Source organism: Kitasatospora sp. NPDC048715 (assembly GCF_043198905.1).
In the GTDB taxonomy this organism is placed as follows: domain Bacteria; phylum Actinomycetota; class Actinomycetes; order Streptomycetales; family Streptomycetaceae; genus Kitasatospora; species Kitasatospora lactacystinica.
Window position 1 is genome coordinate 257,980 of sequence record NZ_JBICVH010000010.1, and the last position, 54,936, is coordinate 312,915.

Consider the following 54,936-nt stretch of genomic DNA (forward strand, 5'->3'; position numbering starts at 1 on the left):
ACGTCAACGGGTTCCAGGCGGACATCGACCGGCTGTACGGCTTCGGGATGCAGTGGCAGCGCGGGTACAAGAGCGACTGACGGCGGTCGGCGGTCGGCGGTCGGCGGTTCGGTGGTGGTGCCGGGCCGGGGCCGCGGCTCGGCGGTTCCGGCGGGGCCGGGGTCGCGCGGGGCCGGGTCCGGGTCTCGGCGGGGCCGGGGCTGTCGGGCGGCCCCGCCGGGGGCGTCAGCGGGGCTGGAACTGCGGGCCCTGCGGGGGCAGGGCGAACTCCTCGCCGGTGGAGGCCGGGGGCTGGGCCGTCGGCGGCTGCGGCGGGACGGGCGGCTGCTGGCCGGTGCCGGGCTGCGGGTAGCCGTAGCCGGCGGGGCGCTGCTGCTGCGGCGGGACGGGCTGGTTCGGCTGGGGATAGCCGTAACCGCCCGGCTGCTGCTGGTACGGCTGCTGGCCGGTGCCCGGCTGCGGGTAGCCGTAGCCGCCGGCGGGCTGCTGCTGGGGGTGGCCGTACGCCGGGCCGGTCTGCTGGGGGTAGCCGTAGCCGGTGCCGGGCTGGTGGCCCGGGGGTGCGGTGGGCGGCGGGGGCATGGTCGGCGGGGCCGCGGGCGGCGGCGGGGTCGCCGGTGCGGGCGAGGCGCTCGTGGCGGCGGTGGCCGGGGCCGGGGCGGTGGCCGGTGGCTGGGTGGGCGGCTGGGCCGGGGCGGGCGGCTGGGCCGGCGGCGACAGCGGGACGGCCGGGGCCAGCGTGAAGGTGCCCGGCTCGGGGGTGGTCGAGCGCGGGTCCGGCATCGCGGTGCTGCGCGGGTCGAGAGTGCCGGACGGGGTGGTGGACACGGGCACCTGGGCGGGCACCTGGTCGGCCTCCGCCTCGTCGTCCACCATGATGCCGAAGTCGGTGGCGAGACCGATCAGCCCGGAGGTGTAGCCCTGGCCGATCGCCCGGAACTTCCAGGACCCGGACCGGCGGTACAGCTCGCCGGCGACCAGGGCGGTGACGTTCTCGGCGTCGTCGATCCCGAACTCGGCGAGCGCGGGCACGCCCTCGCCGGCCGTGGCGTCGAAGAGCAGCAGGCGCAGCCCCGGCACCGCGCGGAACGGTCCGCCCTCGGAGGAGCCGGCCAGCACCACCCGGTCCACCTCGGCGGGCAGCTTGCCCAGCTCGACCTCGATCGTGTCGATGATCTCGGCGCCGCCGGAGGTCTGCTGCTTGGGCAGGTGGCGGACCAGGCCGGAGGGGTGGCGGGGCTGGTTGTAGAAGACGAAGTCGGCGTCCGAGCGGACCTTGCCGGAGGCGCCGAGCAGCAGCGCCGACGCGTCCACGTCCGGCGCACCGGGCGTGGCGCTCCAGCGCAGCACGGCGCGGACCGCCGCCGCCGGCAGTGCGATGTTGGCGCCCTTGGCCATCACGTGCGTCATAGCCGACCATCCTGCCTGTTCGCCACCCCTTCGGACAACGTGACCGGACCGGTCCGTGCCGGGTCGGACTTTGCCAAGACTTGCGCTTTCCGAGGTTTGCCGCCGTCGTTTCCGGGGTTCGCCGCCGTTCCGCCCATGATCGTCCAAGTGGACCGGGATGTTCCGGGAGTTCAGTGCCGGGGAACCGGGACCGGCCGGATCCCGTCCGTACGATGGGCGGTCGAAAGGTCCCCGGGGTTTCGACGCAGGGGCGCCCGGCGGAGGCGCCCCGGGAACCAAGGCGCCCGGTCGGCCGGTTGACCAGGGTGTCGTCGGCAACCGGTCAGGGGCCGGTCCACTTCCTGGAGGAGAGCACCTTGCGCCATTTCGGCCACCTCGCCGAGGACGTACGCGGCCGGCTCTTCCTGGAACAGCCGCGCCCGTTCGACGTGCGGAGCGAGCCGACGGTGCTCGCCACCGCCCTCGGCGGCACCCTCTACAGCCCGGCCACCCGACCCGCCCTGGCCGCCGACATCCGCAAACTCGCTGGTCGGGGCGTGGTGTCGATGGTGCTCTGCCTGGAGGACGCGATCGCCGACCACGAGGTGGACGCGGGCGAGCGGAACCTGGTCGAGCAACTGAATGACCTGGTCAAGGATTTCACCTCCTGTGCACAGAGCCACCCCCTGCTCTTCATCAGGGTCCGCACCGCCGCCCAGATCCTCGACCTGGCCCGGCGCCTCGGACCGGCCGTCGAACTGCTGAGCGGCTTCGTGCTGCCGAAGTTCACCCCCGAGAACGGTGGCGAGTACCTGGCCGCGCTGGCCGCCGCCGAGGCCGCGACCGGGCGGCGGCTGTTCGCCATGCCCGTCCTGGAGTCGCCCGAACTCGCCCACCTGGAGACCAGGCGGGACCAGCTCTTCGGCATCGCCGACCTGCTCGCCGGCCACCGCGAGCGGGTGCTCGCCGTCCGGCTCGGCGTCACCGACCTCTGCTCCGCGTACGGCCTGCGGCGCTCGCCCGACCTCACCGCGTACGACGTGGCGCTGGTCGCGTCGGTGATCGGGGACGTGGTCAACGTGCTCGGCCGGGCGGACGGCACCGGGTACACCGTCACCGGACCGGTCTGGGAGTACTTCCCGGTGCAGGAGCGGATGTTCAAGCCGCAGCTGCGCCGGACCCCGTTCGCGGGGGCGTCCGTCTCCGTCGCGGCCGGGGCTGCGGCCGGGACCGCCGGGACCGCCGGAGCTGTCGGGACTGCCGGAGCTGTCGGGACTGCCGGGATCGCCGGGGCACTGCGGGCCTCCGGGGAGGAGGTCCGCCGACGGATCATCGAACACGACCTGGACGGACTGATCCGGGAGGTCGAACTCGACCGGGCCAACGGCCTGCTCGGCAAGACCTGCATCCACCCCAGCCATGTGCCGGCCGTGCACGCCCTCTCCGTGGTCACGCACGAGGAGTACTGCGACGCCCGGGACATCCTCCGGCAGGAGCAGGACGGCGGCGGGGTACTGCGCTCGGCGTACACCAACAAGATGAACGAGGCCCGGCCGCACCGGGCCTGGGCGGAGCGGGTGCTGCTGCGGGCGGAGGTGTTCGGGGTGGCCCGGGAGGACGTGAGCTTCGCGGAACTGCTGTCGGCCTGCCTGTGCGGCTGACTGTTTCCGCGACCGAACCCGAGCCGTTCCCTCCGGTTCCCCCGGCGGGGATATGACGGATCCGTGAGCGGCGGGCACCGACGCACCGACGCACCGACGCACCGACGCACCAACGCACCGACGTACCAACGCACGAACGCACGAACGCACCAGCGCACCATCGAAGGCAGGACCAGCAGTGACAGCAACACCGCAGACGTGGACCGGCCGTTGGGTCGCCGACCGGGCCGGGATCGCGCTGACCGGATCCGAGCGCCTCCCCGAACTCGTCGGCCTGGCGCTGCGCTCGGGAAACCCCAAGCGCGCCCACCTGCTGGTCTCCAACGTGCTCGGCAAGCACGTGCCGCAGCGGCCCTCGGTGGTCCACGGCACCGGGCTCGAACTCGGCCGCCGGGTCCGCGAACTGCTCGGCGCCGCGGCCACCGCGCGCGCCGTCGTGCTCGGCTACGCGGAGACGGCCACCGGCCTCGGCCACAGCGTCGCCGACGGCCTGGACGCCCCCTACCTGCACTCCACCCGCCGACCGGTGCCCGGCCTGGCCCCGGTCGGCGGCTTCGAGGAGGAACACTCGCACGCCACCTCGCACCTGCTGCTCCCCGCCGACCCCGCACTCCTCGCCGGGGACGGGCCGCTGGTGCTGGTGGACGACGAGTTCTCCACCGGCCGCACGGTGCTCAACACCATCCGCGACCTGCACGCCCGGCACCCCCGCGGCCACTACGTGGTGGTCGCCCTGGTGGACCTGCGCTCCGCGGCCGACCGGCGCCGGCTCGACGAGGCCGCCGCCGAACTCGGCGTCCGGCTGGACCTGGTGGCCACCGCGAGCGGGACCGTCGAGCTGCCCGAGGACGTCGTGGCCCGGGCCGAGCGGCTGATCGCCGCGGCGGCACCGGAGGAAGCGCCACCGGCGGCCCCCGCGGCGCCGCTGGCCCGGATCGAGCTGGACTGGCCCGCCGGACTCCCGGACGGCGGCCGGCACGGCTTCACCGCCCGCGACCGCGCCCGGCTGGACGCCGCACTGCCCCGACTCGCCGGACAGCTGGCCGAGGCCCTGCCCGCAGGGGCACGGCGGGTGCTGGTGCTCGGCTTCGAGGAGCTGATGTACGCGCCGCTGCGCCTGGCCGACGCCCTCGACGAACGGCTCGGCGGCAACCGCGTCCGGTTCTCCACCACCACCCGCTCGCCCGTCCTGGCGGTGGACGACCCCGGCTACGCCATCCGCACCCGGCTCGCCTTCCCCGCCCACGACGACCCGCAGGACGGCGGCTCGCCCGAGCGCTACGCGTACAACGTCGCCCCCGGCAGCGACCCGGCGCGGCGCTTCGACGCGGTGGTGCTGGTGGTGGACGACATGGCCGACACCCCGGCGCTGCACGAGGGCGAGCGGGCGCTGCTCGGCCAGCTGCGGCAGGTGACCGACCGGGTGGTGCTCGCCGTGCTGCCCTCGCACCGGCCGGTGGCCGGGGGTGCCGCGCTGGCTGGGCCGTCCGCGACGTCCGCGACGTCCGCGCCGGCTGGGCCCGTTCCGCGGTCCGTTCCGCCGTCGCTGTTGCCTTTGACGTCGCCGTTGCCGTCGTCGACGCTGCCCGTGCCGCTGTACGGGCCGGCGTTCTCCTCGTACCCGGCCGAGGAGGTGGCCTGGCTGCTCAAGGACCTCTCCGGGGTCGCGCTCGAAGCCCCCACCGAGGAGCGCGAGGAGGCCGTCCAGAACGGCGGCGCGCACTACGCCGAGTCGCTGCCGGTCGAGTACCAGCCCAGCCCCGAGTACCAGGAGCTGTTCCAGCAGGCACTGCGCGGCTCCGCCGCCCGGATCGCGCTCGCCGTCGGCACCGTCGCCGAGACGCTGCTGCGCGAGCGCGGCCCCGGGCTGGTGCTCGCCTCGCTGGCCCGCGCCGGCACGCCCGTCGGCATCCTGGTCCGGCGCTGGCTGGCCTTCGCGCACGGCCTGTCCGTCCCGCACTACGCGGTCTCGATCGTGCGCGGCCGCGGCATCGACCCGGTCGCGCTGCGGTACCTGGCGGCCCACCACCGCGCGCAGGACGTGGTGTTCGTCGACGGCTGGACCGGCAAGGGCGCGATCACCCGCGAACTGGCCGGCGCGCTGGCCGGCACCGACTTCGACCCGGACCTCGCGGTGCTGGCCGACCCGGGCCGCTGCGTGCGGACGTACGGCACCCGGGACGACTTCCTGATCCCGTCCGCCTGCCTCAACTCCACCGTCTCCGGGCTGGTCTCGCGCACCGTGCTGCGGGCCGGGCTGATCGGGCCGGACGACTTCCACGGCGCCAAGCACTACGCCGAACTGGCCGGGAGCGACGTCTCGGCGGCCTTCCTGGACGCGGTGGCCGCCCGCTTCGGCGAGGTCCGTGCCGCGGTGGCCGAGGGCGCCGGCCGGCTCGCCGACGACCCGCAGCGGGCGCCCGACTGGGCCGGCTGGGCCGCAGTCGAGCGGATCAGCGCCGAGTACGGCATCGACAACGTCAACCTGGTCAAGCCCGGCGTCGGCGAGACGACGCGGGTGCTGCTGCGGCGCGTTCCCTGGCGGATCCTCGCCCGGCGCGGCGCCGGCGCGGACCTCGACCACGTCCGGCTGCTCGCCGCCCAGCGCGGAGTCGAGGTCGAGGAGGTGGACGGCTTGCCGTACACCTGCGTCGGCCTGATCCACCCCCGCTACAGCCGCGGGGCGACCGGGGACGACGGGCGTGCCGTGACCGACGGGCACCGCGGTACCGACGGGCACCCCGGCACCGACGTGCGCCCCGGCGCCGACGGGAGCGCCGTGACCGACCGGCGTGCCGCGACCGACCGGCGTGCCTTCACCGATGGGCGCGTCGCGACCGAGACTACGGGGAGGGATTCCTGATGGGTGTTCTGGTGGCCAGCGACCTCGACCGGACGCTGATCTACTCCGAACGGGCCATGGCCCTGGCCGAGCCCGACCGGCTCGCGCCGCGGCTGCTCTGCGTCGAGGTGTACCAGGGGCGGCCGCTGTCCTTCATGACCGAGCGGGCCGCCGGGCTGCTCGCCGACCTCGCCCGGGAGGTCTGCTTCGTCCCGGCCACCACCCGGACACCGGAGCAGTACGGGCGGGTCAACCTGCCCGGCCCGACACCGGACTGGGTCCCCGCGTACGCGATCTGCGCCAACGGCGGGCAACTGCTGGTGGACGGCGTGCCGGACCGCGACTGGCGGGCCGAGATCACCACGCGGATAGCGGCCGGCTCGGCCCCGCTGGAGGAGGTGACCCGGCGGCTCGCCCTCTGCGCCGAGCCGGAGTGGACGCACAAGCGGCGGGTCGCCGACGAGCTGTTCGCCTACCTGGTGGTCGAGCGCGCCGCGCTGCCGGAGGGCTGGCTCGACGAGCTGACCGGCTGGTGCGCCGAACGCGGCTGGACGGTCTCCCTGCAGGGGCGCAAGGTGTACGCGGTGCCCGCGCCGCTCACCAAGAGCGCCGCGCTGGCCGAGGTCGTCCGGCGCGCCGGCGCCGACACGGTGCTGGCGGCCGGGGACTCACTGCTCGACGCGGACCTGCTGCTCGCGGCGGACGCGGGCTGGCGCCCGGGGCACGGCGAACTCGCCGACAGCGGCTGGACGGCCCCCGGCGTCACCGCCCTGACGGAGGTGGGGGTGACGGCGGGGGAGGAGATCGTCCGGCGGTTCCTCGCCGGAGCGTCCGCCCTGCCGGTCGGGGTCTGACCGGGACCGGCCCCGGTCAGCCGCAGCAACCGCCCCCGCAGCAACCGCCCCCGCCCCCGGCGGCGGGGGCCTGCTGGGCGGCGGCCGCGCCACCCGTGACGGCGACGGTGGACAGCAGCTTCACGGTGTCCTCGTGGCCCTGCGGGCAGACGGCGGGGTCGTTGGCCTGGGCCATCGGGCGGCGGAGCTCGAAGGTGGCGCCGCAGGAGCGGCAGCGGAAGTCGTAGCGTGGCATACCGGCAGCGTACCCAGCGGGGGTGGCTGCCGGGAGCCCTGTTCCGGCGCCACTGGTCCTCCTGGTCCTCCTGGTCCTACCGGTGCCACCGGCGTTCCCGGTCCTACCGGTCCTACCGGTCCTACCGGTGACCGCCGAGGTCCCCGCGGATCAGCTCGATCACCCGCGCCGCCGTGTCCCGCACGCCCGCGAGCTCGGTCAGGAAGTGCCAGTAGTCGGGGTGCCGGCCCGCCTCCTCCAGCGCGGCCACCGCGCGGTCCAGCCGGGCCACCGCCTCGTCCAGCGGGGCGGCGTGCCGCGGGTCCGGCGCGCTGCGCCCGGCCATCGCCAGCCGCTGCGCGTCCCGGATCGCGAAACGGGCGCGCTCGATCTCCCGGTTGGGGTCGTGCTGCACCTCGTTCAGCTGCCGCAGCCGGTCGTTCACCGCGGACACCGAGCCGTCGGCGGTCTCCAGCAGCGCGCGGACCGTCCCGATCGCGGCGGTGGCGTCCGCCCAGCGCTGCTCGTCCCGCGCCCGGGCGGCCTCGGCGAGCTTGCGCTCGGCGGCGCGGCCGGTCTCCGCGACCTGGTCCGACACCCGCTGGAGGTCCTGCCAGCAGGCGGTGCTGAACCGGCGGCGCAGCTCGCTCAGAGCGGGCTCGACCGTAGCGGCCTTGGTCTCCAGTGCCTGGATGCGGGTCCGCAGGCTCGCCACCCGCCGGTCGATCTCCCGCGCCCGCTCCGGCAACTGCCCGGCGTCGGCGGCGATCGCCTCGGCGCGGTGCTTCACGTCGTCCGCGCGCCGCAGGGTGTCCGCGACCCCGTGCCGTGCCGGGCCCTCGTTCAGCCGGCCGAGCTCGGGCGCCAGCTCGGCCAGCCGGGCCGCCAGGTCGTCCGCCCGCAGGCCGGCGCCGCGCGCCTCGTCCAGCGCGGTGGTGGCCGCGAGCAGCGCGCGCTTGGCCTGCTCGACCGCCGGGGTGACCCGCATCAGCTGCTGCTCGGCGTGCTGGACGGTCGGCTGCAGCCGGCGCAGGAAGTCGTTCAGCTCCGCCCGGGCCGAGCCCAGCTGGCCCTTCACGTCCTCCAACTGGCGCTTGGCCTGCGCGGCCGTGCCCGCGTCCAGGGTCTCGCTGTCCAGGTTGTGGGCGTCGAGCGCGGCGAGGTAGTTCACGGTGACCTGGTCGACCCGGCCGGAGATCGCCGCCAGGTCGGCCAGCGCGCGCTGCGCCGCCTGTCCCTCCTCCGCCGCGCGGACCGTCTCCACCGCGAGCTGCACCTCGCGCTGGGTCTCCTCCAGCTCGTAGAACGCCTCCTGGGCCGCCGCCCGGGCCTCCCGGGCCTGTGCCCGTCCGCCCTCACCGCCGCCGCGCCGGCCCCACCAGCCGCCGGTCCCGGCCGAGGCCAGCCCGACCGCCCCCAGTGCACCCGCCAGCACCACCGGCAACACCAACGCGTCGGCCAGCGCACTCCCCGCCCGACGCCGCCCCCGCCCGCTCCCGCCGGCCACCGTCACTGCGCGCTCCCTGCTCCGACCCGCTGATCCGGCCTCCATTCTCCCCGATCCCCCCACCGGCCCGGCACCCCCTCCCACCCCATCCACCTCACGGCCCCGCACCCCGCCGCACCCCCGCCCACCCGCCACCCCACCGGACACCCGGCCCACACCACCTCCCGGGACCAGGTACCCTAGGCACTCGTCGTACGCCCACCGGGCATACGGCAGGGGGCGCGTAGCTCAGTGGTAGAGCGCTGCTCTTACAAAGCAGATGTCGGCGGTTCGAAACCGTCCGCGCCCACAGCGAACATGCAGGTCAGAGGGCCGTGGTGGCAGCTCGAAAGAGCCGACACCACGGCCCGAAACACATTTAGAACACATCACGCCGCAGCGGCGTCGGCAGCTGCCTCCAAGGCAGCGACTTCGGCGGCGAGCTTGGCCGCCTTCTTCTGTGCCTTCTCGGCCTTCTTCTTCGCCAGCTTGAGCACCTTCGACCGCTGGCTGTCGAGCCGGTCTGACACCTCATCCAGACGGTCCGGCCAGAGGTGACCGTACGTGTCCAGCGTCAGGGTCGCGGTCTTGTGGCCCAGCATGGTCTGGACCACCTTGACGTCGGCGCCACTGGCGATTGCCAGGGAAGCTGCAGTGTGCCGCAGTTTGTGAAGCGTGATGCCGAGGTCTGCCAGGCCAGCGCTCTCCAGAGCCTTCTTGAACCGCCGACGCGTGAAGTTGCCGACGATCAGCTTTCCGCCCTCGGGGGCTGTGAAGAGAAGGTCGTCTGGATCGCGGCCGGCCATCAGCAATTCGAGTTCCTTGAGAAGGAACGCGGGCACTGGAACCGAGCGGCGCTCATGGTTCTTCGGAGTGTCGAGGTATAGGCCGCCTTTGTCTCGACTCCACGTCTCGGCGATCCGAACGCGTCGGGTGGCAAGGTTTACGCGACTGATCTTGATTGCCGTGGCTTCGCCCCAGCGGACTCCGGTATAGGCAAGAAATAGGATCAGCGTCCGATACTCGCCGCAAGCGTCAGCGAGGTTTTCCACCTGCACGTTGTCCAGGTAAACGTGCTCCGGCGGGACGTAGCGAGGGAGCGGGATTCCGATTGCCGGGTTATAGGCAATCCGGCGCGCACGCACTGCATAGTCCAGTACTCCCTTAAGGACGACGTGGATCTTCCGAATGGTGCTCGCGGAGAGGGGTTTTCCGTTGGATACGGAGTCCGCGAGGATGTCGCTGAGCCACTTGGCGATGCCGTCGAACTGGATGCGAGCGACCGGAGTTGATCCCCATTTGGGGATCACGTATGTGTCGAGCGCGATGCGGTACCTGGCGCGCGTCGAACGCTTCACATTGAGCTTGGCCGTGAACCACTCTTCCGCAATCTCTGCGAACTTCGTGCGGCCCGCAGATGGGTCTCGGTAGGTTCCGTTGCCGAGCTTTTCCTCCAGCTCGGTCCGAGTGGCTTCGGCATCGACCTTTCGCCGGACGGTCTTCATGCGAGCCTGGCCGTCCGGGTCGTACCATCGCACGCGGAACCTGCCGGGAGCAGTGCGTCCGCTGGACTTTGCTTTCGCTACTGCCGCCTTGAAGTCGGCATGGTTAATTCGGTCTTCTATCCAAACGCGGGACATAAATCACCTGGATCTGCCTTGCAATGTTCATGGTCATATCCATTCCTTCTTTCTGCCCGTTCGAATGCGCGGCTTCTGCCGCATTTCGGGTTGCATGGTTTATCGGTGATCCGCGTGCCGCGCCAATAGTGACGGCGGCGCGGTGCGGAAGAGTGAGGTCCGGAGGCCGGGGTGCTGTGCCGGAGGTCAGGCCGGCCGTGGGATCGGCCGGATGCCGAGCGCCGGGTTGCTGGGCAAGTGCCCGTGGCGGACGGCGTATTCCAGGACGCGCTTGAGTGCTGCGAGGAGGCCGTTGATCGTGGCGGCGCTCAGCTGACCCTCGGCGCGCAGGACCGACACCAGGCGCTCGATGTCCGCTCGGGTGATCGTGATGGCGAGCCTGCGCCCCAGGCGCGGCAGCACGTGCAGGTCGAGAGGCCTGCGGTTCGGGAACCTCGGCGCCCCTGGCCGGGTGGATTGCACCGGCAGGGACGACCAGTGATCGACCAGGCGGTTGAGCGTCACCGGCGCCCGGCCGTGGGCGATATCGGCCCGCGCGGCCGCCGCGAGGTGCAGGGTCGGCACGCTCAGGCTGTGGGAAGTGCCCGACTCGTCGCGCCAGCGGACGCGGTAGCGGGCCGGAGGGGTGCGGCCGGCCGCGCGAGCGCGTCCGACGGCCAGCAGGTAGTCCGCGTGCTTACCGCGGTCCTCGATCCGAGCGTGGAGCATGGTCTTCTGCCAATCGTTGATATATGCATGTCATAAGATCGCCTCTTTTTCTGCCCGTACGGGTGCGGGACCGGTCGGTCGCGCAATCGGGTTCGCTGTACTGGCGTCGCGGCGGTGCCGAACGCCGGGTGCTGTGGCTGCCCTACTTCGAGTCGGAGTCGCCGGGCTTGAGCAGGGCGGCGAGTTCTTCCGGGCTTGAGCCCGACTGAACCGCAGCGTTGATCTTCTCCAGGGTCGCTGCCATCTCCGAGTTGAAGGCCGCGGTCATCGCGGCGGCCCGGTCCTGGAGCACCGAGCTGGTGAGGTCGGCGAGGGTCCGCTGACTGTCTCCAGCCGGCCTCCGCTGGATGGCCGTCGAGTAGAACTGCCGGGAGTCGCTCTGAGGTAGAGCCTTCTGCCCGCTGAACCACTCCATCAGCAACTCGCCGTCACTGACTGCCAGTTCGGGAGTCAGTAGGAGCTTCGTACCCGGTACGGCCTCGTCCGGCAGGCCAAGCAGGTGGATCGGCGAGATGTCCAACGCCACTGCGAGGGCCACGACTTCGTCGATCGAAAGCTCGCGCCGTCGAACGCCGTTCGTGTCGCGCCGACCCGTCTCGATGTTGGCCAGGACGGGGGCCGTCAGCTTGGTTGCGCCGGCATCGTGGCAGGCGGCTGCTAGTTGCTTCACCGTCCACCCACGTCGATTTCGGGCCTCCTTCACCCGAAGCGCTACCGCGTCGCTCACCGACAGGGTCGGCGGGGCCGAGTCGCTCGACATCTGGCCTCCTTGCTTGTCGTATCGGCAACTCTACTCATCGCCTCTCGATTGTGCAATCGACAACCCGTAGGCCCGTCGGAGTGCGTCGATTCGACAAGCAGTCCTCTCGCGGGGCGACTGGGCCCGGGTGGATGGCGCCAAGAGTGTCGAAATGACAAGTTCATGTGTCGCATTGACAATCGTGCCCGTGTTGTTCGATGCTCATCTCGGTTGTCCAAACGACAAGCAAAATTGTCGAAATGACAAGTGGACGAGATGTGAGTGCTCATGAGTACGGACAGGTTGTGGACCTTGCAGGAGCTCGCGGAGTTCCTGGGTGTGCCGACGCAGTCGATCTACCAGATGAACTGGAAGGGCACCGGACCGCGGAGCTACAAGGTGGGGCGCCACAGGCGGTACGACCCGCGGGACGTGCGGCAGTGGTTGGAAACCCGCTCTTCCGACACGGGGAGCGGGCGATGAAGCGACAGCTCGGCACGACTCGCCGCCCATGGTGGTCCGCGGACGACGCGGCGGTCTACCTCGGCATCACGAGCGCGGACCTGCGGGAACTGGGTGGTGCGGGCACCGGCCCCAAGTACACCGAGACCCCTGACGGCCTCCGGCGCTACCGGCCGTCCGACGTCAGGCTCTGGGGCTCGGCGGGCTTGGTGCGCGACAGCCGCGGATGGAACGGGGAAGCACGGTGACGCGGCGGTGGCCCGGCGCCCCTGTTGGCTGGCCAGCCGGCCCGGGCGGAGGTCCGCCCCCGCCCCGCCCGCCGTAGCCGGAGCCGCTCATCCCGACAGAACGGCGCCGAAGCCACCCTCACCACCGCAGGAGTTCACCATGCACAGCTTCACCCACGACCGCTACGCCGAGCAGCCTCCCACCACTTGGGTAGGTCGACACTGGATGGCGACCACCAAGGACGGCTCCGGCCGGTACCTGCGCGGACTGATCCTCGACGTGCGACCCGGAGGCGTGCACGTCCAGTGGCCGCCCTCAGACGGCCAGGCCGGCCGCGCCGAGTGGACCACCACCGACAGGGGAACGCTGGCCAGAGAGTGAAGACAGGCAGAAGGCCGGGGGCCTCACCGCGAACGGTGAGGCCCCCGGCCTTCTGCCTGCGTACGCAAGCCGAACCGTCGGCCGGCATCGTCGTCAGCCAGGTCAGCTCACGCGGCCCAGCAGCTCCGCAACCGCAGCGCCGTATGCCCTGGACCGCTCCCAGACCGCGTGGCGGTCACGGTTGGCCCGCTTGAACTCCTCCTCCAGGTCGGCCCGCACCCGCATTCCGAGGTTGGGGTGCAGCCAGGTCTGAACCTTCCAGCCCGTCTTCCTGCCGAGCACGGTGCTGGGCGGGACCGAAGTGCCCTGCCCGCGCTGGCCGTCGGGCTCGAACGCCTCGTAGTAGGCGTCGCGGTTCCGGTGACCGAGCAGGCTGGCCCGCAGGAGTCGGGCCTGCTCGGCCACGTCCAGGACCAGCGGGTCGTCCTCCGGAAGTCCGACGAGGCTCTCGGGACCGGCCAGCGGGATCAACCGCCAGATCCCGGCGTCGTCGCGGAAGACGGCGGCGCTGCGCCACCAGCGAGGGGCAGCGGCTCCGGGCAGAAGCCGACCGTGCGGAAGCCACAGCGGTGCGGGTCGGCCGGCGGCACGGCGGCGGAGGGCGAACCGGGCGGCCTTGAGCAGAGCGGCGTCCCGCGCCCGGCTGAGCGCGACGGCGGAGAACAGTCGCTCTCGGCTGTCGCGCTCGTCCTGCCCGCGGCCACCGGGGAACTGGTCGTGAACGGCTTCCACCGTGGTCGCGGCGCTGCGCGCAAGCTCCGTCCGTTCGGAGAGTTCGCGGGCCGTCCGGCTCCACGAATGTTGGATCATGTTCCCTGCTTACGTCGAGGGGCGCCGGAGGTGCTGCCGGGCCAGGACAAGATCAATCGGAAACTACGAGGGAACGATCCGTCGGAAGGCGACCGCCTGCTTGTCCCAGTATCCGCCGGTGAAGGTCGTGATCTGGATGTTCTTGCCTGTCCGCGGCGCGTCCAGGACGAGGTTCGACCCGAGGTACATCCCGACGTGGCCGGGCGAGGTCGGCGTGCCGTCGCTCCCGGCCAGGAAGATGAGGTCGCCCGGTTTGAGCTGCGATGCAGCGTAGACCGGCGTCCCGTTGAAGACCTGCTCGAAAGTCGTCCTGCTGATCTTGATGCCGGCGGCCTCGTAGGCGCGCAGCATCAGGCCGGAGCAGTCGTAGCTCGGATCGCCGGTGCCGCCCCACTGGTAGGGCATTCCCAACTTCGAGATGCCGAACTTGATCGCGGTCACGACCTGGACGGGGGTTCCGGCCGGGAGGGAGAAGCCGGCGGGGAGGCTGATGGCGTCGGTCGTCGTCTGGCCGTCGCCGTTGCCGAGCGAGCAGTTCGTGGCGTTCCCGCTGTAGGTGGCCACCAGCTGCTGGGCGGTGCTCTCCCACTTCGCGTAGGCGGACGGGAACGCGCTTGCCTGAACTCGCTGAGCGGCCACGGTGACCGGCAAGGCCTCCCAGCCCGGAACCTTCACCAACGCCGCGTAGAACTTGGTCGCGGCGTAGACGGGGTCCATGATCTGTGCAACCGAGCCCCAGCCCTGCGACGGGCGCTGCTGGAACAGGCCGACCGAGTCCAGGTCTCCGGAACTGAGGTTCCTAAGCGTCGACTCCTGCAAGGCGGTCGCGATCGCGACCACCGCCGCCTGTGGCGGCAGCTTGAGCTGGACCGAGACCTGATAGATGATCTGGCCGTTGTTGATCTGCTCGGTGGTCAGCTGCTGTCCGTCTGCGGTGGCCTGCCCGGGTGCCGCCGGCTTGAAGCAACCCAACCCGCCGGGGGAGACGGCCGGGGTAGCGGAGGCAGTTCCTCCGCCGGAGAGTGCGATGCCAAGAACCACCCCGAAGGGCGCCAGAACGCCTGTCAGCGCCAGATGGGCTGCCTTCTTCACGTGCCACCTCTGAGGCCGGCGCGTCGGAGGCGCGCGGCCGATTCACATCAGCTAATTGGAATTGATCGAACCATAGGCTGATGTGACCCGCTCTGGTCAACCAGAGTGAGGGTGATCAGTGCCACTAGTTAGCCAAAGTGAATCTCGTTAGGCGTGCCTCACCGCCGGGAGGTTCTTGCGGGGTGGCGGAGTTCGACCGTCACGCGGCCGTGGCGTCTGCTGCGAGCGGCTTAGCCGCCGATGCGTCCGAAGATGTGCTGGAGGGCGGCGGGCCTCAGGTCCGGGAATGCCAGGTGGAGGACGGCGTCGGCGATGCCCATGTGGGGCCGGACTTCCACCGCCTCAAGCGGGCGGTTCGGCGGCGCTTCATCCAGTGCTGGTGGGGCGGCTGCCGCAAGTGCTCGCCGCAGTGCCTGTGAAGGGGTGCTCTGGACCGGCTGTCGGTTGCCGCAGAGCTGCGACGCGCTCATGAAAGATGCCTCCCTGATCGGGAGGCAGTCCTATGGAGCAGGCGACGGTAGTCGGCCGGTTACTCCTCCCGGCTCGCAGAACTGTATGCGAGTGGCCACCCGGAGTGTGCCGACTGTGTGAGTTTGTGATGATCTGGCGAGTGACCTGGCGTGTGGCGCTCGTCACTCGGGCGCGACCCCGGGGTCGGGTAGGCCCTCCATCGCCCGCGCGGATTGGATCATGGTGGTGATGGCCGCCATGCTGCGCTCCGAGAGCCCGTCCGCGTCGAGCACCATCTGCCGGATCGACGCATTGCGCAGCGCGCCCGCGAGGCGGAGCTGCTCGTCGGTCCGCTTCGCCATCTCCTCCTCGTAGAAGTAGAGCGGAGAGACGCCAAAGAAGTCGGCAATTGCCTTGAGGCGACTGTGCGTTGGGTCGGTCCGCTTGCCCTTGCGCAGCTGCCACAGATAGGTGGGCCCGAGGACCTGGTGGCCGGCCTTCGTGTTGATCGCCTGGGCGACTTCGGGGTTGGTGTACGGGCCTCGGTCGGCAGGGTGCACCGTCTCGAACAGGTGGTTCAACCGGCTCGCGATCGACCCGGCCTCGGCGGATTCTTCGACTGGCATGACGCGCGTAGCACCCCTCAGATCTGACTGGGTCTCATCGTTGCGCACAGTGACGCCGATTAGCCACCGTAAACAGAGAGTGTTCGGGTGAGGCTAGTCACATTCACTTTGGTTGACGCGTCGGGCTCGTGGGCGTTTATCGTTTGCTCACGGCCAATTAGCCAGAGTGAATAGCACTGACCCCCCGTGCTGAACCCAGGTGAAGGCCGCTTCATCCGCCTCCCCGTGCCCGACAGCAGGGGCGGCTCCTTCTGACCAGGACGGATCCTGCGGGATCGCTGGCATGTCTGCCTTCCGGGAGCCCGGTATGTCCCTCACCCTGCAAGCCGTTCACTACCTTGCTGACGTTCACTACCTCGCCGATATCCAGAATCCGGCACCGGCCGACCCGACGAACGGCAGCAAGGGCGCGAACCTCCTCTTGAGCTACGCGAAGTGGGGCGCCCTGATCGCGTGCGCCGTCGCCGCGGTGGTCTCGGGCGGCCTGATGGGCATAGGCCACCTCTCCAACAGGCCCGACTCCGCGGAGAAGGGGAAGAGGAGCCTGGTCTGGTCGCTGGGCGGCGTGATCGTGACCGCATGCGCGATCCCCGTCGTGAACACCGTTTTCGGCGCGGCGGCCTAGGCCACGCCATGAACCAGTTCCTCGACCACCGCCCCCGCCGCCGGATTCTGCCGCTGCTCCTCCTCGGTGTCGTTGGCCTGCTTGCCTTCGTCGCCGTAGGGGTCGCCATCGAGTCCGGCAGCGAGCCCCGCGGGCCCAAGGTGTTCACGCCGCCGGCCGCCATCCCGCCGCCGGGCTCGGTCACCGGTGTGGACTCCACCGGGTCGCCCGCCCTCGGGCTGACCGGCCCGCTCCAGCTCGTCCGCGGAGAGCGCCTCGTCAACGGGGTTCAGGTGGGCTACCCGCATTCCACGGTAGGCGCTGTTTCGGCGGCGGTCGAGTACTGGCGCCAGCTCGGCTCCACCCTTGAACCCGACCGCGCAGCGGCCGTCGCCCGGCTCGTCGCCGTCGACTCCTGGTCCAACGCCGCAGACGTCCTCGCCCAGGGCCCGGCCGCCACGCGCAAGGGACTCGGCCTGCCGAAGAGCGGCCAGTTGCAGCCTGGGACCTCCGTCGTCCTGTCGCCCGTCGAGTACCAGGTGCGCTCGGTCGGCCCCGACAACGTCCAGGTCCTGCTGCTGGCCACCTACACCGCCAGTGTTCCCGGCGCCGGGATTCAGACCCGCATGGGCGTCTACCCGCTCGACCTGACCTGGTCCGCGACCGACTGGCGCATTCCCGCCCCCTCGGGCAACTCCACCACCGACTACACCAGCCTCGTCGCCGAGCCGGGCAGCCCCCAAGCCTCGGCCAAGGGCTGGCAGGAACTGAAGCGATAACCATGGTCACCAGCACTACCAGGGGGCCCGCATGCCCTGCGGCCTGACCAGTCCCCTCGACTGCATCCCCGGACCCAGCGACACCATCCTCGGCGGCCTCGTTGGCGACGCCACCACCAGCGTGGCGAGCAGCGCATGGGAGTCGATCTGCAAGAGCTTCGCGGACGCCGCGACCGAGCTGCTCAAGACGTTCGCCACGGCCTTCGTCAAGATCCCGCCCGTCGACCTCGCCAGCAACGGCATACGCAGCGTCTACGCGATATCCCTCGGCATCGCGGGCCTCGTCGCCTGCCTACTGGTCATCGTCCAGGTCATCCGGACGGTGATCACCCACGACGGCCGCCCGCTGGCCACCGCCGCCGTGGGTGTCGGGAAGGCCGCGCTCGCGTTCATGCTCACGCTGATCGTCTCCTCCACGGCGTTGGTGGCGAGCGACGAACTGACCAAGTACATCGTCGACAACTCCCTCGGCGGGCAGCAGGCGCTCAGCGACAAGATCGCCAAACTGGTCTCCTACACGCCGGGGACCGCGGCCTCGCTCCTGCTGATCATCGCCATCATCGGCATCCTGCTGACGCTGGTGCTCTGGTTCGAGATGCTGCTGCGCAACGCCGCGATCGCCGTGCTGATCGCCACCTCGCCGATCAGCGCGGTGGGGCAGGTGTCCGACTCCACCAAGAGCTGGTGGTCCAAGCTGGTCTCCTCCACCGTCCAGCTGATCATCCTCAAGCCGGTCATCGCGCTGGTCTTCGCCCTCGGCTTCAACGTCGCGGGCGACTCGAAGGACCTCCAGACGACCCTGTCGGGAATGCTCATCCTGCTGCTCGCGGCCCTGGCGTGGCCGGCCATCGCACGGTTCTTCACGTTCGCCAGCGTCCAGGTCGGCGGCGGCGCTGGTCTTGCCGCTCTGCTCGGCTTCGCCGGAGGTCGGCTCAGCGCCCCAGGCGGAGCGCCGACCGGTGCCTCCCCGGACTCCTTCGGGCAGGAGAGCGCCAGCCGCACGATGAGCAGCTTCGCCAGCAAGGGCGGAGGCGCTGCCGGGGGAGCAGCCTCCGGCGGAGCGGGGGCGGCTGCCGGAGGCGCCGGTGCCGGAGGGGCCGCCGCCGCAGCGGGCCCGGTCGGGATGATCGCCGCCGCAGGAGTGCGGGCCGCGCAGATGGCCGTCAACAGCTTGGCCGGAGGTATGGAGAAGATGGCCGGCCATGCGGGAGTGCAAGGCGCGAACCCGTACGCGGCGCAGCCGGCTGGGTACGTCAACCGTCACGCGGGCGCTCCGCTGCCCACCGCCAGCGGACTGCTTCCGGACCAGCCGACGCCGGACTGGTCGGACCAGCAGGAGCCGCAGGCCGAGCCGGCGGGACCGGCCAGCCCGCAGGCCGATCACCAGCAGGTACTCCAGGAGACCACCCCGGACCTGCCGGTCGCCGGTACTCCGCGCAGTGACCCGCCCACCATCGAGATGCCCCCGGTACCAGCGGGACCGCCCGCCGGTGCCACGCCGACCGCGGCCTCTCCGTCCGAGCCGGCACCGCAGGGCCGTCCTGTACAGGGCCCTCCGCTGCGGGCGCCCCAGCCCGGCGAGCCCGGCAGCGCGCCGTCCGCACCCAGCACCGCGGCGCCCGTCCAGACCCCGGCCGCCACGAGCCGGCCCGCCTCCGGGGCGGCCCCGCTCCAGGCCAGCCAACCACCTGTTGGCCCACGTCCCGAGCCGACCCCCGATCGTCCCGCTCCCGCACCTGCCCCGGCGGACCGCCCGGGTGCGCCCCGCGCTCAGAACGCCCCGGTCGAGCGCCCCACCGCGCCGCCTGCCAAGACCACCCGCCCTGACCACTCCGAAGGAGGGGACAAGTCATGAGCATCGAGACCGCTCCCACCCGCACGTACTTCGGGTGGCAGCAGGAGAAGGTCGCCTTCCTGTTCGGCCTCTCGGCCCAACGAGCCGCCATGCTCGGCGTCGGCATCCTCGCCGTGATCTGGCCGTTCGCCATCTCGCACGTCCAGGCCGGTCTCGTGACCTGGCCCCTGTCGTTTGTCCTCTTCCTACTCGCGTTCGTCCGGATCGCCGGCCGCACAGTCGATGAATGGTCGGTCGCCGCAGTGTCCTTCGAAATCCTCCGCTTCCGCGGGCAGAATCGTTTCCTCTCCGGTGCCTTCGCGCCCCGTACGTCTGAGACGGACGAGCCGAAGATGGACCTGCCCGGCATCCTCGCCCCGCTGGCGATCCTCGAAGCGGACGGGGGCAGCGGCGCCCCGATCGCCGTGATCCACCACCAGCTCGACCGCACGTACACGGCGGTCGCCCGGGTGCGCTTCCCCGGCATCGGCCTGGCCGACTCCAGCAGGCGCGACCAGCGGGTTGCCAGCTGGGGTGCGCTGCTCAAAGCCCAGTGCACCGAGGGCAATCCGATCATCCGAATTCAGGCGCTCCAGCGCATCGTCCCGGAATCCGGTGCCGCTCTCCAGCGCTGGCACAGCGACCACGTTGCCACCGAGGCGCCCGCCGTCGCGGTCGATGTCACCAAGTCGCTGCTGTCCACCGCCACCCTGGCCACCAGCCAGCGGGAGGCGTACCTGGCGATCACGATGGCCGCCGCCCGTGCCGCCGGCCCCATCAAGGCGGCGGGCGGCGGTGACGCCGGAGCCGCCGCCGTCCTGGTCCGCAACCTTCGGGCCATGACATCCTCGATCGCTTCCGCGGACCTCCAGGTCGAGAGCTGGCTCAACCCCCGCGAACTGGCCGAGGTCATGAGGACCGCGTTCGACCCGGACTCCAGCCGGATGCTCGCAGAGCGACGGGCAGCGGCCACCGCCGCCGTGCTCCGTGGCGACGAGGTCCCCTTCGAGGCAGGAGTGGACCCGGCAGCGGCCGGTCCGTCCGCCGCCCACAGCTGGCGCGGCCGGTACGAGCACGACGGAGCGGTGTCGGTGACCTTCTCCGTCAACAGCTGGCCGAAGAACAAGGTGTTCTCGACCGCACTTGCTCCTCTGCTGGGCGAAGGCAAGTACCGCCGGACGCTGAACATGCACATCGAGCCCCGCAGCCCGCGCGCCGCCGAGCGCGAGATCATGCAGGAGCGCACCGCCCGCGAGGTCGCCGTCAGCATGCGGCACAAGACCGGCCAGATCATCCCGGAGCACGAGAAGCAGGCGCTGCGCCGCGCCGAGGCCCAGGACCAGGAGCGCGCCGCCGGCCACGGCACGGTCCGCTACACCGCGTACTGCACCGTCACCGTCACGGACCCCGCAGACCTCGAAGACGCGTGCAGCGAGCTCCTGGCCGACGCCAACAGCGGCAGCATCGAGCTCCAGCGGATGTGGCTCACCCAGGACATCGGGTTCGCCGTCGGCGCGCTGCCGGTCGGCATGGGCCTGCCCAAGAAGCGGGCGGCGTGATGTTCCGTCGCCGACCCACCACCGAGCTCCCCGTCCTCGACCTCACCGACGTGCTCGGCCGCCCGGCCCCGGTGGCGCCGAAGCCTGCGGCGCGGAAGGCGCCGAAGCAGCGCCGGGAACCCGTCGCGCCACGGCGCGGCCACGCCCGCCCGTTCGCCGGGCGCGCACCGAGGATGCCCCAGGTCCCGGTCTTCCGAGGCAGCACCGGCCAGGTCCAGGGGCTGTACCCCTGGCTCTACGGCGCCTCCATGCCCGCGGCCGGTGCCTACATCGGTGTCGACTGCCTGTCCGGCGGCGCCTTCGCCTGCCATCCGATCGAGTGGCTCCACCGCGGGTTGATCACAAATCCTAATTTGCTGATCACCGGCGTCCCCGGCACCGGCAAGAGCGCGACGATCAAGGCCCTGGTGACCCGCCTGGCCGCCTACGGCGTCCGATCGTTCATCTTGGGCGACATCAAGAACGAGTACGCCGGGCTCGCGAGGGCGTTCGGCGTCGAGCCGGTCGAGCTCGGCCCGGGGCTGCGGAACAGGCTCAACCCGCTGGACGCCGGCCCGCTCGGCAGCAACCTGCCCACCGACCCGGAGGAACTGCGCGAGCGCCTGGACGAAGTCCACCGCCGACGGATCACCCTGCTCTCCTCCCTGCTGGTCATGCGGCTCGGCCGCAACCTCACACCTACCGAGGAAGCCGCCCTCTCCCTCGCCATCCAGCACGCCTCCGGCCAGGCCGCCGGCGCCAGCTACCTCGCCGACCCGACGATCCCGCAGGTCTGGGCCCTGTTGCGCGACCCGCTGCCCGAGATGGCCCAGGACTTGCGCGTCCGCGGTACCGACGTGACCGAACTGCGGGAGATGATCCGCCCGGCCGCCGACGCCCTCGGCAACATGGTCCGAGGTTCCCTCAGCGGCCTGTTCGACGGAACCACCACCGTCCGACCCGACTTCGGCGCGCCGATCCAGACCGTGGACCTGTCCCGGATCGACGGCCGCGGCGACGAGACCGTGGCCATGACTCTCGCCTGTGTGTCGAGTTGGGGGCAGGCCGCAATCGACGAGCCGGGCGGGCCCGTGCGCCTGGTCGTGCGTGACGAGCTGTGGCGCGCGATGCGCGTGCCGGCCATGATCCGCAAGCTCGACTCGGACCTGCGGCTCTCGCGAGCCCAGGGAACGATCCAGGTCTTGAGCACGCACCGTCTGTCCGACTTCGAGGCGGTCGGCGCCCAGGGCAGCGAAGAGGTCAGCATCGCCCGCAACCTGATCTCCAGCTGTGACGTGCGGATCTGCCTGCGCCAGGACACCGCGCCCCTGGCCATGACGCGCGACGTGATCGGCTTGACCGACACCGAGTGCGCGCACATCGCCAGCTGGTCGGGTGAGCAGATCGGCCGCGCGATCTGGAAGATCGGCCGGAACTCCAGCCACGTGGTCCAGACCATTCTGAGTCCGGTCGAGAGGCAGCTGTACTACACCAACGAGCGAATGGCCGTGTGATGGCCTCTGCCTCGAACGCCACGGTCGCGCGGCGGCCGGTGCTGGACGGCCCGGCGGACTACCTGATCGTACTGCTGATCATCGTGGTGGTCACCGTCACCGTGGGGACCTGGGCCACCGGCCAGGTCGCCGGGCTGATCACCCACGCCACCTGGCCGGCCGTCCCGTTCGGCGACGCCTTCGCCGTCGCCAAGCAGATCCCCCATCACCTGGACGACCCGAGAGCGGCCTGGCCCGAGTCCGTCCGCCGCGGCCTGCCCGGCCCGGCCGGCTTCGCCGTTGCCGCCGCCATCGTCGCCTGCGCGATGCTCACGGCCGGGGCCTTCGCCGTACGACGCCTGCGCCGCACGCGGTCGGTGCGCGGCTTCGCCTCCGCCGCCCAGCTGTCGAAGACCCTGTCCGCCGCGGCGGCGGTCAAGCGCGGGCCCATCGTCCGGCCCTCCCTCAAGGGCCGCCGGATCACCACCGACGACGTCGCGGTTCAGCTCGGCCGCACCCTGGCGGGGATGCTGCTGTGGGTGGTCGTCGAGAACTCGGTGCTGATGCTGGCCGCCCCGCGTCAGGGCAAGACGAGCCAGGTGATCATTCCGTGGATCAAGGCGTGGCACGGCCCGATGCTGATCACCAGCGTCCGAGGCGACGTGCTCGACGCGACCGCGCTGATCCGGCGCCGCCGCGGTCCGGCCCTGGCGATGGTGCCGACCGGCATGGTCGACTGGCCGGACCAGGTGCAGTGGTCGCCCGCCAGCGGCTGCGAGGACTTCGGCAAGGCGATGCAGCGGGCCGACCTCATGGTCAAGATCGGCAAGAGCGAGACCACCGATTCCTCCGGTGCCGGCTTCTTCGGTGCCACCGCAACGAGCCTGCTGGCCGGCTGGCTGCACGCCGCGGCGATCACCGGCCGCAGCATGGAGGACGTCCTCCGGTGGGGCTTCAACGCCCACATCGAAGAACCGATCAAGCTGCTCGCCGAGTCCCGCCGCGCGGAACCCGGCGTCGCCGAAATGCTTGACGGCCTCTACCGCAATCCCGGCGACACCAGGGCGAACCTCTTCGCCACCGTGCAGACCGCGCTGACGCCTCTGTTCTCGCCGTTGGCCCGCGCCACCTTCGTCCCCAAGGCCGGCAACGGTATCGACATCGAGGAGTGGCTGCGGAGCAACGGCACCATCTACCTGCTCGTGGACAAGGAAGAGGCCACCGCGCTCGCCCCCCTGATCTCCGCCTTCGTCTCCGAGGTCTTCGGCACGGCCAAGCGCCTTGCCGACCGGTCGCCCGGCGGCCGACTCGACCCGCCGATGGGAGCGCTGCTGGACGAGGTCGCCAACGTCACCCCGCTGCCCAACCTCCCCGACCTGATGTCCTTCGCCGGCGGCTCGGGCATCTTCACCGTCGCGGTGCTCCAGAACATGGCTCAGGCCCGCAAGGTCTGGGGCCGCGAAGGGGCCGAAATGCTCTGGGGCAGCTCCACCGTCAAGATCGCCCTCGGCGGCCTCGGCGGCGACGAACTCGAAGAGTTCTCCAAGCTGGCCGGCATCTACCGCGAGTCCCTGACGACCTACCAGAGCGGCGCCCAGGGCACCACGATGCAGACCACCCTCCAGGACCGCAAGACCGTCACCCCCGACGAGATCCGCACCCTCGACGAGGAGAAGCGCGAAGCCCTGGTCATCCACGCCACCACCCCCATCACCAAGGTCCGCATGCAGCGCCACTACGAGAGCCCCGACCGCAAGCTGTACGAGGAGAGCAACGAGTGGTCGAAGCGGTACCGCGCGGGCGAACTCGACCCCATCGAGGCCGCCGCGTGACCCCCCGACCCGCATGGAGCGGACACCACGTCGAGGCGCACACCGACGCCGACCGGCGCTGGGAGTCGCGCTTCGACCAGCGGCACCACCAGGGCCTGCTCCGCCGCCCCGAGCCCTCGACCGACTACACCCTGCGGTGGAGCGGGCCGGTGCGCGGAATCGACGGCGCGCTCTACCACGCCGGAGCGGACCGCACCGGAGCTCCGGTGATCTCCGTGTTCAGCCCCGGCTACCAGGAGGTCGTCCCCGCCTCCTGGGCCACGGACGAATGGGCCGAGCACCGCGCGCTCACCGACGGCCCGTTCGTGGCCCTCAGCGACTGGCGCCCGGCGCGCGCGGACCACGAGGACCTGGTGCTCGCCTACCTCACCCAGCGCCCGCGTGAGCTGAACGACTTCGGCAAGTGGGTGCCGGTGGACACCTTCACCACCCACGTCCGCTACGGCCTCTACGAGGCGATGCTCGCGCTGCACGCAGACGCGAAACCGGTCACCCCTGCCGCCGTCGAGGAGCGCGTGCGCCGGAGCACCGAAGAGCTCTCTCCCCGCCTCGCGCAACTGGTCGCCGACACCATGAACATCCCCGCCTACCTGCGGCGGCTCATGCTCACCCCGAGCACGTCGATCGAAGCACTCGACGCCGCCGTGCACCTCGTGATGGCCGACTGGAAAGCCGCATCGGCCTCCCGCCGTACGGACACGAGGCACCAGCACACCGAGCACCTGGACGGTTCCGCCGTGGTCATCCCGCACCTGCCAGCCCAGCTCCAGGATCAGCCATGACCGAGCCCGCGATCACGCCGATCGGCAGGGTCAAGCACCGCCCGCGCGCCCGAATTCGCCGGTCCCGTGGGGGCCGCGCCACCCCCGGGACGGCCACCGGTACCCAGCAGACCGCGACCGAGGCGAGCCCCCGCACCCGGCTGGTCGAGTGGCACACCATGACCGGCCCCGAACGCATTGCGTCCTGGGGCGGCCTCTGCGACTGGGTGACCTGGCTCCACGACCGCTACGAACTGGCCGTGGAGTCGAGGTTGCCGCAGTGCTGGGCGGAGCACCCCGGTCTGATCGAAGAGCTGTGGGCGCTCAAGGTCTGGCGGGAAGAGATCTACGGCGCTGCCCCGGAGCAACAGGTCGGCCAGGCAGCCCGCTACTGGCACACCGAGCTGCGCACCGTGGTGGCCAACGCGACCGCCGTCTACGCCACGGCCTGCCGAACCGGGCACCGAAGCCCCGAGTTCCGGGCCGCCGACTCCCCGAAGCTCCAAGAACGGTGGACCGGCGCCGACGCCTGGGCCGGCATCCCCAGCCGCCTGCTCGCCGCCCACGCCGACACCGCCGAAGCCGGAAGCCCGGACCGGCTCACCGCCGCCCAGATGGACGACGCCCGGGCCCGCGGCCTCGCCACGCCGATCAGCCCCGGCATCCCCGAGTACGTGAGGTTCGCCGACGCCTGGTGGGCGATCGACATCGACGGCGCCTGGCTGCGCGTCGTCAACGAGGAGCTCCTGGAGCGCCTCGAAGACGCCGCCGCCCGGATGGCCGCCGCGGACGATGCCGCCCGCCGCTACCGCGAAGCCACCACCGGAACGAAGTCGAGGACGAACCGATGACCCACCCCGAACTCGTGCTCCGTGCCGAGCAGGCCGTCGTCGGTGCCGCACTACGCGACCGCCAGCGCCTGGACGACATCTCCTACCTCACTCCCGACCGCATGGCCCACCCGACCCACCGTGCCCTGCTGGCCGCACTGATCGAGTCGCGCACCAGCGCCCCGACGGCGACGGCCGACCGGTTGCCGGAGCTGATCGCCCAGCGCACGGCCATCAGCGGGGTCAACGCGGACTACCTGCGTCGCCTCGCCGACTCCGCGCCGCAGCCTCGCAACATCGCCAGCTACGCCCGCATGGTCCAAGAGGCCGCCGTACGCCGAGACCTCGCCCTTCACGTCGACCGGCTCCGGACGACCTCCCCGGGCCTGCGCGGGCCGGACCCGGTGCTCGACCGCCTCGCCCAGGCGATGCGGCGCACCGAGCAGACGGTTCCGGTGGCCAGGATCAACGAGCCGGCCCCCGCGCCGTACGAGCCCCGGGCGAGGACGTCCGGAGAGCAAGAGGTCCGGGTCGACGTCCGTCTTGAGCGTCAGGACGCCGTGCTCGCAGAGCTTCTCCAACACCCGGAGCAGGTCCGGGAGGTTGGCAGCTGGTTGTACCCCGAGGTGTTCGAGGAAGGCCCGCGCCGAGAGGTCTACGAGGCCATCGTGGTCGTGGCCGAACGGGGCGAGCCGGTCGACCAACTGACAGTCGAGTGGGAGGTCTACCAGCAGGACCCCCAGGCGTACGAGGTGACGGTGGAGGTGAACGTCGAGGAACGACGCCCCGACTACCTCGCTCGGCTCGCTGCCACCGCCGTCGTCGTCGGTGCCGCTGTCGAACTGTCGGGGGAGATGATGGCCGAGGACATCCGGACGAAGCTCGCCACGGACTTCGCCGCCGTCGACGTCACCTCCCGGACTCCCGGGGTGGAGCCCAAGGCGGACCTGAGCGTCAGGGCCGCCACGTCGACTCCCCAGGTGGAGCCGGCGCCGCTCCTGCAACCGCCGCCGGTGCAGCAGGCCCCCAGCATCCAGCCGAACATCCGGCCGTGAGGGGGACCAAGATGACCAACTCCGAAGCGGGCACGCTGGCCGACCTCAGCCACGCCCTCATGGACGCCGCCCTCGCGGACGGCACCGCTCACTTCCTCAGCGAGACAATCCGCGACTTCGCCCGTTATCGGGAATCCTGGTGGATCTTCGACCGGACAGGCTGGTGGGAAGTCACCAGAGCGGACGTCGCCGCTGGACTGGATCTCATGCAGGCGAACATGCGACTTGCTGACCAAGCCGTTCGGCGTAGTAGCAGCGGGGTGTGAGGGCGTGTGCCGCAGGCAGGTGCCCTCACACCCCACCAAGGACGTGCTGGTCCCCGAGACGCACCCATTCCTGAAGGATCAGCGTGGGGCGAAGGCATCAAGTTGCTCGCGCACTGTCAGATGTAGTCGATGAAGCTGCTCCGGGTGTGTTCGATGTAGGCCGTCGTCCCGGAGCGGGCAGCGCCATCGACCTGGCGAAGGCGGTCCATGCTCCGCGGGTTGAGAACGTCGGTCCAGTCCTCGACTGGGCGGGCAGCCCATTCGCTGTGTTCGGCGGGGTCGAGGTGGATCGCCGCGAGTTGCTCGGGGCTGAGCGTGTCGCCTTCGAAGATCAGGCCGAACTTGTTCGCGGGCCAGGTCGGTTCGGGCGGGAGGAAGTGGATGGCCAGCAGCCGGCCGCACGTCAACGTGAGGCCGGTCTCCTGCCGGGTCTCGCGGACCGCAGCTTCGCGCGGGGTCTCGCCGGGATCCATCTGGCCGCCCGGGAACTGCCAGATCTGGCCCTTGTCGGGCTTGTACACCGAGGAGTTGAGCAGCACCGGAAGCCCCTGCCGGTCGGTGATGTACAGCGAGGCGTACGCGGTCGCCCGGGGAAGGGTGGCGATGAACTCCGCGGGCGGGAGCCAGTTGCCGCGCTCCGGGTCGGGCTCGGGCAGGAAGCTGGTCATCGGCCCTTCCAGTCGGTCGAGGTGTTGAGGACGTCGGCGGCCCACTGGTAGTGGCCGGTGTCGCGGATGTGCTTGTCCTGCTCGGGGTAGAGGTCGCAGCTGAGCAGCGCGATCGTGTGCAGGTGGGCGGCGAGGTCGTCGCGCCGGTCGGCGGGGAGGTCCTCGGCGGCGGCGGCAAGAAGGCGGTTGCGGACGTCGACGCGGTCTTCGTCGTACATCCGGTAGTAGGCACAGGCCCCGGCGAGGTCGTAGAGCGGGTCTCCGAGCAGCGTGAAGGTGCCGAGGTCGATGACGGCGCTGACCTTGCCGTCGGCGACGAGGATGTTGTCCGGGTAGAGGTCGCCGTGGATGACGCCTTCGGGCCCGGTGTAGGGGCGGGCGAGCCGCGCGGTGAGCCGGTCGGTGATGCTGTCGACGGCGGGAACGTCGAGGCGCAGATCAGCGAGCACCTTCGGGAGTTTCTGTCCGAGGAGGCGGAGGAGGAAGGCGTGCCAGTCCTCGCCCTGGTGGGCCGGGTCGGGGTCGAGGAGCATGCGCCGGTCGAGCGGGGTGGTCAGGCGCAGGTCGGTGAAGTCGCGGACGGCGGTCAGGTAGGCGTGTTCGGTGGCCGGGTTGGTGAGGTCGAGGGCGTCGCCCATCGGGGTGCCGGGCAGGCGGGTCTCGGTGACGGCCAGCAGGGGGCCGTGCTGCTCGATGTTCTGGATCTCGGGCAGGGCGAAGGGGACGGTGCTGCGGTCGAAGCGCCGGTAGAGGTCGGCGATGGTCTCCAGTGCCTGGCGCTGGTCGGGGTCGGCGTAGACCTTGAGGACCTGGTCGTGGCCGAGGGCGTAGACGCGGGCTTCGGTGCCGGCGGCGATCAGGTCGGCGGGGGTGAGTCCGCGGGCGGCGAGGAGCTGGTTCTCGGCTTCGGCGGTGATGCTGCTGGCGTCTCGGCGGGTGATCACGGCGTGCTCCGGGTGATGGCGGTGACGACGGTGCGGTTCTCGGGGCGGACGGGGCCGCCGGTGAAGTCCCCGGCGAAGGAGACGACGGCGAATCCGGCCTGGTGCAGGGCGTCTTCGAGTTCGGGTCGGGAGTACATGCGGGTGCGGCAGGTCGCGGACCAGCCGGGCCGGGTGTAGGTGACGTGGGCGTGCTTGGCCTCCCAGTCGTACCAGGCGCTCTCGGTGACCCCGTTGTTCGTGACGGTTTTGGTGCTGATGGGTTCCGTGCCGTGCCGGTTCTCGTGTTCGGCGCGCTCGCGGGTGGTCAGTTCCATGACGAGGTGGCCGCCGGGTTTGAGGGCGCCTGCCCAGGCGGTGAGGGCGGCGAGGTCGTCGGCAGGGGTGTTGAGGTAGCCGAAGCTGGTCCACAGGTTGAGGACGACGTCGAACGCGCCGGGCGGGGGGTTGCACATGTCGGCCTGGTGGAAGTCGGCGCCGGGGTGGAGGGTGCGGGCGCGGGCGATCTGGTGGGGCGAGGCGTCGATGCCGGTGACGTGGAGTCCGCGGGCGGTGAGGGGGCCGGTGTGCCGGCCGAAGCCGCAGGGGACGTCGAGGACCCGGGTGCCAGGGGTCATGAAGTCCTTGGCACAGAGGGCGTCGAGGTCGGACTGGGTGCTGTCGTACTTGCCGAGGGCACGGAAGGTCTCCTCGAAGCCGGGATCGAAGAAGCGGTCGGCCCAGTCGTCGGGGGCGGTCACGAGGGCGGTGTCGTTCACGGCGTGGGCTCCAGGGTGGTCAGCAGGAGGGAGTGCAGGTCGCGGGTGTCGGCGGCGACGAGGTAGCGGGCGGTGACGTCGGGGCCGTCGAAGCGGACCGGGTGGCCGTGCTCGTCGGTGATGTGGCGGCCGGTGGCGGTGAGGAGGTGGCAGCAGGCGGCGATGTCCCAGGCCCGGTGGCCGCACATTTCCGCGACGGCTCCGGCGGCGGTGCCCCGGGCCACTTCGGTGAGCGCCCGGGTGGACTCGAAGGCGTCGACCCGCAGAGGTGTTCCGGCGGGCAGCCGCTCCCGCAGTCCGGCCGGCTCGAAGTAGCAGGCGTGGACGGGGCGCTGGTCGGGCGGTTGGGGGACGGGGCGAAACGTCGCCTGGTCGCGGTCGGCGACGGCGAGCACGCCCGCGGCGGGGAAGGAGGCGACGGAGAACTCGGGGGTGCTGCCGCGCCAGGCGCTGACGAGAACGGCGAAGTCCGTGGAGCCGTCGAGGTACTGGCGGGTTCCGTCGAGCGGGTCGATGTACCAGGTCAGCGCGCGGCTGGTGGAGCGGGGGTGGTGGGTGTCGGGGTTTTCCTCGGTGACGATCAGGCCGGTGGGGTCGAAGCTGGTGATCGCCTTGACGAGGATCTGTTCGGCGTCGGTGTCGGCGGCGGAGACGAGCGTGCCGTCCGCCTTGCGGCGTACGTCCTCGGGACCGGTCATGCCGGCGCCCGGCCAGGTACTCAGCAGGCGGGCGGCGGCCTGGTCCACGGCGGCGACCAGGCTGCGCGACCAGTACGCGGGCTGGGTCAGGGTCGTCACCGCGGGCCCCCCGTCAGCGCGGCGGCGATGTGCTCGCCCCACGCCTGCCAGGAGAACGCGGGGTCGTAGGCGGCCGGGGTGCGTGGCCGGTGGTACTGGGTGCGCATCGCGTCGATCAGGTCGGTGGTCTCGTGCTCGCCCTGGCCGACGAGGAGGTGGGTCTCCTCGGGGTGGCGGGGGTGCATGCCGGGGATGTCGCTGAGGATGGTCGGGCGCCGGTGGGCGATCAGGGCGCTGGCCGGTCCGGAGGTCTCGCCCAGCCAGGGGCCGCGCAGTTGGATGCCGCAGTCCGCGGCGAGCAGCAGGGCGTTGAACTCGGCGTCGGGGAGGTAGCCGGTGTGGCGGATGGTGGGGTCGTCCGGGACGGTGAGGCCGTCGCGGGCCTCTCCGGCGAGCAGGAGCAGGGCGGCGGCGGGGCGGTCGGTCCAGTTCCGCCAGGCGTCGAGCAGGATGGGGATGCGCTTGTAGGCGCCGAGGAACCCGAAGGTGGCGAAGATGAACGACCGCTCGGGAAGGCCGTGGCGGGCGCGGGTGCCGGCCACGGGGGTGAGCGGTTCGACGGGGAAGGGCAGGTGCCGGATGTCGACCGACCTGTGGCGGTCGGCGAGGTGCTCGGCCAGCAGTGGGGAGTGGACGAGGACGCGGGTGGCCGCTTTGATCGCCAGGTCCTCGATGCGGGCGTTGAGGCTGTAGCGGTCGACGTGCGGGTGCTCTGCGAAGTACCGCTCCATGGCGGCCCGGGTGTCCAGGTGGGTGCCGACCGCGGCGGAGACGCGGGTCAGGACGGCTTGTTGCTCGGCGGCGGGCAGCTGGTCCCACGCCTCGTAGTAGTAGTCCAGGTTGTTGTACTCGTGGAGCAGGACCGTACCGGGCCGGGCTGCCAGCGCGCGGAACGCGCCGTGGTGGAGGGCGTTGTTGCCCAGATGGTAGAGGACGTGGTCGAAGGTGGCCGGGTCGATGCCGGGCCCGGCGATCCGGCGGGTGGTGAAGTGCCGGGCGAGGTGGGGCAGGGACTGGGTGATGTACCCGGCGACGCCGCTCTTGTCGCGCTCGCCAGGGCCCCAGATGCCGAGGGTGGGCAGCTGCTCAGACACGGGCCGCTCCCACGGGGCGGGCGGCGTTGATCGCCTCGCTGTAGACGGAGGTGGTGTTGGCGACGCTGCGGGCCATGCCGAAGTATCGGGTGGCGCGGTCGGCGGCGGCCCGGCCCGCGTGGGCCCGCAGGGTGGCGGAGGCGGCGAGCTCGTCCAGCGCGGCGGCGTAGGCGGCGGGGTCGGCGGTGTCGACCATGCGCCCGGCGTCGCGGGTGACCACCTCGGTGAGGCCGTCGATGTCGCTGACGACGGCCGGGGCGCCGTGCTGCATGAATTCTATGCAGGCCAACCCGAGGCCCTCGGCGGTGCTGGGTTGGGTGACCAGGTCGGCGGCCTCGGCGAGCAGGTCACGCACTGTGTCCTCCTGGTCGGTCAGGAGCGTGACCCGGTCACCATGGCGAGCCGCCCGCTCAGCCACGTGGTGGAGGTAAGCGGTGTCGGAGCCGTTGGTGGAACCGAGTAGCACCAGGCGGCAGTCGGCGCGGGTGGCCATCAGCTCGTAGGCGTCCAGCAGCCGGTGCTGGGCCTTGCGGGGGGTGTAGCGGCCGGTGAGGGCGATCAGGAGGCCGTCGCTGGGTACGCCCGTGGCCTGGGCGAGGAAGTGCCGGGCGGCCCGGCGGTCGTGGACGCGCGGCCGGTGAGGCACGCCGAGGTGGACGGTGCGGATGCGCTCGGCCGGGTACCCGAAACTCGCGGCCTGCCGGGCGAACGCCAGGCTGCCGGCCAGCACCAGCGTGGGCGGGCAGGTCCTGGCGACGAAGCGGGAACGCGGCCAGCCGCCGGGCTCCGTCTCCGGCCGGGTCTCGTGGAACGAGGCGACGACGGGCACCGTCTCGGCGAGCCCCGACATGTGCGTCAGCAGCAGCGCGGCCTGGGTGTGGGTGTGGACGACATCCACCTGCGCGTCGGCGAGCGGGGCGAAGTCGTCCAGAACGGCGAACAGGCCGCGCTCCCACGGCACCGCGTTGGGGTCGGGCGGCTGGAGCAGCGCGCCGCCGCGCAGCACCCGCACCCCGTTCTCCCAGGTGTCGGCGGGCTGGTCCGGGGAGTCGCGGTTGGTGAGGACGGTCACCTGGTGGCCGGCTCCGGCGAGGTGTTCGGCGAGGGTGGTGACGTGGGTCTCCAGGCCGCCACGGCGCGGGCGGTAGGTGGTGCTGACCAATCCGACGTGCATGTTGTTCCTCCGGTCTCGGAGTCGGTCAGGCGGTGGCGGGCAGGTGGTTCAGGAGCTGGGGCAGGGCGGTGATCACGGGCACCGGCAATTCCCGGTAGACCCGGTGGCGGTCGTAGAGGACGGTGTCGGTGATGCCGGCCCGCCAGGCGCCGAAGATGTCGTTGATCAAGCCGTCGCCCACGAACAGCGCGTCGGTGGGCGCGCAGCCGAGCTGGCCAAGCGCGGAGGCGAAGATCGGCGGCTCGGGCTTCTCGACTCCGGTGAGGGTCGAGTCCACAACCACGTCGAAGAAGGCGAGCAGCCCGAAGCGCTCCAGCTCCTCAACGAGCGTGCCGTCGCTGTTGGAGACGGCCGCCACCGCCAGGCCCCGCTCGCGGACCGCGCCGAGGACAGCCGCCGCGTCCGGGTCGAGGTCGCGGTACAGGTCGGTGCGGTCGGTGCAGCGCTGCCAGGCGCGGCGGCCGGTCTCCGCTCCGACGCCCAGCAGTTGACCCCACACGGCGCCGACCTTCTCGGGCCGGGTCAGACCCTGGGGGAAGTCGAGGTGGTGGGCCTCGGCGGCGGTGGCGAGCGCGGCTTCGGCGGTCTTCGGGGCGACGCCGGTTGCGCCGACGGCGGCGAGTTCCTCGCTCATCACCTCCCCGCTGGGGTGGATGAAGGTCATCCCGATGTCGAACAGCACCGCCTTCCGGGGCCTCACGCGATCACCGCCAGGAAGGAGCTGTCGAGCGCGGGCCTGGTGCCGGCGCACATCGCCAGGTACTCCTCGCGTAGCACGCTGCCGATCGGGTGGTCACCGTGGCGGGGGCGGTGGCCGTCAATGCGGCCGACGATGCGGACTTCGTCCAGCGTGCCGGTGACGAAGACCTCGTCGGCGCCGTGCAGGTCGCCGGGGGTCAGCGACTGCTCGGCGGCCGGGATGCTGAGGCGCTGCGCCAGGGCCAGCACGGTGGCGCGGGTGATGCTGGGCAGGATGCCGTCCGTGAGCGGCGGCGTGGTGATCCGGCCGTGCCGCACGGTGAACACCGCGGCGCCGCCGGTCTCGGCGACGTTCCCGTGCTGGTTCAGCAGGATCGCCTCGTCCGCGCCGTTGTCCAGCGCCTCAAGGCGTGCCAAGCGGAACCCGGAGTACGCGGCGCCGGTCTTCGCGGCGGTCGGCAGCGCGTCGTCCGCGATCCGCCGCCGGCTGCTGACGATGCAGCGCATCGGCTCGACGGGCCGCACCGGCGCCGGGAAGCAGGTCACAATCGTGTCGGTGGTCATCTCCGTGCGCTCCGCGGTGTACCGGCCGGTGTCCACGTACACCGACGGGCGCACGTACACGTCGGTCTGCGGGTCGAGCGCGGTGAGCAACTGCTTGATGCCGTCGCGCAGTTCGACGGCGAGGCCGGGGTGGGGGATGTGCATCAGGGCGGCGGAGGCCTCCAGGCGCTCCAGGTGGGCGTCCAGCCGCACGACGGCCAGGCGACCGTCCGGCTGCCGGTAGGCGCGCAGGCCCTCGAAGACGTTCACCGCCCGCATCGCGGTCTCACTGGTGACGTGGACCGTGGCTTCCGCCCACGGCCGCACCTTCCCGTTGTGCCAGATCAGTTCGGGGATGTTGGCGTTCATCGTCCTTCTCTCTTCCGGGTCGGGGGCGGTGCCGGGTGGCCGACCGGCCTGGTCGGACACCCGGCACCGCGCGGGGAGCGCGGTCAGGCCGCGGCCGGCACCTTGACGTCGAGGTGGGCGGCGAGTTCGAGCAGCGCGGGGGTCGCCTCGCGGCGGCACATGAAGTCCTCGTCCCGCGCGCCCTCGACCAGGTACGGGCGGAACACCGAGCCCTCCTCGAAGCCCTCGCGGTCCAGGAAGAACACCTTCAGGCCGCGCTCGCGGGCCCGCGCCTGCACCCGGCGGCGGTCGGCGTGGCTGCCGACCACCAGCAGCGACTTCGCCCCCGGAAGGAAGGGGACGTCCGGGATCTGCTCGTGGTAGCGGCGGACGTAGTGCTCGTCCAGACCCGCCCGCGCCATCAGACCGTCGAAGTTGTTGGTGATCACCGGCCCCACCAGGTGCCCGGCATCCGCCAGGCCACGCAGGGTCCGGTGGCCGATGGTCGGCTCCGCCTGGAGGCAGGCCCGGGTCATCTCGGTCAGCTCCGGCATCTTCGCCTCCGGTGCGCCGAGGATCTCCGGCAGGAAGGTGTCCTCCCCGGGCGACAGCACGAACCGGTGGTCGGTCATGTCCGTCACCCGGTAGACCTCGTGCAGCCGGTGCAGCGGCGGTATGCCCGCCTCCACCGACATGCCGCACCCGACCTCGACCTGGAACGGCAGGAAGTCCGCGATCATGGACAGGTCCGGGACCAGCGTCGGGTTGCCCCGCTGTTCCTTGATCCGCATGCCGGCCGCCATCACCTTCCACGGCATGTTCTGGTCGCGCAGCGCGGGCATGTGCCCCGCGGAGTTGATCGTCACGTCCAGGCTCTCGTACCCGGCCGGGAGCGCGCGCCCGGCGAGCTCGTCCTGCGGGTGCACGCGGTGCGGCACCACCGTGCACTCCAGGTCCCCGCGCCGCCACAGGCCCCGCTGTCCCGGCTGCCAGCCGCCGTCCGCGAGCGCCTTGCGGACCCGGTCGACGTGGTGGGCCAGCTCGGCCTCCGGGTAGGAGGCGCTGTGGAAGACGTACAGCTCGGGGACGGTGAGCACCGTCCCACCGACCTGCTTGGTGTCGTAGCGGTAGCGGTAGTGCAGGATGCGCCGCCGGCCGTCGTCGGGGCCGGTCCAGCCGGATTCCGCGGCGTTGCGGGGGTCCTGGGTTCGCCGCCACAGGCCCTCTTCCATGTCACGGGGCCGGTCGCGCCGACTGACGTACCGCTCCCACCGCTTCGCCAGGGTCGGCGAGAGTTCCGCTGCCTCGTACGGGAAGTGCATGGTGCTCTCCCTGCTGTAGATGTCCGCGCCGCGAGGGCGCCCAGCCGGTTCCGTGATCAAGTCCCCGCATCGCGGCAGGAACGCGCCGTAGCCACTCAGGCGGGGGAATGCAGCAAGATCACGAGAATCTCGATCCGGAGGTGCGCCTCGGCGTGAAGGAAAGAGCGATACCTGGCGTTGAAGCCATCGCGGTCAACCAGCCTGCGGTTCAAGCGAGTTGCCGAGACTCAGTGGCCAGGGCGAGAGCATGCCGAAGAGGAGGCGCACTACCGGCCATTGCAGTCCGTGCCGTAGCGGACACTGACTGCACGCAAAATGATGACGCGCCGTCAGGGTGCTGGCAAGGGTTCGCGATAGGAAAAGTTTTCCTGTACGCCAAGCTGTATGGGCTCTACTCGGCCGACCCACTACGATCGATCTGACTTGGGAGGTGCCGATGCCTGGAGAACCCAACCCCCGACGCCGGAGGCTGGGCGCCGAGGTGCGCCACCGTCGCGTTGAACTCGGGTGGTCGCTGGAGGCATCGGCCAAGCAACTCGGGTACGGGTCGGCAAGCACCGCCCACAAGATCGAGTCCGGCCACCAGAAGATCACCCTCCAGCAGCTCCCCCACTTCCTCGGCGTCCTCGGAGTCACCGAGCCGGCCGCTCAGGAGTTCTGGCGGGAACTGGTGGTCAGTGCGAACAGCGACGACTGGACCGAACGCTTCCCCGGCGACGCGGACGACCCCTTCGGCAGCTACTACACCGACATCGAACTCGCCAGATCAGCCTTCCTCTGGTCCCCGACCGCGCCGCACGGCCTCCTCCAGCACCCCCTCGTCGAACGAGAGATCATCGAGGCCGGGCGCGGCTGGAGCACCCCTGCCGACATCGACCGGTTCGTCACCATGCGCGCCGAACTCCGCGAACGCGTCCTCTCCCGGCAGCCACCGCCGACGATCACCTCCGTCCTCACCGAGGGCCAGCTCCGGCAGGAGATCGGCGGACGGACCGGAGCACGCCAGCAGGCCAGGCACCTCGCAGAACTGGCGAGGACCGTCCCCGGCATCAAAATCCTCGTGCTCCCCTTCGCCGCCGGCGCACACGCGGGGATAGACGGGCCCTTCATGTTGATGAAGTTCCCCACGGGCCGCACGAGCGTCACCATCGAAGGCAGGCGTTCAGCTCTCCACATCCACGAGGCCGACGTCGTCGCCGAGTACAGGTCCGTCAGCGAGCACATGATGGACGACGCCCTCTCCGCCGAAGACTCCCTCACCTTCCTGGAACAACTCGCTGAGGAATACGCATGACCCTGCACCGCGGCGCGCCCGTCCCCACCGTCCCGCGCACCGACGCCGACCCCGTCTGGCTGGCCCAGCAGCTTGCCCAGGCCCAGTGGCGGTCCGCCAGCACCGGCGGTACGAACTGCGCCGAGGTCGCCCTCCTGCCACGCGGGATCACCGCCGTACGCGACTCCCTCAACCCTGACCAGCAGCCCCTGGTTCTCTCCGACGCGGCCTTCGAGCAGTTCGCCGACGCGGTCATCGCCGACCTGTTCCGCAGGCCGCCCGGCCTCGACTCGAACCCCGTCACCGCGACCGGCAAGAACGACCTCGCCGCCGAGTGGCTGGCCACTCACCTCGACTCGGCCACATGGCGGTTCGGGGACAGCGAGAGCATCGGCGTAGCCTTCCTGCCCCGTGACGTCACAGCCTTCTGCAGCCCCCTCGGCCAGGACAGGCGCCTCCTCATCTTCGCGCAGCCCGAGATCACCGACTTCTTCGCAGGCATCAGAGCCGGGCTGTTCCGTCGGTGAGGCGGCAGTAGCTGTAGCGGCGAGCCTGAATTCGTGTCACGACGTTCCGTTGTGCAGCCTGCTGTCCAGGTACGCCCGCACCGGTCCGAGCAACCCGTGCGCCACGAACTCGGGGGCCGGGTGCCGGGTCGTGGGTGACCCACGCGGGCGCGGCCAACTCCCCAGTTCAGTCCCGTTCGGCGGCAACTCGCGCAAGGTGCGCCAGCAAGGCAGCTGTGTCGGTCAGGTCCGGCAGCACCACCTCGGCGCCGGCCACACGAAGGTCAGAAGCGGAATGGACCCCCGTGGCGACGGCCACGATATGAACCCCGCTGGTCAGCGCGGCCTCGACGTCCCGGGGAGTGTCACCGACCAGCACCACAGGAGCACCTGCCGGGAGAGCATGGGCGACGTGGACGCGGTCTCGGGCCACCGCGACGAGTGCCGCCCGATCCCGGTGGTCGGCACCATAGGCACCGACCTCCAGGTTCACCAGGCCGTCGAGCCCGAAGGCTGCCAGCTTCAACCGGGCGTTCGCCGCGATATTCCCGGTCAGCACCGACGAGACGACCCCGGGCTCCTGCGCGAGAGCGGTAAGGGCCTCCCGAGCACCGGGCAGCGCGCGGCCGCGCAGCCGCAGCTCCTCCGACCGCGCCCGGCCGGCCGCTTCGAGAGCGGCCTGGACGACATCCCACCCCGGCTGGACCAGACCGTCACGGTCGAACATCTCTCGCATGATCAGTCGATCGGTGCGCCCTTCTGTCACCGCAGGGCCAGAAGGCCGACGCTGCGCCACGGCCTCGAAAGCCGCCGCATAGATCTCCTTGCTCACTCCCGCGTTGTCGATGAGCGTGTGGTCGATGTCCCACAGGACGATGAGCGCCATCGGGCCAGCGTAGGCAACCCGTCTGGTGCGCGTCGGCCGCTGCGCGTCCCAGGACGTCCTTGCGAGTCCTACCGCCGTCCGGTTGGATATCTGCTGTGAACGAGCGATTGCGCTCCGCACTCGCCCAGCGTGGCGTCTCCCCAGTGGAGCTCGCGGCGGCCTGCGAGGTGGACCCCAAGACGGTGACCCGCTGGTTAGGCGGTCGACTGCCGCATGCACGCCACCGGTGGAATGTTGCACGCCACCTGACGGTGGACGAGGACTTCCTCTGGCCCCAGGCCCGGCCCCAGACCGGACAGGCGTCCGGTCCCGGCACTGGCCTCGTGGCTACGTACCCCGACCGTGCCAGCGTCCCGCGGGAGATGTGGCTCTCTCTCCTGCTGGAAGCAGAGCAGGGCATCGACGTGCTGGTGTTCTCGGGGACGTTCTTCGCCCAGTCGAACCCCCGCATCGCCGCCATGCTGGCGCAGCGCGCGGCGGCCGGGGTGAAGGTCCGGCTGTGCTTCGGCGACCCGCAGGGCCGCGCGGTGGCGATCCGCGGACGCGAGGAGGGCATCGGCGACGCGCTCGCAGCGAAGATCGGCGCCTCGCTGACCTACTACCGGCCGCTGCTGGGCACGCCCGGATGCGAGATCCGTCTGCACGACACCACCCTCTACAACTCGGTGTTCCGTTACGACGACGACCTGCTGGTCAACCCGCACGTGTGGGGCCAGCCGGCGTCCGCCAACCCGCTGTTGCACCTCCAGAAGGGTGGCGACCTCGGTTGGTTCGGCGGCTACGCTTCGAGCTTCGACGCGGTCTGGAACTTGGCCCGGCCGTGGACCGACGACGCGCAGGAAGGTCAGCCTCGTGGCCGGCAGGACTGAGTACTACGGCGATCCGGACGCACCGGCCGCGAACTCGCTGGTGCCCGCGAGCAACCTGCTCGTGCAGAACGAGGCCGGCGAGATCCTGTTGCAGCGCCGACGCGACACCGGGCAGTGGGCCCTGCCCGGCGGGAAGCAGGACATCGGCGAGTCCGCCGCCGACTGCGCGGTGCGCGAGTGCGAGGAGGAGACCGGGATCAAGGCGGAGATCACCGGACTCCTCGGCGTCTACTCCAACCCGGAGCACATCGTCGTGTACAGCAGCAACGGCGAAGCCCGCCAGCAGTTCGAGGTGGCGTACATCGGCCGCCCGATCGGCGGCACCCCGACGGTCAACGACGAGGCCGACGGTGTGCGCTGGGTGAAGCCGAGCGACCTGGACGAGTACGACATCCACCCGAGCATGCGCCAGCAGATCGGCCACTTCCTCAGCGGCAGGTACCCCTACCTCGGCTGAGCCGCGGCGGCGAGCCGGTGTTCGGTGCGGGCCACCGCTGCCTCGATCTCCGGCTGCGCGCGGTGGATGAACCGTCCCACCAGCGTGTCGGCTCCGTAGCGGGCGAAGATCTCCGCGACCCGCTCGCTGGCGCTGGTGGGCATGCCGTCGGGAGTGGTGGTCATGTCGCAGAAGATCAGGGCGTCCACCAGCACCTGGTCGTCGAGCAGTGGGAACTCCCGTTCCAGGGTCTCGCGCAGCCCGCGTTCCTCAGCCTCCAGCAGGGCGAGCGAGTGGTTGGCCACCAGCCGCACGAGCCGCGTGTCCGCGCCCTGCTGGCCCTCCAGGAACCGTCCGCCGTCCAGGGGGTGGAAGCCGGTCGTGGCAAGCCGAGGTGCGTAGCCGACGTCATGGAGCACGGCGGCGGCTACCAGCAGGCCGCCGTCCGGCCCGGCGACCGAGGCCAGCTGCGCGGCCCGCCGTGCCACCCCCTGGGAGTGCGCCCATCGCCTCGGCAGGGTGGCCGACAGCTCTTCTTCGGCAATCCGCCACGCCCACTGGGGCAAAGTCTCCGTCATGCTGTCGGCCTTCCCGCCCGGCGGGCGCTCCATACGCTGTGTCCAGGAGCTGTCCGGGCCACGGCTGCGGTGGCCCGGACAGGATCCTCTCCGGTGTCGCCGAACAGGACGTGGCGCGTCGGCGTTCGGTTCGGCTATCCGGCTGCTGCCGGGGCCAAGGACTCGCGGCCGAGCCAGCGCCGCAGCACCTCCGGTACCGTGACGGTTCCGTCCGGCTGCTGGTGCTGTTCCAGCAGGGCCGGTACCAGGCGGCTGGTGGCCAGCCCGGAGCCGTTGAGGGTGTGCACGTAGGCGGCCTTGCCTGCTGCGGGGCGGTAGCGGATGTTGCCGCGCCGGGCCTGGTAGTCCCGGGCGTTGGACACCGAGCTCACTTCGACGTAGCCGTCGATGCTGGGCAGCCAGACCTCGACGTCGAAGGTCTTGGCCATCGAGGCGCTGGTGTCCTCGGCGGCGAGGCGGGTGATGCGGTGGTGCAGGCCGAGCGCCTCGACCAAGTCGGCTGCCTTGGCCAGGAGTTCCTGGTGGGCGGTGTCGGAGTGGTCGGGGTGTGCGAACTGGAACATCTCGACCTTGTTGAACTGGTGGCCGCGAAGGGTCCCGCGGTCGGCGGCGCGGTAGCTGCCGGCCTCGCGCCGGTAGCACGGCGAGTAGGCAACGTACTTGCGCGGCAGTTCGGACTCTGCCAGAACCTCGTCGCGGTGCAGGTTGACCAGGGCGGTCTCCGAGGTCGGCAGCAGGAACCGCTGTGGTCCGGCCGGCCCCTGTTCGAGTGCGAAGACGTCCTCGGCGAACTTGGGGAACTGGCCCGCGGTGTAGCCGGCCTGGTAGGTCAGCAGGTGGGGCGGGAGGATCAGCTCGTAGCCGTCCTGCACGTGGGTCTCGATGAAGAAGTTGAGCAGTGCCCATTCGAGCAGGGCGCCGTTTCCGCGGTAGACCCAGTTGCCGGTGCCGCCGAGCTTGACGCCGCGCTCGTAGTCGATCAGGCCGAGTCGGCGAGCCAGGTCGACGTGGTTGTGCGGCTCGAAGTCGAAGGCGGGCCGGGCGCCGTGCTCGCGGACGACCTGGTTCTGCTCCTTGCCTCCTGCCGGCACGTCCTCGTCGGGCAGGTTGGGCAGTTGGTCGAGGAATGCCTGGCGCTCGCCGGCCAGGGCGGTGAGCTGCTCCTCCAGGGCGGCAAGACGGGTACCGAGCTCGGTTGCCTCGGTGCGCTTGGCGACGGCGGCCGGGTCCGCCTGGTTGAGCCGCGCGATCTCGCGAGAGAGCTGCTTGCGCTCGGCGCGCAGCGTCTCGACCTCTGTCATGCCGTGCCGGTACTTCTCGTCCAGGGCGAGGAAGTCGCCGAGGTCGATGTGAACGGCTCGCTTCGCCAGCGCGCGTTCGACGCGCCGGGGGTGCTCGCGGATGACGGTGATGTCCAGCATTTCGGGTCCCATCGATCAGTCGGAGTCCGACGTGATCCCTTGGGAGCGTGGGCGAGAAGGGAACTCGCGGTGCCACCACGCCTTCGCCGCCCCAGGGGACGGCCTCGACAGCTCGATAACGGGAGCGAACCGGCGGGGCATTGGGCCGAAGCCGGCCGTTCCTCCCCACACTCGGGAGGGGATTCGCCACAGGACGCGAGGCTGCCTTCCCAGCTGCCGGCAGCTCTCTCGGCTCGCGTGCCCTGCGGCTACTTGTCTCCGTCAGCGCGTTGCCCAGAGGATAGAACGCCCGGGCGCCGCGAGCAACGCCGAATCGCTGTCCAGATTCGGCCGATCACTCTGAGTGGCGGCCAGGTGATCGGCGCGGGCCGGTGCCGCGCCGGCTCCGCAGCCGCGTTGACGGGTCAGGGCGAGGGCGGCGCTGATGCCGGGTGCATGGCCTTCCTGGGCGGGGCTCTTGTTTCACCGCTCTGCACAAGGGAGGTCGGAGTGGTTCAACGGGTGCTCTCCTCGACGACGAACGGGCCGACCACGAGTGCGTCCAGGCCGCACCTCAGGAAGGTCGCGACAGCATCGCTCGGGGTGCAGACGATCGGCTCGTCCGCGCCGTTGAACGAGGTGTTCAGCACGACGGGCAGGCCCGAGAGCTGGCGGTAGGCATCGATGATGTTCCACAGCAGAGGGTTTGTGTCCCGGTGCACCGTCTGAACGCGGGCAGAGCCGTCCACATGGACCACGGCTGGGAGGTGATCTCGCTGGTGCCGGTGCACGGCGGCGGTCGCCAGCATGTACGGGTAGACGAGTGCGCCGGCCGACGGCAGGGCGAAGAAGGCGTCGGCGCGCTCTGCCAGTACGGCTGGCGCGAACGGGCGGAACGCCTCCCGCTGTTTGATCATGGCGTTGATCCGGGCGGCGGTCGTGGCGTGTTGGGGAGAGGCCAGGATGCTGCGGGCTCCCAGTGCCCGCGGTCCGAACTCCATGCGGCCCTGGAACCAGCCGATCACCTTCTCCGCTCTCAGCAGCCGCGCGGCGTCCCGGTGCGGCTCGGCCGTGCGCCGCACCCGGTACCGGCCGGCGGGAATGCTGCTCAGCGCCGAACGGATGGTCCCCTCGTCGTAGGACGGGCCGAGGAAGGCATGCCGAAGCGGGTGCCGGACCGGGCTGGCCGCTGCGGCCAGCGCCGCGCCGATGGAGGTGCCGGCGTCGCCTGCTGCAGGCTGGATGAAGATCCGGTCGAACCGGCCCGAGGCGATCACGGTGGCATTGGCGACGCAGTTGAGTGCGACGCCGCCGGCCAGGCAGAGCGATCGTTTCGGCACGAGGCGCTGGGCGAAGGCGAGGTAGGAGCCGACCAGCTGCTCCAGGAGGTGCTGGAGGGCGCGGGCGATGTCGCGGTGCCGATCGGTGATCTCGTCCTCGGCGCGCCGGGGCGGGCCGAGGAGTTCGACCAGGGCCGGGCTGAACAGGCTGCGGCGGGCGCTGGGCCGACGGTGGTGGTCGAAGTAGCGCAGGTCCAGGTGCAGTCGGCCGGTGCGCTGGTCGAACCGGGCAAGGCGCTGGATCTGGTCGAGGTACCGCGGGCCTCCGTAGGCTGCCAGGCCCATCACCTTGTACTCGTCACTCTGCGGCCGGAAGCCGAGGTACCGGGTCAGGGCGCTGTACAGGTATCCGAACGAGTGCGGGTACAGGATGTGATGGCGCCGTGTCATCCGGCCGTTGCTGCCGTCGTAGATCGCAGCGGTCTCGTACTCGCCGCGGCCGTCGAGGGTGACGACCAGGGCGTCATCGAAGGGCGAGGTCAGGTAGGCGCTGGCGGCGTGCGCACGGTGGTGCGGCACGGGCATGAGTGGCAGACGGTCCGGTAGCAGGCCGCTGCGGCGAACCGTGTCGTGCAGGCGGCGGCGCGTGCGGTACTTGTCCAGGTCCGACAGCAACGAACCGATCGACGCCGGTGTGCCGTAGCGCAGGTTCGACGGCGCCAGGAGAAGGTGGAGCTTCGGGTCGACGAACAACGCTGCCTGGTCGAGGTCCCGCGGGTGGGTGCCGGTCAGGCTCAGGCAGGCCCGGATCGCCTGCTCGGGGAACACCTTCGTGTTCTTGATCCGGTTCAGGCGTTCCTCTTCGACAGCGGCGACCACCGTCCCGTCGTGAACGATGGCCGCCGCCGCGTCGTGGGTCCCGAAGTTCAGCCCCAGGGTCAGAGTCAACAGCGCACGCCGATCCGCTCACGGCCTCCCGCGCACGGGCGCAGGCTCTCGGGGACCGTTCGTGGCAGGGCGAGGTCGATCACGGCGCGGTCTCCTTGAGCCCGGTGCCGGTGGTACGGGGACCGGGCAACCTTGATCGTGGCGAGTTCCGGAAGGTGTCGACCACCTCATGGACATGGTCCGGTGAGGACATGGTGATGGCGATGGTCTCCACCCGCGGCTCACGGAGCACCCAGGCAAGCGGGCGGAGCCTGCTGCCGGCGCTGCCGGCGCGCGGGTCGATCAGAGCCCCGCGGTTGAGAGGCGACATCCCGACGAAGCCTCGGCCGGTCTGCGAGATCTGGGCCAGATGGGAAATCGGCCAGGAGGACGCGAGGTGGTACTGGGCCGCGACGGCCGTGATCGGTTCCTCCCGCAGGGCGGCGCGGACGGAGGTGGGGCCGTGGCAGTAGGCGTAGACCGCGCCGACCCGACCGGAGGCGAACGCCACCTGAGCGCCGTACCGGTAGAACTCCCTCAACGCCCGCTGATCGTTCAGCAATTCAGGTTGCCCGGTGCGTTTGAGATCTACTTGGAGCACCACGGCATCGATCCGGCCGATACCCAGCTGCGCGGTGGACATCTCGATGGCCGTGTTGACGCGAGCCTCCAGATCACCCCGCAGCGGGCACTCCGCCTTGACCAGGTGACGGAGCCCGACGACCGGGCCGACCTCGTCCAGCACCTCCCGCACCGCCCACTGCGTGCCGAGGTGCGGGTTGGAGTGGATCGTGCGTACCCCGGCGGCCAGCGCGGTGCGCAGAGCGTCCAGGCCGGGCTGCGAGTCCTTGCCAGGCCGCAGACGTCCGGCCACGAACGTCGAGGTGCCGAAGCACAGGCGTTCCAGGCCTGTCACATCTCACCCCGGGCTTCCAACGCCTCGCGGGTCAAGATGGTGCGGAAGTGCGCGATCGACTTCTGCTCACCGACGACCTTGTCGAACCGCAGCTCGCCGAGCTGGTCGCGGTAGTGCTTGCGGTTCGGGTTGTCGATGTCGAACTGCTCGCTGTCGCGGTAGCCCGTCAGCCGCTTGAACGTCTCCCGCTTCTCGTCCAGCGGCATTCCCCACAGGACCGGCGGGTTCTTCTGGCTGATGCAGACCGTCGTCATCCCGTTCGGGCTGATCCGCAGCTTCCAGCAGCCGCCGCACGGGTAGTCCCAGGAGAACATCGCGAGCACCGCGACCTTCACGCCGGTGTCGCCGATCTCGTAGTAGTTGTAGCTCGGGTTGTCGCCCTCGATCGACTCGCGCCGCACCGGCCGCAGTTCACCCGCCCTGGCGAGCGCTTCGAGGATCGCCGACTCCTCCACGAACTGGTTCTTCCAGAACGCCTCGCCCTCGGCGCCGAGCTGGGCGGGGTTGGAGGGGAAGAACTGGTTCAGCTTGATCGCCAGCTGGCCCGCCCCTCCGCTGTTGTTCAGCTCACGGGCGTAGTCAATGAAGGCGGGCAGCTCATGAAGGGTGTCGCGCATCGTCACGCACGAGATCTTCGTCAGGGTCGGCAGCAACTCGACCGAACGCTCGATGCTGCGCAGCGTGTCGCTGTGGAAGCCCCTCCGGGTGATCAGCAGGTTGCGCTGCTCGTCCAGGGTGTCGATGCTGACGATCGCCCGGGTCAGGCCGGCGTCGACCGCTTCCTCGATGAAGTGGTGCAGGCGGTAGCCGTTGGTCGTGACGATCTGCTGCTCGTAGCCGATCGCCTTGCCGGCACGCAGCAGATCCACGAAGTCCCTGCGCACCGTCGGCTCCCCGCCGGTGTAGTGGACCCTCCGGAGGCCGATGTCGTAGCCGGCCTGGAGGACCTCGATCGCCTCCTCCAGCGAAGGCTGGACGATGACCCCTTGCTTCCCCTCCGGCAGGCAGTACTGGCAGCGGATGTTGCAGCGGGACGTAATGCCGAACCGGAGGTTCCATTTGCGCATACCGGGCGAGTACCGGCTTCCCATGACCTTCAGGGAATTCTTCCTGATCTCGTTTTCCACGGGCATCTGCCTTTCAAGAGAAAGTGAAGTCCAGGAGGAGCGCTGCGCAGATTGAAATCAGCTCCAGAAGCTGGTGCCGCATCTCAGGTTTCGATTTCCTCGCGCCGCCAAAACCGAGAATCCCCCCAATTCTGGCGGGCCTAATGGGTGCCTTCCAACCACGTTCCGGGACGTTCCAGGGACGTCCCGAGACGTATCCGCTGGGGGCCGCCCCTGGCGTACCCACCTGTCCTATCCTTCGGAGGTGGCAGCGCAGGGCCGGGCCCCACTGCTGCGAGCAGCGGGGAGACTGGATCAAGGATCCTGGCGCGGAGATGCGTGCTGCCCAGCCTGACTAGCGGTTTGCGTCAGCAGGGCTCGATGACGCTACGCCTGGAGGTCGAACTTCCGCATTCGCAGGGAAATATGACCCCAGGTAACGACCGCTTGATGATGAGCAACCAGCGCGAGGCCGCCGGTAGGCGACGCCTTGTACGCCGTCCGCCTCCGCTAGCCCGGGGGCATGAGAGGAGCGAAAAATGGCAGGTCAACCGGATGAGGAACTGTTGCTCGCGGTCAATGAGCTGGGGGCGGTGCACGACCGATACGACAGCCTCCGCTCGGACAACGCCGGCTCCGGCGGCGACGACCCGTGGCCCGGAGGCGACGGCAATCTGCACGACAGCGAGTGAGTGAGCCGGCTGGTGGGCGTACCGGTATCCGGACGCCCACCAGTCGGTACGGCCTGGTGATCGAGTTCAGGGGAGATTCGCGTGGAACACAAGTTGATCAGGGCCGTGGAGTCGGCTCTGGGCTGGGCGGGACCGGAACGGGTCGGTGATCGGTTCGCGAGGGGACACACGGGGGTCGAAGACCTGTCGAGGCGGTTGCTCACCCCGCAACGGCTGCTCGACCTGGTGATGCGGCGCAGTCTCGCCCGCCCGCAGTTCCGGGTGTTCCAGGAAGGTGTGGAGGTCCACCCGGCGGTCTACTTCACGGACAGCGTCAGCCCCAGGGGCCAGAGCATCTCCTTGGTCAACATGAACGCCCTGGGGCGGCTGATCAGCGAGGGCGCGACGCTGATCCTCGACCAGGCGAACGTCGCCGATCCGACGCTGGAGGTAGCCTGCCGCGCGCTGCAGTGGTGGAGCCAGGAGCGGGTCCAGGTGAACGTCTACTGGACTACCGGCGAGGCGGAGGGGTTCCCGCTGCACTGGGATGACCACGACGTGATCGTCGTCCAACTGGCGGGCGAGAAGGGCTGGGAGGTCCGTGGTACTTCGCGAACCGCGCCGATGTACCGGGACGCCGACCCGAACTCCACGCCGAGCGAGGAGGTGATCTGGTCGGGACTGCTTCGCGCCGGCGAGGTGATGCACATCCCGCGGGGCCACTGGCACCGGGCCACTCGTGTCGGCCACGGGGACGCCGGTCACTCGCTGCACGTCACCTTCGGCATCACCAGGCGGACCGGGGCCAGTTGGATGGCCTGGCTCGGCGACTGGTGCCGCGAGCACGAGGTCTTCCGGCACGATCTCGACCGCGCTCCGGGTGCCGACGCCAGCCAGTTGATCACCGCCGCGCGGGAGCTGGTGGACTCGCGGCCTCCGGCCGCGTTCCTCAGCGACTACCAGCGGACCGCCGCGCCGGCTCGGCAGGTGCCGCACCTGGACGTACTCGGCCCACTCACGGCGACGGTCTGCACCACGAACTTCCGCCCGGACATCCGCCCGGGTGACAGCGTGGTGGAGGTGACCGCGGCTGGTCGACGTCTCAGCTTTGCCGCGAAGGCGGAGCCCGCGCTGCGACTGCTGCTCAGCGGACACCCCGTGGTCCTGGCGGAGGCCGAGGCCGCTGTCGGCACCGAGGTACATGCGGTGGCCGGCCTGCTGGCGAAGGAGGGGTTGTGCGCGCCGCTGACCGACGAGTTGTTCTCGGGCTACACCGGTCTCGTCACGAACGCCACCTCCTGACGGCGGCGCTGGATCACGGAGTGACCGCGATCGATACCGCGTTCAACTACCTGGACTTCACCTCGCACGCCACGCTCGCCGACGTGGGCGGGGACCTGCTGTCCGGCTTCACGGTCTCCACCAAGGTCGGCTACTTCCCGGCCGCCGGCGGCCGGACGCGTCACAGCCTCGATCCGGTGGAGCTTCGCGCCGCGCTGGAGCAGACGATTCGGGACCTGGGACGTGCACCGGACGTGGTGCTCCTGCACAACCCGGAAGCCTCGCTCACGGCCGGTGAACGAGGCGAGGAGCAGTTTGCCGCCGCCTGCGCTGTCCTGGCCGAAGCGGTGACGGCCGGGTCTTGTGGGGCGTGGGGGATCGCGACGTGGAACCCGCGTGCCGTCGCCACGCTCGATGCCCCGCTTCCGGTCGCGCCGGACGTCCTGATGGTCCGATCCGGGCTGCTCGTCGGCCACGAGGTCCTGGCCGTTGGTGAAGTCCTCGCCCGGGGATGGGGTATTCCAGCCGAACGCCGATGGGGCATGAGCCCGTTCGGCGGGAACCCTGCCAGCCCGCCCTGGCGCCGGAGCGACCCGCGTCTCTTCCTGGCCGGTGCCGCGGGTGAGTCGACTCCGGTGCAGGCGGCCTTCCGGGTCGCCTTCGAGCTGCCGCTGGTGGGCGCGGTCGCCGTCGGCACCGACAGGCCGGATCATCTGCGCGAGCTGGTCGACGCCGCCGGGCTGGCGGTCAACGCCGAACTCATCGACGGGTACCGGCGTCTGCTGGCTGAGCGGGCCGCTCGTCAGAGTGGTTGAAGCGCGTGGATCAGCTGCTCGGCCTCGATCCGGGCCGGGGCTACCCGGGGGTCGTCCGGGCGGGCGTGAGGGCCGGCGATCTTCGCCAGCACGAAGAGGCGCATCACCATGCCGTCGCGACTCTCAAGGTCCGCCCGGCGCTCGCGGCGTACGCGGTCCGCGAGCGCCGGGACGGCGAGGGATGCGGCCAGCAGCGACGCGGAGTCCAGGCCGTGCGGCGCCATCCCCCAGTCCTCCCAGTCGAACAGGCAGAACTCGGGACCGGTGACGTTCGCCCAGTTCAGGTCGGCGTGCGCCGCAGACCACGAGAGCACTTGGGTGTTCACCGCCAGGGGGAAGGCGGTGCGGATCACCTGATCGACCAGCTGCTGGGTGATCGGCTCGGTGTCCGGCGTCGCCACCCTGGGCGTGGGCTGGGCGGCGAGCGCGTCCAGGGAGGCGTTCAAGGCCTTCCACCAGCCGTCCGAAATCTCGGGATCGGTAGCCAGGACGGCTGTGCCGACCGGACTGCCCGGAATGCGCGACGTCTCGTCCGCTCGCCAGATCGCCCCGTCACCTGCGTCGCGCCACGCCACTGAACTCACCCAGCGGGGCATCGCCACACCGGTCAGCACGGCAGCGGTTTCCGTGCCGGCCCAGCCCTGCTCGCGGGCCCTCGCCCACGGACGGCGCTCGATGCGGACCCAGGTGTCCCGATCGGTTCCCGCTCCGACCGACCGGCGCTTCCTGACGACGCCGGTCCGGTCGAGTGCTGTGCCGAGGCGCTGCTCGACCAGTTCCAGGATGTAGTCGACCGGCTCCTTCCGGAGGTCCATCACGCGGCCACCTGCTACGGAGAGCGTCATGATGGTGACGGTAGCAGGCCGACGAGGGACGGCCGTGCGGGTGGCGCCTCTGCCGAACTACTGACGACGGGCCGTGAGTTCTGCGATGGCGCGGAGTACCGCCTGCGGGTCGCGCAGGCTGTCGAGGACACGGTCCGCCCCGGCATCGGCGAGCTGGTCGGCCGTGGTGGTGCCGGAGGCGACAGCGATCACGCCTGCTCCACCTTCCGCTCCGGTCCGCACGTCTTCGAGCGAGTCCCCGATGATGACCGTGTTCGATCGGCCGAAGGTCTTCCCATGGCGGGCGGCGGCTCGACGCTGGGCGACGCCGACCAAGGCCGGCCGGTGGGAGTCGTCGGAGGCGAAGCCGCCAACGGCGAGGTCGACGTACTGATCGAGGCCGAAGGCACGGAGTTTGATCTCCGCGCTCTGCTGCAAGTTGCCGGTGACCACGGTGGGCACGAGGCCCGGGTGGGCGTCGACTGCTGCGAGTGCGGCGGTGGCACCAGGCATGAGCTGGCCTCCTGCGCGCAGCTGCTCAGCTTTCGCGGCGAGGAGCCTGGGCAAGAGCTCGACGATCTGCCCTGCGAACAGCTCCAAGTCCCGGTGGCCGACGTCGTTGGCCGTGAGCAGTTCCCGTACCGCCAGCGGCATCGTGCGGCCGGTGCCGCGTCCGGGAAGCTTCACCGCGTCGCGTCCGACGACCTGGCGGAACGCCTCGCGGTAGACAGCGCGGTCGGTCTCGCCGACGTACACCAGGGTGCGGTCGATATCCCACAGAACGAGCACGGTGCTGGTCACGGTCACGACTCCTTGGCCGCCATCACTTGTCGTGACCGTTCTATCAGCTCGTTCGACCGCGGGCCGGGGATGGCCTGGAGGTGCTCCACGGTCTGCTCCAGGTGCTCGGTCAGCCTGGCCGACCGGACCTTCGACGCGAGGGTGAAAGCGGCGTCTGCGGCCATGAAGCCTCCGTCCCGATCGTCGGCGAGAAGGTGGGCGGAGGCGGCCCGCGATGCGAACAACGCCCGCGTCCGCAGATCCGCGGGGTTCAGGGTGGAGGCGGCCTGCTCGAAGTGGTCTGCCGCGGTCTTGTGCTCGCCGAGTTGGAGGTAGCAGCTGCCGGTCTGGCCAAGGATCTCGCCCCAGTTCATCCAGTAGAGCCAGCCCGGGTCCTGCTCGGCCGGGCCGAGCTGCTCCAGTTCGGCAGCCAGTCCGAGCGCCCGCAAACACGCCTGTCGCTCCCCGAGCTTGGCATGCCCCCGCGCCTGACGGGTCAGGAGCATGGCCTCAAGGTGCGAGGAGCCGAGGGTCCGGACCTTCTCTCTGGCGGCCTGCATCGCGGTCACGGCGTCGCGGGGGTCGCCGATCGAGTAGCTCTGGATGGCCAGGTAGGACAGAGCGCCGGCGCCGTACCGGGGATCCCCGGAGGCATGGGCAGGTCGGAGTGCTGCGAGGAGGGCTCGCTGGGCCAGTACATGGTGTCCGGCGTCGAAGTGGAACCATCCGAGCTGGGTTGCGGTGTCGGCGGCGATGCCGGCCAGGCGCTGCCCGATCTCCTCGGTGTAGCTGGCCGACTTCAACGTCTCGTACAGGACGCTGAGATGGGCACGGGCTAGGCCCGCGACCAGGCCGCTGCCGGAACTGGCGTCCATGGTGCGCAGGCCGTCGATCGTCCCCTGGAGGCTACCGACGAGCGCGGAAGTCACCTGCGCTCCACCGAGCGCGCGTTCAAGGGGCTCGGCGTCGGCAATTCCCCACTGGTGGATGTAGGCGGAGAGGGCAGTTCCGGCTAGGAGCAGGAAGTGGCGGCGATTCGGACGCATGGGCATGGCGGCAGGCTCCCCTCGCATCGCGTCGTACAGTGTCGCCACCATACGGCGGGCCGTCCACGGCCCGGCGGTGTCGTCATGGGCAGGGAGTGAACTGACGTTTCGTTCTGGGGCAGACGGGTCCGCGGCCGTGCGCAGCGGGAGCCTCACCAGATCGGCCGGGGCACCAACCGCGTCGAGGAACTCGATGATCCGGTCGATGTGGGTCAACTGCACCCGTCCGGCCTCCAGCCGGGACAAGTAGCCCTGGGTCAGTCCGGTGATCCCCGCCAGATCGTCCTGGCGAAGCGGAACGATCTCCCGAATGCGCTTGCTCAGCTTGCCGAAGTCCAGTTCGGCAAGGCTGTCGCGCACCAGGGCGTCTCGCCACACCCACGCGGGAACGGGCTCAGCCGGTGTCTCGGCGACCGTCCGCGCGCACGGGCCGCACGCACTGGCGCTGTCGTTGTACCGGCTGAGCGCGCACCCACAACGCTCGCATCGCCGCACCCCCATACCGCCCCTCCCGTCCGCAGGAGCCTTGGCCTCCCACAGGCGGCCCCGTGATCATATTTCAGCGCGAATATGACTACGCGAATGGTCACCGTCGAACACTCTCAGGCACCTTACTGCGGCGAACAGTTGACCGTGGCGGAGTCTGCGTCCCAGGACGTCCCGCACGCGTCCCCCGGTGGGGTCGCGTCGTCCGGCGAACCGCCGCCACCATCTGACGCAGGGGAAACAGAAGACGCAGCCCGTCGCCACCAAGTAGGAACCGCGCCAGCGGGGTTCTACGGCCAAGGCCCGCCAGGCCGACCGCGCTCTGCCCGCGGTGAGCGCGGCCCGGCGCCGGTGCCCACGGTGGCCACGTCCACGCTCACGACATGTTTGGAAGGACGGTCCCATGAATGCCGTGTCGCCCGCTCGGCCGGTGTACCACCCCGCCGGGTTCGACGCCGCGCTGCGGACCGCAGTGGACGGGTTGCGGGCCGGACGCTGGCTGTCGACGGAGCGGCTGCTGGCGGCGACTGGGCAGGACTGGGGGCGTCGCACCTCCCGGACGCAGGTGCTGGGGCTGGTGGCCGCCCGGTCGACAGTGCTCGCCGACTGGGGACGTGAGGACCCGGTCAACCCAGGGTTGGCCATCCTGCGGACTCGGGTCGCGGTCGAGCACGCCCTGACCGCGGCCAAGGCCGGTTCGCCGGAGGCCGGGCGCCTGGAACAGGCAGCGCGCGAGTCGTGCTGGGCCGCCGCCGACGCCGTGCCCTCGGACCCCGTGCCGTGGGTCTGCCTCCTCGCCCTGGCCGTGTTGGACCCTTCCAGGGCGCGCCCCGAACATCGACAGCGGTCGTCGGACCCGATGCTTCCGCAAGGGCCGTGGGGCCTGCTCGACGAAGCGCGGCGACGCGATCCCGGCAACCGGGAGGCTCACCACCGGATGCTGCGTTACTGGCAGCAGGGATACCGGCCGGCGGCGGCGGACTTCGTGAACGTCGTCGTGCCGAGGGTGCCGGCCGGTTCGGCACTCGCCGTCCTGCCGCTGTACTTGTCGGTCGAGCAGTACCGAAACGAGCCCAGGCGGAACGCGGTGGTGCTCCGGCAGTGGCTACGGGAGCCGCACTTCTCCCGTGCTCTGCGCGCGTACGAGAGCTGGTCCGCGGCGGCTCCCGGGTCGTGGCCTGTCGCCGATCTCAGCTACCTCGCCCACGCGCTGTGGGCGTCGGCCCAGATGGACGCCGCCGCCGAGGTCTTCGCCGCGCTCGGACAGTTCGCTTCCGGGGCCCCGTGGAGCCTGGTCTCCGACTCGCCTGAGAAGGCGGAGGGCCTGCTGCTGATCGCGCGCCAGCAGGCCTTCGCCGGCCGGGCGACCGCCCTGGCCTGACTCCCCCGTCCCTGCCCATCTTCTCCCCACGGAGGTCGACTTCGATGTCCCCCGTCCACGCCGCTGAGCTGTCCGACGAGGATCGGCTGCGCCAGCTCGGCTACGAGCCCAAACTGAGCAGACGGATGGGCGAGTTCGGCAACTTCGCCAGCTCGTTCTCCGTCATCAGCATCCTGTCCGGGTGCATGACGATGTTCGCGTTCGGCCTGAACACCGGTGGTCCGGCGGTGATGTTCTGGGGCTGGATCGGCGTCGGCGCGATGGTCCTCTTCGTTGGCTTGGCACTCGCCGAGGTGACCTCGGCCTACCCGACGAGCGGAGGCCTGTACTTCATGGCGCACCAGCTCGGCGGCCCGCGGTGGGGCTGGCTGGTCGGCTGGCTCAACCTGCTCGGTCTGATCGGCGGCATCTGCGGCATCGACTACGGCGCCGCCAGCTTCATCGGAGCCTTCCTCAACCTCCAGTTCGGCTACGAGCCCACGCCCGTCGGCCTGTTCGGGATCTTCGCGGCCGTCCTGCTCCTCCACGCGCTGCTGAACCTGCCGAACGTTCGCCGGGTCGCCTTCCTCAACAGCGTCTCGGTGTGGTGGCACATCGGCGGTGTCGTGCTGATCGTCGGCGCGCTCGCGATCGTGCCCAGCTACCACCAGGACGCCGGCTGGGTCGTCGGGCACTTCGTCAACAACACCGGCTGGAGCAACCCGGTCTACGTGAGCGCGATCGGGCTGCTGTTGGCGCAGTACACCTTCTCGGGCTACGACGCCTCCGCGCACATGGCCGAGGAGACCACCAAGGCGTCGGTGTCGGCGCCGCGCGGGATCGTCCGTTCGATCTGGGTGAGCTGGATCGGCGGCGCCGTCCTCCTCGCCGGCATGCTCTTCGCCGTCCGAGACTACGACGCCGTCCTCACCACCACCACCGGTGTGCCGCCCGCCCAGATCTTCATCGACGCGCTCGGGACAACCGGGGGGAAGGTGCTCCTGGTCGTGGTGATCGTGGCGCAGCTGTTCTGCGGGAACGCGGAGACCGCCGCGTCGGCGCGAATGGTCTTCGCCTTCTCCCGGGACGGCGCGCTGCCCGCCTCGGGCCTGTGGAGCCGGGTGTCGGAGCGCACCGGGACGCCGGTGGCCGGGGTGTGGCTGTCGGTGGGGGCAGCCGCGGTGCTGGCGCTGCCGTCGCTGTACAGCGCGACGGCGTACGGGGCGGTGACCGCCGTCAATGTCATCGGTATGACTCCGGCGTACGCGGTGCCGATCTACCTGCGGCTGCGCAGGCGCCGGACGTTCCGGCCTGGGCCGTGGAACCTGGGCCGTCGGGGGCCGCTGATCGGGTGGATCGCGGTGGGCTGGGTGGCGGTGGTGAGCGTGCTGGTGTGCCTGCCGCAGTCGTTCCCGGTGACGGTGGACACGTTCAACTACGCCCCGGTCGCGCTCCTGGCGGTGATGGTGCTGGCGTGGGCGTGGTGGCTCAAGGCGGGGCGCTCGTACGCGCCGCCGGTGCAGCGGTCGGCCGAGCTGGTGGAGCTGACCGAGGAGGTCGTGTGACGGGCCGCCGCCGCGCAGGTCGTACGGCAACGATGCGGGCAGCCCGGTACCGCGGGACCGGAAGCTCGCCGATCGCGGCTTCGCCCATCGGACTGCTGCACCGGCTGGTGGCCGACTTCGGGATCGAGACGGTGCTGCTGGCGGCCGTCGATGTGCAGGGCCGTCTCAAGGGCAAGGAGTACGACGCTGCCTGGCTGGTGGAGCGGCTGCGGTCAGGCCGGCTGAATCCGGAGATGTGCGGGTACGTGATCGGCACCGACCTCGGGATGACCGCCCCGCGCACCGGGGCGTTCTCGTGGGAGTCCGGCTTCGGCGACATCGCTCTGCTGCCCGACACCAGGGGTGCCCGCGTGCTGCCGTGGCTGCCGTCGACGGCGGTGGTGCTCGCCGATCCGGTCAGCAAGGGGTGGCCGCACCCGCTGGCCCCGGTCACCGTGCTGGCCGAGCAGCAGGAGCGCCTGGCCGGTGTCGGCCTGATGGCGATGGTGGGGGTCGAGACGGAGTTCGTGCTCCACGAGGGGACCGCCCGGGACGCGGCGGCGGCCGACTGGCGCGGGCTTCGCCCCGTCACGTGGGACAACCGCGACTATGCCCTCGACCAGCCTTCGGAGGTGAGGGAGTTCGGGCGCAGGCTCCGGCAGGTCCTGGCCGCCGCTGCTCTGCCGGTGGAGGCGGTCAAGGGCGAGGGTGCGTGTGGCCAGCTGGAGGTGACCTTCCCGTACGGCCCGGTCCGTGAGGCGTGCGAGCGGCACGTGCTGTTCAAGCACGCCGCGAAGACGGTCGCGGATGAGCAGGGCATGGTGGCGTCGTTCATGGCGGCTCCGGCCACCGGGGTCGGCAGCGGCCTGCACCTGCACGTCTCGCTGCACGATGTCGACGGCCGGCCGGTCCTGGCCGCTGGCCCCGAGGACGGGACGGTGCTGTCGGAGCTGGGCGAGCAGGCGGTGGCCGGGCTGCTGGAGGTGCTGCCGCAGACCGGGCCGCTGTGGGCGCCGTACGTGAACAGCTACAAG

55 protein-coding genes and 1 tRNA gene (2 of these 56 cut by a window edge) are annotated in these 54,936 nt (G+C 70.9%); 29 read left to right on the top strand and 27 right to left on the bottom strand.

Annotation, left to right across the window (positions count from 1 at the left end; genetic code table 11):
* On the top strand, positions 1 to 80 hold the 3' end of the coding sequence (locus tag ACGFSC_RS20660; RefSeq protein WP_359914470.1) for a Tellurium resistance. It extends 661 nt beyond the left edge of the window; the window shows 80 of its 741 coding nt (coding positions 662-741); its start codon lies beyond the left edge, outside the window; its stop codon occupies positions 78 to 80.
* Positions 81 to 225: 145 nt separating this feature from the next.
* Here the strand turns inward: ACGFSC_RS20660 and ACGFSC_RS20665 are convergent, their stop codons facing one another.
* On the bottom strand, positions 226 to 1,410 hold the full coding sequence (locus ACGFSC_RS20665) for a TerD family protein (RefSeq protein ID WP_359914467.1): 1,185 nt from the start codon (positions 1,408 to 1,410) through the stop codon (positions 226 to 228).
* Between the two features lie 356 nt (positions 1,411 to 1,766).
* On the opposite strand from ACGFSC_RS20665, the gene ACGFSC_RS20670 reads away from it, so the two are divergent.
* From ACGFSC_RS20670 to ACGFSC_RS20680, 3 genes are all read left to right on the top strand, one after another.
* Positions 1,767 to 3,050: an HpcH/HpaI aldolase/citrate lyase family protein gene (locus ACGFSC_RS20670; protein WP_359914464.1), complete on the top strand. Its 1,284-nt coding sequence runs from the start codon at positions 1,767 to 1,769 to the stop codon at positions 3,048 to 3,050.
* A gap of 178 nt (positions 3,051 to 3,228) precedes the next feature.
* Positions 3,229 to 5,913, top strand: coding sequence for a phosphoribosyltransferase (locus tag ACGFSC_RS20675; RefSeq protein WP_359914462.1), 2,685 nt, complete (start codon positions 3,229 to 3,231; stop codon positions 5,911 to 5,913).
* A complete protein-coding gene (locus tag ACGFSC_RS20680; RefSeq protein WP_359914459.1) occupies positions 5,913 to 6,746 on the top strand; it encodes an HAD family hydrolase in 834 nt (277 codons plus the stop codon). The genes ACGFSC_RS20675 and ACGFSC_RS20680 overlap by 1 nt, the downstream gene beginning before the upstream one ends.
* A gap of 16 nt (positions 6,747 to 6,762) precedes the next feature.
* Here the strand turns inward: ACGFSC_RS20680 and ACGFSC_RS20685 are convergent, their stop codons facing one another.
* Together ACGFSC_RS20685 and ACGFSC_RS20690 are read right to left on the bottom strand one after the other, a co-directional pair.
* Positions 6,763 to 6,981: a zinc ribbon domain-containing protein gene (locus tag ACGFSC_RS20685; protein ID WP_359914456.1), complete on the bottom strand. Its 219-nt coding sequence runs from the start codon at positions 6,979 to 6,981 to the stop codon at positions 6,763 to 6,765.
* A 121-nt stretch (positions 6,982 to 7,102) separates the two neighbouring features.
* The gene (locus tag ACGFSC_RS20690; RefSeq protein WP_359914453.1) at positions 7,103 to 8,512 is read right to left on the bottom strand and encodes a hypothetical protein; all 1,410 of its coding nucleotides are present in this window, start codon (positions 8,510 to 8,512) and stop codon (positions 7,103 to 7,105) included.
* 172 nt (positions 8,513 to 8,684) lie between these two features.
* Here ACGFSC_RS20690 and ACGFSC_RS20695 point away from each other — a divergent pair.
* Positions 8,685 to 8,756 (top strand) — tRNA-Val (locus ACGFSC_RS20695).
* A 79-nt stretch (positions 8,757 to 8,835) separates the two neighbouring features.
* Here the strand turns inward: ACGFSC_RS20695 and ACGFSC_RS20700 are convergent.
* The 3 genes from ACGFSC_RS20700 to ACGFSC_RS20710 all read right to left on the bottom strand — a co-directional run bounded on the left by ACGFSC_RS20700 (position 8,836) and on the right by ACGFSC_RS20710 (position 11,554).
* Positions 8,836 to 9,984: a tyrosine-type recombinase/integrase gene (locus tag ACGFSC_RS20700; protein ID WP_359914450.1), complete on the bottom strand. Its 1,149-nt coding sequence runs from the start codon at positions 9,982 to 9,984 to the stop codon at positions 8,836 to 8,838.
* A gap of 288 nt (positions 9,985 to 10,272) precedes the next feature.
* Positions 10,273 to 10,794, bottom strand: coding sequence for a hypothetical protein (locus ACGFSC_RS20705; RefSeq protein ID WP_359914448.1), 522 nt, complete (start codon positions 10,792 to 10,794; stop codon positions 10,273 to 10,275).
* Between the two features lie 142 nt (positions 10,795 to 10,936).
* Positions 10,937 to 11,554 (bottom strand): helix-turn-helix transcriptional regulator, encoded by a 618-nt coding sequence (locus ACGFSC_RS20710; RefSeq protein WP_359914445.1) that lies wholly within the window; start codon positions 11,552 to 11,554, stop codon positions 10,937 to 10,939.
* 267 nt (positions 11,555 to 11,821) lie between these two features.
* On the opposite strand from ACGFSC_RS20710, the gene ACGFSC_RS20715 reads away from it, so the two are divergent.
* From ACGFSC_RS20715 to ACGFSC_RS20725, 3 genes are all read left to right on the top strand, one after another.
* On the top strand, positions 11,822 to 12,016 hold the full coding sequence (locus tag ACGFSC_RS20715) for a helix-turn-helix domain-containing protein (protein WP_359914443.1): 195 nt from the start codon (positions 11,822 to 11,824) through the stop codon (positions 12,014 to 12,016).
* The gene (locus ACGFSC_RS20720) at positions 12,013 to 12,243 is read left to right on the top strand and encodes a hypothetical protein (protein WP_359914440.1); all 231 of its coding nucleotides are present in this window, start codon (positions 12,013 to 12,015) and stop codon (positions 12,241 to 12,243) included. The genes ACGFSC_RS20715 and ACGFSC_RS20720 overlap by 4 nt, the downstream gene beginning before the upstream one ends.
* 139 nt (positions 12,244 to 12,382) lie before the next feature.
* Positions 12,383 to 12,604, top strand: coding sequence for a hypothetical protein (locus ACGFSC_RS20725; RefSeq protein WP_359914438.1), 222 nt, complete (start codon positions 12,383 to 12,385; stop codon positions 12,602 to 12,604).
* Between the two features lie 102 nt (positions 12,605 to 12,706).
* Here the strand turns inward: ACGFSC_RS20725 and ACGFSC_RS20730 are convergent, their stop codons facing one another.
* The gene (locus tag ACGFSC_RS20730; RefSeq protein ID WP_359905074.1) at positions 12,707 to 13,414 is read right to left on the bottom strand and encodes a hypothetical protein; all 708 of its coding nucleotides are present in this window, start codon (positions 13,412 to 13,414) and stop codon (positions 12,707 to 12,709) included.
* A gap of 63 nt (positions 13,415 to 13,477) precedes the next feature.
* Positions 13,478 to 14,506 (bottom strand): NlpC/P60 family protein, encoded by a 1,029-nt coding sequence (locus tag ACGFSC_RS20735; RefSeq protein ID WP_359905071.1) that lies wholly within the window; start codon positions 14,504 to 14,506, stop codon positions 13,478 to 13,480.
* 182 nt (positions 14,507 to 14,688) lie between these two features.
* On the opposite strand from ACGFSC_RS20735, the gene ACGFSC_RS20740 reads away from it, so the two are divergent.
* On the top strand, positions 14,689 to 14,925 hold the full coding sequence (locus ACGFSC_RS20740; RefSeq protein ID WP_359905068.1) for a hypothetical protein: 237 nt from the start codon (positions 14,689 to 14,691) through the stop codon (positions 14,923 to 14,925).
* A 213-nt stretch (positions 14,926 to 15,138) separates the two neighbouring features.
* On the opposite strand, the gene ACGFSC_RS20745 is transcribed toward ACGFSC_RS20740, so the two are convergent.
* Positions 15,139 to 15,582: a helix-turn-helix domain-containing protein gene (locus ACGFSC_RS20745; protein WP_359905065.1), complete on the bottom strand. Its 444-nt coding sequence runs from the start codon at positions 15,580 to 15,582 to the stop codon at positions 15,139 to 15,141.
* Between the two features lie 307 nt (positions 15,583 to 15,889).
* Between ACGFSC_RS20745 and ACGFSC_RS20750 the strand changes: the two genes are divergently transcribed.
* Genes ACGFSC_RS20750 through ACGFSC_RS20795 form a run of 10 tightly spaced genes read left to right on the top strand, consistent with a single transcriptional unit; the run spans position 15,890 to position 26,574 of the window.
* A complete protein-coding gene (locus tag ACGFSC_RS20750; protein ID WP_359905063.1) occupies positions 15,890 to 16,207 on the top strand; it encodes a hypothetical protein in 318 nt (105 codons plus the stop codon).
* Positions 16,208 to 16,215: 8 nt separating this feature from the next.
* Entirely contained in the window at positions 16,216 to 16,965 is a 750-nt protein-coding gene (locus tag ACGFSC_RS20755) for a hypothetical protein (protein ID WP_359905060.1), read from the top strand.
* Between the two features lie 31 nt (positions 16,966 to 16,996).
* Positions 16,997 to 18,820 carry a conjugal transfer protein TrbL family protein gene (locus tag ACGFSC_RS20760; RefSeq protein WP_359905057.1) on the top strand — a complete coding sequence of 608 codons (1,824 nt, stop codon included), beginning with the start codon at positions 16,997 to 16,999 and terminating at the stop codon, positions 18,818 to 18,820.
* Positions 18,817 to 20,358, top strand: a complete 1,542-nt coding sequence (locus ACGFSC_RS20765) for an SCO6880 family protein (RefSeq protein WP_359905054.1) — start codon at positions 18,817 to 18,819, stop codon at positions 20,356 to 20,358. The genes ACGFSC_RS20760 and ACGFSC_RS20765 overlap by 4 nt, the downstream gene beginning before the upstream one ends.
* The gene (locus tag ACGFSC_RS20770) at positions 20,358 to 21,851 is read left to right on the top strand and encodes a type VI secretion protein (RefSeq protein WP_359905076.1); all 1,494 of its coding nucleotides are present in this window, start codon (positions 20,358 to 20,360) and stop codon (positions 21,849 to 21,851) included. Before ACGFSC_RS20765 ends, ACGFSC_RS20770 begins: the two co-directional genes overlap by 1 nt.
* Positions 21,851 to 23,662 carry a TraM recognition domain-containing protein gene (locus ACGFSC_RS20775; protein WP_359905051.1) on the top strand — a complete coding sequence of 604 codons (1,812 nt, stop codon included), beginning with the start codon at positions 21,851 to 21,853 and terminating at the stop codon, positions 23,660 to 23,662. The genes ACGFSC_RS20770 and ACGFSC_RS20775 overlap by 1 nt, the downstream gene beginning before the upstream one ends.
* A complete protein-coding gene (locus tag ACGFSC_RS20780) occupies positions 23,659 to 24,444 on the top strand; it encodes a DnaB-like helicase N-terminal domain-containing protein (RefSeq protein ID WP_359905048.1) in 786 nt (261 codons plus the stop codon). Before ACGFSC_RS20775 ends, ACGFSC_RS20780 begins: the two co-directional genes overlap by 4 nt.
* Positions 24,441 to 25,274, top strand: a complete 834-nt coding sequence (locus ACGFSC_RS20785) for a hypothetical protein (protein WP_359905045.1) — start codon at positions 24,441 to 24,443, stop codon at positions 25,272 to 25,274. Before ACGFSC_RS20780 ends, ACGFSC_RS20785 begins: the two co-directional genes overlap by 4 nt.
* The gene (locus ACGFSC_RS20790; protein ID WP_359905042.1) at positions 25,271 to 26,308 is read left to right on the top strand and encodes a DnaB-like helicase N-terminal domain-containing protein; all 1,038 of its coding nucleotides are present in this window, start codon (positions 25,271 to 25,273) and stop codon (positions 26,306 to 26,308) included. Before ACGFSC_RS20785 ends, ACGFSC_RS20790 begins: the two co-directional genes overlap by 4 nt.
* An 11-nt stretch (positions 26,309 to 26,319) precedes the next feature.
* The gene (locus ACGFSC_RS20795) at positions 26,320 to 26,574 is read left to right on the top strand and encodes a hypothetical protein (protein WP_359905040.1); all 255 of its coding nucleotides are present in this window, start codon (positions 26,320 to 26,322) and stop codon (positions 26,572 to 26,574) included.
* A 116-nt stretch (positions 26,575 to 26,690) separates the two neighbouring features.
* Here ACGFSC_RS20795 and ACGFSC_RS20800 read toward each other — a convergent pair whose 3' ends face one another.
* From ACGFSC_RS20800 to ACGFSC_RS20840, 9 genes are all read right to left on the bottom strand, one after another.
* The gene (locus tag ACGFSC_RS20800) at positions 26,691 to 27,242 is read right to left on the bottom strand and encodes an NUDIX hydrolase (RefSeq protein WP_359905037.1); all 552 of its coding nucleotides are present in this window, start codon (positions 27,240 to 27,242) and stop codon (positions 26,691 to 26,693) included.
* Positions 27,239 to 28,186, bottom strand: coding sequence for an aminoglycoside phosphotransferase family protein (locus ACGFSC_RS20805; protein WP_359905034.1), 948 nt, complete (start codon positions 28,184 to 28,186; stop codon positions 27,239 to 27,241). Before ACGFSC_RS20805 ends, ACGFSC_RS20800 begins: the two co-directional genes overlap by 4 nt.
* Positions 28,183 to 28,941, bottom strand: a complete 759-nt coding sequence (locus tag ACGFSC_RS20810; protein ID WP_359905031.1) for a class I SAM-dependent methyltransferase — start codon at positions 28,939 to 28,941, stop codon at positions 28,183 to 28,185. The genes ACGFSC_RS20805 and ACGFSC_RS20810 overlap by 4 nt, the downstream gene beginning before the upstream one ends.
* Entirely contained in the window at positions 28,938 to 29,738 is an 801-nt protein-coding gene (locus ACGFSC_RS20815) for an inositol monophosphatase family protein (protein ID WP_359905028.1), read from the bottom strand. Before ACGFSC_RS20815 ends, ACGFSC_RS20810 begins: the two co-directional genes overlap by 4 nt.
* Positions 29,735 to 30,832 (bottom strand): hypothetical protein, encoded by a 1,098-nt coding sequence (locus tag ACGFSC_RS20820; RefSeq protein WP_359905025.1) that lies wholly within the window; start codon positions 30,830 to 30,832, stop codon positions 29,735 to 29,737. The genes ACGFSC_RS20815 and ACGFSC_RS20820 overlap by 4 nt, the downstream gene beginning before the upstream one ends.
* Positions 30,825 to 32,006 (bottom strand): glycosyltransferase family 4 protein, encoded by a 1,182-nt coding sequence (locus ACGFSC_RS20825; RefSeq protein WP_359905022.1) that lies wholly within the window; start codon positions 32,004 to 32,006, stop codon positions 30,825 to 30,827. The genes ACGFSC_RS20820 and ACGFSC_RS20825 overlap by 8 nt, the downstream gene beginning before the upstream one ends.
* A 25-nt stretch (positions 32,007 to 32,031) precedes the next feature.
* The gene (locus ACGFSC_RS20830) at positions 32,032 to 32,706 is read right to left on the bottom strand and encodes an HAD family hydrolase (protein WP_359905019.1); all 675 of its coding nucleotides are present in this window, start codon (positions 32,704 to 32,706) and stop codon (positions 32,032 to 32,034) included.
* A complete protein-coding gene (locus ACGFSC_RS20835; RefSeq protein WP_359905016.1) occupies positions 32,703 to 33,617 on the bottom strand; it encodes an aminotransferase class IV in 915 nt (304 codons plus the stop codon). Before ACGFSC_RS20835 ends, ACGFSC_RS20830 begins: the two co-directional genes overlap by 4 nt.
* Positions 33,618 to 33,700: 83 nt before the next feature.
* Positions 33,701 to 34,918, bottom strand: coding sequence for a hypothetical protein (locus ACGFSC_RS20840; protein WP_359905013.1), 1,218 nt, complete (start codon positions 34,916 to 34,918; stop codon positions 33,701 to 33,703).
* A 436-nt stretch (positions 34,919 to 35,354) separates the two neighbouring features.
* Between ACGFSC_RS20840 and ACGFSC_RS20845 the strand changes: the two genes are divergently transcribed.
* Positions 35,355 to 36,212, top strand: coding sequence for a helix-turn-helix transcriptional regulator (locus ACGFSC_RS20845; RefSeq protein WP_359905010.1), 858 nt, complete (start codon positions 35,355 to 35,357; stop codon positions 36,210 to 36,212).
* Positions 36,209 to 36,718, top strand: a complete 510-nt coding sequence (locus ACGFSC_RS20850) for a DUF397 domain-containing protein (RefSeq protein WP_359905007.1) — start codon at positions 36,209 to 36,211, stop codon at positions 36,716 to 36,718. Before ACGFSC_RS20845 ends, ACGFSC_RS20850 begins: the two co-directional genes overlap by 4 nt.
* A 166-nt stretch (positions 36,719 to 36,884) precedes the next feature.
* Here the strand turns inward: ACGFSC_RS20850 and ACGFSC_RS20855 are convergent, their stop codons facing one another.
* Positions 36,885 to 37,583: a haloacid dehalogenase-like hydrolase gene (locus ACGFSC_RS20855; protein WP_359905005.1), complete on the bottom strand. Its 699-nt coding sequence runs from the start codon at positions 37,581 to 37,583 to the stop codon at positions 36,885 to 36,887.
* Between the two features lie 95 nt (positions 37,584 to 37,678).
* Here ACGFSC_RS20855 and ACGFSC_RS20860 point away from each other — a divergent pair, with 95 nt between their 5' ends.
* Entirely contained in the window at positions 37,679 to 38,452 is a 774-nt protein-coding gene (locus ACGFSC_RS20860) for a helix-turn-helix transcriptional regulator (protein ID WP_359905002.1), read from the top strand.
* Positions 38,436 to 38,909 carry an NUDIX domain-containing protein gene (locus tag ACGFSC_RS20865; protein ID WP_359904999.1) on the top strand — a complete coding sequence of 158 codons (474 nt, stop codon included), beginning with the start codon at positions 38,436 to 38,438 and terminating at the stop codon, positions 38,907 to 38,909. The genes ACGFSC_RS20860 and ACGFSC_RS20865 overlap by 17 nt, the downstream gene beginning before the upstream one ends.
* Here ACGFSC_RS20865 and ACGFSC_RS20870 read toward each other — a convergent pair.
* From ACGFSC_RS20870 to ACGFSC_RS20890, 5 genes are all read right to left on the bottom strand, one after another.
* On the bottom strand, positions 38,897 to 39,466 hold the full coding sequence (locus tag ACGFSC_RS20870) for an HD domain-containing protein (RefSeq protein ID WP_359904997.1): 570 nt from the start codon (positions 39,464 to 39,466) through the stop codon (positions 38,897 to 38,899). The two genes, ACGFSC_RS20865 and ACGFSC_RS20870, sit on opposite strands and share 13 nt — an antisense overlap.
* A 134-nt stretch (positions 39,467 to 39,600) precedes the next feature.
* A complete protein-coding gene (gene serS / locus ACGFSC_RS20875) occupies positions 39,601 to 40,887 on the bottom strand; it encodes a serine--tRNA ligase (protein WP_359904995.1) in 1,287 nt (428 codons plus the stop codon).
* 494 nt (positions 40,888 to 41,381) lie between these two features.
* Positions 41,382 to 43,094: a carbamoyltransferase C-terminal domain-containing protein gene (locus tag ACGFSC_RS20880; RefSeq protein WP_359904992.1), complete on the bottom strand. Its 1,713-nt coding sequence runs from the start codon at positions 43,092 to 43,094 to the stop codon at positions 41,382 to 41,384.
* Between the two features lie 79 nt (positions 43,095 to 43,173).
* Positions 43,174 to 43,989, bottom strand: a complete 816-nt coding sequence (locus tag ACGFSC_RS20885) for a hypothetical protein (protein ID WP_359904989.1) — start codon at positions 43,987 to 43,989, stop codon at positions 43,174 to 43,176.
* Positions 43,986 to 45,056 carry a radical SAM protein gene (locus ACGFSC_RS20890; protein ID WP_359904987.1) on the bottom strand — a complete coding sequence of 357 codons (1,071 nt, stop codon included), beginning with the start codon at positions 45,054 to 45,056 and terminating at the stop codon, positions 43,986 to 43,988. The genes ACGFSC_RS20885 and ACGFSC_RS20890 overlap by 4 nt, the downstream gene beginning before the upstream one ends.
* 578 nt (positions 45,057 to 45,634) lie before the next feature.
* Between ACGFSC_RS20890 and ACGFSC_RS20895 the strand changes: the two genes are divergently transcribed.
* The 3 genes from ACGFSC_RS20895 to ACGFSC_RS20905 all read left to right on the top strand — a co-directional run bounded on the left by ACGFSC_RS20895 (position 45,635) and on the right by ACGFSC_RS20905 (position 47,862).
* Positions 45,635 to 45,787: a hypothetical protein gene (locus ACGFSC_RS20895; protein WP_359904984.1), complete on the top strand. Its 153-nt coding sequence runs from the start codon at positions 45,635 to 45,637 to the stop codon at positions 45,785 to 45,787.
* Between the two features lie 81 nt (positions 45,788 to 45,868).
* Positions 45,869 to 47,068, top strand: a complete 1,200-nt coding sequence (locus ACGFSC_RS20900) for a JmjC domain-containing protein (protein WP_359904981.1) — start codon at positions 45,869 to 45,871, stop codon at positions 47,066 to 47,068.
* Complete coding sequence (locus tag ACGFSC_RS20905) at positions 47,002 to 47,862, top strand: aldo/keto reductase (RefSeq protein WP_359904978.1); 861 nt, start codon at positions 47,002 to 47,004, stop codon at positions 47,860 to 47,862. The genes ACGFSC_RS20900 and ACGFSC_RS20905 overlap by 67 nt, the downstream gene beginning before the upstream one ends.
* Here the strand turns inward: ACGFSC_RS20905 and ACGFSC_RS20910 are convergent.
* The 3 genes from ACGFSC_RS20910 to ACGFSC_RS20920 are packed head-to-tail and all read right to left on the bottom strand — an operon-like array spanning position 47,850 to position 50,872.
* Positions 47,850 to 48,707: a hypothetical protein gene (locus ACGFSC_RS20910; protein ID WP_359904975.1), complete on the bottom strand. Its 858-nt coding sequence runs from the start codon at positions 48,705 to 48,707 to the stop codon at positions 47,850 to 47,852. The genes ACGFSC_RS20905 and ACGFSC_RS20910 overlap by 13 nt on opposite strands.
* Positions 48,708 to 48,764: 57 nt before the next feature.
* Entirely contained in the window at positions 48,765 to 49,487 is a 723-nt protein-coding gene (locus tag ACGFSC_RS20915) for a haloacid dehalogenase-like hydrolase (RefSeq protein WP_359904972.1), read from the bottom strand.
* 2 nt (positions 49,488 to 49,489) lie between these two features.
* Positions 49,490 to 50,872: a helix-turn-helix domain-containing protein gene (locus ACGFSC_RS20920; RefSeq protein WP_359904969.1), complete on the bottom strand. Its 1,383-nt coding sequence runs from the start codon at positions 50,870 to 50,872 to the stop codon at positions 49,490 to 49,492.
* 529 nt (positions 50,873 to 51,401) lie between these two features.
* On the opposite strand from ACGFSC_RS20920, the gene ACGFSC_RS20925 reads away from it, so the two are divergent.
* The 3 genes in view from ACGFSC_RS20925 to ACGFSC_RS20935 are tightly spaced (at most 44 nt apart) and all read left to right on the top strand, a layout consistent with a single transcriptional unit that may run on beyond the window.
* Positions 51,402 to 52,379: a hypothetical protein gene (locus ACGFSC_RS20925; protein ID WP_359904966.1), complete on the top strand. Its 978-nt coding sequence runs from the start codon at positions 51,402 to 51,404 to the stop codon at positions 52,377 to 52,379.
* 44 nt (positions 52,380 to 52,423) lie between these two features.
* Positions 52,424 to 53,923, top strand: a complete 1,500-nt coding sequence (locus tag ACGFSC_RS20930) for an amino acid permease (RefSeq protein ID WP_359904963.1) — start codon at positions 52,424 to 52,426, stop codon at positions 53,921 to 53,923.
* Between the two features lie 32 nt (positions 53,924 to 53,955).
* A protein-coding gene (locus tag ACGFSC_RS20935; protein WP_359904961.1) for a glutamine synthetase family protein crosses the window boundary here: on the top strand, positions 53,956 to 54,936 show its 5' portion. Its footprint extends 420 nt past the window's final position; the window shows 981 of its 1,401 coding nt (coding positions 1-981); it begins with the start codon at positions 53,956 to 53,958; its stop codon lies beyond the right edge, outside the window.

Excerpts from the sequence above, each read along its gene's own strand:
- ACGFSC_RS20665 (WP_359914467.1), bottom strand. The coding sequence starts at position 1,410 with ATGACGCACGTGATGGCCAAGGGCGCCAACATCGCACTGCCGGCGGCG.
- ACGFSC_RS20680 (WP_359914459.1), top strand. The coding sequence starts at position 5,913 with ATGGGTGTTCTGGTGGCCAGCGACCTCGACCGGACGCTGATCTACTCC.
- ACGFSC_RS20685 (WP_359914456.1), bottom strand. The coding sequence starts at position 6,981 with ATGCCACGCTACGACTTCCGCTGCCGCTCCTGCGGCGCCACCTTCGAG.
- ACGFSC_RS20690 (WP_359914453.1), bottom strand. The coding sequence starts at position 8,512 with ATGGAGGCCGGATCAGCGGGTCGGAGCAGGGAGCGCGCAGTGACGGTG.
- ACGFSC_RS20705 (WP_359914448.1), bottom strand. The coding sequence starts at position 10,794 with ATGCTCCACGCTCGGATCGAGGACCGCGGTAAGCACGCGGACTACCTG.
- ACGFSC_RS20710 (WP_359914445.1), bottom strand. The coding sequence starts at position 11,554 with ATGTCGAGCGACTCGGCCCCGCCGACCCTGTCGGTGAGCGACGCGGTA.
- ACGFSC_RS20715 (WP_359914443.1), top strand. The coding sequence starts at position 11,822 with ATGAGTACGGACAGGTTGTGGACCTTGCAGGAGCTCGCGGAGTTCCTG.
- ACGFSC_RS20720 (WP_359914440.1), top strand. The coding sequence starts at position 12,013 with ATGAAGCGACAGCTCGGCACGACTCGCCGCCCATGGTGGTCCGCGGAC.
- ACGFSC_RS20725 (WP_359914438.1), top strand. The coding sequence starts at position 12,383 with ATGCACAGCTTCACCCACGACCGCTACGCCGAGCAGCCTCCCACCACT.
- ACGFSC_RS20730 (WP_359905074.1), bottom strand. The coding sequence starts at position 13,414 with ATGATCCAACATTCGTGGAGCCGGACGGCCCGCGAACTCTCCGAACGG.
- ACGFSC_RS20745 (WP_359905065.1), bottom strand. The coding sequence starts at position 15,582 with ATGCCAGTCGAAGAATCCGCCGAGGCCGGGTCGATCGCGAGCCGGTTG.
- ACGFSC_RS20750 (WP_359905063.1), top strand. The coding sequence starts at position 15,890 with ATGTCCCTCACCCTGCAAGCCGTTCACTACCTTGCTGACGTTCACTAC.
- ACGFSC_RS20755 (WP_359905060.1), top strand. The coding sequence starts at position 16,216 with ATGAACCAGTTCCTCGACCACCGCCCCCGCCGCCGGATTCTGCCGCTG.
- ACGFSC_RS20760 (WP_359905057.1), top strand. The coding sequence starts at position 16,997 with ATGCCCTGCGGCCTGACCAGTCCCCTCGACTGCATCCCCGGACCCAGC.
- ACGFSC_RS20765 (WP_359905054.1), top strand. The coding sequence starts at position 18,817 with ATGAGCATCGAGACCGCTCCCACCCGCACGTACTTCGGGTGGCAGCAG.
- ACGFSC_RS20770 (WP_359905076.1), top strand. The coding sequence starts at position 20,358 with ATGTTCCGTCGCCGACCCACCACCGAGCTCCCCGTCCTCGACCTCACC.
- ACGFSC_RS20775 (WP_359905051.1), top strand. The coding sequence starts at position 21,851 with ATGGCCTCTGCCTCGAACGCCACGGTCGCGCGGCGGCCGGTGCTGGAC.
- ACGFSC_RS20785 (WP_359905045.1), top strand. The coding sequence starts at position 24,441 with ATGACCGAGCCCGCGATCACGCCGATCGGCAGGGTCAAGCACCGCCCG.
- ACGFSC_RS20790 (WP_359905042.1), top strand. The coding sequence starts at position 25,271 with ATGACCCACCCCGAACTCGTGCTCCGTGCCGAGCAGGCCGTCGTCGGT.
- ACGFSC_RS20795 (WP_359905040.1), top strand. The coding sequence starts at position 26,320 with ATGACCAACTCCGAAGCGGGCACGCTGGCCGACCTCAGCCACGCCCTC.
- ACGFSC_RS20800 (WP_359905037.1), bottom strand. The coding sequence starts at position 27,242 with ATGACCAGCTTCCTGCCCGAGCCCGACCCGGAGCGCGGCAACTGGCTC.
- ACGFSC_RS20825 (WP_359905022.1), bottom strand. The coding sequence starts at position 32,006 with ATGCACGTCGGATTGGTCAGCACCACCTACCGCCCGCGCCGTGGCGGC.
- ACGFSC_RS20835 (WP_359905016.1), bottom strand. The coding sequence starts at position 33,617 with ATGAACGCCAACATCCCCGAACTGATCTGGCACAACGGGAAGGTGCGG.
- ACGFSC_RS20840 (WP_359905013.1), bottom strand. The coding sequence starts at position 34,918 with ATGCACTTCCCGTACGAGGCAGCGGAACTCTCGCCGACCCTGGCGAAG.
- ACGFSC_RS20845 (WP_359905010.1), top strand. The coding sequence starts at position 35,355 with ATGCCTGGAGAACCCAACCCCCGACGCCGGAGGCTGGGCGCCGAGGTG.
- ACGFSC_RS20850 (WP_359905007.1), top strand. The coding sequence starts at position 36,209 with ATGACCCTGCACCGCGGCGCGCCCGTCCCCACCGTCCCGCGCACCGAC.
- ACGFSC_RS20855 (WP_359905005.1), bottom strand. The coding sequence starts at position 37,583 with ATGGCGCTCATCGTCCTGTGGGACATCGACCACACGCTCATCGACAAC.
- ACGFSC_RS20870 (WP_359904997.1), bottom strand. The coding sequence starts at position 39,466 with ATGACGGAGACTTTGCCCCAGTGGGCGTGGCGGATTGCCGAAGAAGAG.
- serS (WP_359904995.1), bottom strand. The coding sequence starts at position 40,887 with ATGCTGGACATCACCGTCATCCGCGAGCACCCCCGGCGCGTCGAACGC.
- ACGFSC_RS20890 (WP_359904987.1), bottom strand. The coding sequence starts at position 45,056 with ATGCGCAAATGGAACCTCCGGTTCGGCATTACGTCCCGCTGCAACATC.
- ACGFSC_RS20895 (WP_359904984.1), top strand. The coding sequence starts at position 45,635 with ATGGCAGGTCAACCGGATGAGGAACTGTTGCTCGCGGTCAATGAGCTG.
- ACGFSC_RS20910 (WP_359904975.1), bottom strand. The coding sequence starts at position 48,707 with ATGACGCTCTCCGTAGCAGGTGGCCGCGTGATGGACCTCCGGAAGGAG.
- ACGFSC_RS20925 (WP_359904966.1), top strand. The coding sequence starts at position 51,402 with ATGAATGCCGTGTCGCCCGCTCGGCCGGTGTACCACCCCGCCGGGTTC.
- ACGFSC_RS20930 (WP_359904963.1), top strand. The coding sequence starts at position 52,424 with ATGTCCCCCGTCCACGCCGCTGAGCTGTCCGACGAGGATCGGCTGCGC.